Consider the following 57,671-nt stretch of genomic DNA (forward strand, 5'->3'; position numbering starts at 1 on the left):
CGGTATCCAGATTCACCGAGTAGCTTTCCTCGTATCGAATAGCCAGATTGGTCGTTAGCGTTTCCTTGGCCGTCGCATAGGTCTTCGCATCTTCCGCCTGGTTACCTTGAAACGCGATCGTATTGTTCACGTAATCGATAACGGTTCCCTCAAATGGCGACGAGGTGCTGCCGATCCCTGCGCTCGGATCGAAGTGAACCGTGCCGGAGTTCAATGCGTTGAGCAGGAATTGCGGGCGTGCCGGGTCATTGGGCGTGTTGGCAGTCGGCGTTGTCTGGTAGTTCACCAGCAACGCACTGTCGGCAAGAAGGCTTGGATTGACACTTATTCCGCCGGCATACCCCACCCTTTGACCACCGTCTTCCAGAGCATCGGTAAAGATCTCCGTTCCGGCGCGCTGGTCCACAAAGATTGAAAGGCCGAGGCCCTGGTCGGAATCAGCTGTAACGGTAACACTCGCGGTAAGGCTTTCAACGCTCGTAGGTGCGCCTGAATCGCCGAGCACCCGTAGTTCATCTGACCCGTTATTGCTTACCAGGAGACCGGTAGAGCCGAGAGCCGCATTGATGTTGGTTATGTATGTTGCCGGCAAACCGCTTGAGATATCAAAGCCATAAACTGTATCGTTCGGGTCAGATGTCGCCGTGTTATCAAGCGGTAAAAGGCTGGGATCCGAAACGGCCATCAGAGTGACTGTTTGCGCCACTCCAAGGGTATCAGTGTATTCCAGCGTTATCGTGTTGCCGGCCTGCAGGCCTGACACGTCGAGATCGAACCCGCTGTCGGCTCCAGCAGTTACAGCAGTGCTCTCCACTGTCACATTTGAAAAAGCCAGGGAGATCTCGGCAGCGATCGTATCGAGTTGCTTCTGTGCTTCAACCAGGATCTCGTCTCTGAGTTCCGCGGTTGCCACCATCGCTCCCGAGCTGGAGGCAGCAATAAGATCGTAGGTGGTGCCGCCCGGCGTTGTCGCCAGAACGGTCTGACCGGACACCCCGGGCTGAAGCAGATGTGTCGGCGTGAAACTGATGTTTGCCGCCTGACCATCGGAATACAATTGCTGGCCATTAGCGGTCTGAATGAAAATCGTGTTGTTGGTTCCGTCCGAAACCTCAATATCAAGATAGCCGGAAAGCTGTTCCACCAGCCGATCGCGTTCGTCTTCCATATCGGCGGTTGAAATATTCGCCTGTGTCGCATCCCGAATGGCTGAATCGATATCATCGATGCTCGTCAACAGGTTGTTCACGGTCTGGGCCTGGAGCGACAGGGAATCGTCAGCCTCCTGCCTGAGATCGGTAATCCTCTCGTGTGCACTGTTGAGTTCGCGCGCAAAGGCTTCGGAAGCGGCGATGACTTCCTTTTGAGCAGTGTAGTTGCCCGGATCATTCATAAGCGTCGACAGCGCGGAAGAAAGGTTTCCTATCAGGGAGGAAAGGCTGCTGCTGTCGCCGATCGTCCCGAATATCCCGTCCAGCCGCTCCGTGAAATTGGCGATCTGCTTGGCATAGTTCGTGTCGGTAAGCGAGCTGAAATAGTCGGCCTGAAGTTGCTCGTCGACAACGCGCCTTATTTCCGTGGCCGTAAGGCCTGCGACGTTTCCCTGCCCGTCAAAATATGCCGTCGCAGAAATGGATTTCTTCGAGTACCCGACCGTATCCGCATTGGCGATGTTGTTCGCCGTCACGTCCAGCTGCCGCTGGTTGTAGGTAATACCGAAAACCGCGGTATTCAGGGCGCTTGTCAGACCCATGGCAGGTTCTCCTTTAACGAACGCGGGCTCGCCGGTCTTGCCAGCGGATCATGATCCGCTGGCAAAAGTGTCACTACCGGACCATGTTGAGGGCACTGTCGAGCATCTCGTCCGCCGATGTGACAATCCGCGAATTTGCCGAATAAGCCTGTTGCGTGATGATCAGCTTCGAAAACTCATCTGCAATGTCGGCATTGGAAAGTTCCAGGTTCTTGGCGAGAATTTGCCCGCCGCCTGTAAGGTCTGCCTCGCCGGATGACGTCGTTGAGGCAAACGCTGCGCCATCTACCCTCTTCAGGTTCTGTTCGGCTTCAAATGTCGCCAGAGGTATCTCGAAAACGGCCCGCTGCTGGCTGTTTGAGTAGCTCGCGATCACGCGGCCTGACTGGTCCACTGCAACGCCGGTCAATTCACCTGCCGGATATCCATCCTGATCCAACGCAACCGAACTTGCGGTCCCGTCCGGATCGGAATACTGGGTCAGCGAATTGCCCGCGAAAGAAACTTCGACATTTGTCGCGGTGGTTCCGTTGATCGTCAGCGAGGCCAAATCAAATCCGTCGCTTGAAGAATTGACCGTTCCGATAACGCCGGCGGTCATGTTGGTCAGCGCGCCCGTGCTGTCAAATTCCAGATCCCCTACGTCGAAATACGCGTTCGTCGCATCGCCGCCTGAACCGACATACATCGTCCAGGTATCATTGACGGCCGGAGGGCCCGCGGCTGCATTTGCCGTTTTGGCATACCGGACCTCCACGTTCATTGCCGTGCCGTTGGTGTTGTAGATCGTCACGGAACCGCCCGAAATCGAGCTGTTCAGAAATGCGGTCTCGTTCGCAACCGCGACATTGCCTGTTCCAACGGCAGCGGCAAGGAGTGCGGTAGCAGGATCTGAATCATCATAATCGTTCGTATCCGGAACCCGCGGGAGGTTTGCCTGATAGTCGATCTCGGCTGTTGCCGAAGCGGCAAGCGGCTGGTTCTCGATCTGAATTACCGTCGGATTATCACCGACCGGGTTGCCGGTAGCAGGATCCAGAGGAAAGCCCTGCAGGTAATACCCGGCGCTGTTCACGAGATAACCGTTTTCGTCGCGCTCGAAATCGCCCGCACGGGTGTAAAAAGTCTCATCGGCGAAAGTCGTCGACCCGTCAACGACATCGGCTGCCTGGGTCACGACAAAGTAACCCTCGCCATTGATGGCCATGTAGGTATCGACGTCGACCTGACTGATGTCGCCCTGGATGGTATTCGTGGCACGGGAAGTCGCAAATGTTGTCCCGGAGACCTGAGACCCCTGGGTCGCACCGCCACCCGAGACAAGATCGGAGAACGTCGTATCCAGACGTTTGTAGCCGGTTGTCTGCGAGTTGGCCACATTGCCGGAGATGTTCTCCAAGGCAATAGCCTGCGCAGTCAGTCCGGAAACCGCTGAGTTGATAGCCCCATAAATACCCATATTTCGTCCTCTTGATGCTCGGGCAGCGCGTAGTCGGGTTTTCGCCCATAATCGCGGCTACACCGCAAAGGCCGTGCCAGTTTTGCGTTTCACCCATTTAGTTGTTTGTTTTCTGATAGTTATTGAAAATTTGAGATTCTCTTTCTGAACTGATCAGTCGGCAACCTTCAACGGAACGGGCAAAAACTTCCCCTTTGATGGGCAAGACTGTCCCTCCGATCGAACCAATGGTGCATCGCGTAAATTGCGGGCTTGCTTCCTGACGCCGGGCCTGCCAGTTTTTGCGCAACGAATGAACGACGGACGGCCAGATGCGCTTTGAAGGAACTGAAAATTACATCGCAACAGAAGACTTGCGTGTTGCGGTCAATGCCGCTGTGGCCCTTGAACGACCTCTGCTGGTCAAGGGTGAACCGGGCACCGGCAAGACCGTATTGGCGGAACAGGTAGCCGCCGCGTTGGACGCAGAACTGATCGAATGGCATGTGAAATCCACGACCAAAGCGCAGCAGGGCCTTTATGAATATGATGCGGTATCGCGCCTGCGTGACAGCCAGCTTGGCGACGAACGGGTCAAGGACATCAACAACTACATTCGAAAAGGCAAGCTCTGGGAAGCGTTCGAGGCAGCAGAAAAGCCGGTACTTCTGATCGACGAGATCGACAAGGCGGATATCGAGTTTCCGAACGACCTTCTTCTGGAACTCGACCGGATGGAATTCCACGTCTACGAGACCGGGCAGTCCGTCAAGGCGAAGCAGCGACCGGTGGTGATCATCACCTCCAACAACGAAAAGGACCTTCCCGACGCCTTTTTGCGGCGCTGCTTTTTCCACTTCATCAAGTTTCCGGACACGGAAACAATGGAGGAAATCGTTGAAGTCCATTTCCCGGGCATCAAGAAACGGCTGCTGTCAGAGGCTTTGCGCCTCTTCTTCGATGTTCGAGAGGTTCCCGGCTTGAAAAAGAAACCGTCGACTTCTGAACTGATCGACTGGATCAAGCTCCTTCTCAACGAGGACATAGATGCAGAAACGCTTCGTCAACAAGATGGCAGCAAACTGATCCCGCCGCTGCACGGTGCACTTCTGAAGAATGAGCAGGACGTGCATCTATTCGAACGCCTGGCATTTATGGCGCGCCGCGAGCGTACATGACCACTTGGAGAGCGAATTGGCCAACCGACTCGCAAGACTGCTTGCATGGGGGATCCTCAGTGCCCTGCCGCTGATGGGCGCCTCTTCCCTCCCCGTGTCTGCGCAGGTACCACCTGAGAAAGAGGCTGGCTGGCAGAGTGATGTTGAAGGGCTGCGGCACTTCACCGGATTGCGTTGTCCGGACCTGATTGGGCCGTTCTACCGGATCAAGGTTATGGAGGGAGACGCCTCGAGCGTCGCAAGCTGTATCTATACCGGCCGTGATGGAATGACGGCGGTTGTGCGCCAACATCTTCAGGCCTCTGGACGACGCGAGGCACTGAAGTTCTCGCGCGCCTACAAAGCTGCCGGCTTCGAGCCGATCAGCCTGACTGGCGCTGCTGCGTCCGGCATATCATTCCGCACCCGCAACTGGACACCCACCAGCCTGTGCGAAACGCTTTGGTATTTTACCGGTGAAGAGGCGGATTTCACATTGTGGCTCTCCTACACGCTCCCGACCCAGAATGAAGAGATCGGACCGGCTGTGGCGGCCTTCACACAGGCGCTTGCGCAGCAAAACTGAATTTGTCATTTGCTTAATCGGGTTCCCGTCATTTATTGAGACGGTGAACAAAACGGAACCCTGACATGCGGCTACTCCTGCTACGACACGCCAAATCCGACTGGGGCGATCAACAACTCGCCGATATCGACAGGCCTCTGAATTCCCGTGGCAAGACGGCTTCGGTCACGATGGCCCGATACATCCGTGACAACAGGCTTTTGCCGAACCTGGTCCTTTGCTCAACCGCGCAGCGGGCACGCGAAACGCTTGCCCTCCTTCTTCCCTGCATGCCGCAGGAAGCGCATATTCAACTGATCTCGGATCTTTATTGGAAGAGCGAGGACGGCTACAGCACTCTCATTCGCAAACACGGTGGACGTGCCCAGAATCTGATGCTCGTCGGACACAATCCGGCGACCGAGGATACAGCGCTCGACCTGGCCGGGACCGGCGCTCCGGAGGCCATGGAAGACATTCAGGAAAAATACCCGACCGCGGCACTTGCAGTTATAGACTTCGATATCGCGGACTGGTCTGAACTCGGCTCGGGGACAGGCCATCTCGAACGGTTCGTCAAGCCGCGCGATCTCGAGAGCGACGCCTAGGAATTCAAGAATACTTTCCGAACAACATCAACGACCAAAAGGGCAGTCTTTCGACTGCCCTTTTCGAAGCGTTTGCTGCAATTTCGGAACAAAACTGCGTTTCAAGACCCTCAGATGAAGTCCGTTTCCGGAATTATCGTCCCGACTGCTTCTGTGCCATGTCCCAGTGCGACAGTCAGATCCGCGTTGGCGGCATCTGCTTCCGATGAGCCGAACGCACCAAGCGTTTCTGCCGCACCGGCCAGGAGGCCCAGGATGTCGCCGGACGCAAGAGTGTCGATGCCGACCGTCACGCTCTCGACTGCAAACGAGAAATCATCCATGGGATCAGGTTCGTCGTAGATCGCTTTCAGATCGAAGACGAAACTGTCGGCTCCCTGTACCACCTTGAGCCATTCGACCGCGGTGGTTTCGTCATCCATTCCATGAACCGTCGCGACGGTCTTGTCGTCGAGTTCGATATGGAGCGCGTCAGCCGATCTTACGAAGTTGAACGCATCCTGATCCATGGCATCGAGTGACAAGCTTCGCAATTCGATGACATCGTTGCCGTCGGGTGTTTGCGAAATGTCATCAAGAACCGGCAGGTCGACATCGAAACTCTCCAGGAATGACTTGACCCCGTCAGTTGCACGCTCGGCAATGGTTGCCTCACCATTCGCCCAGATCGTGTACGTGTCGTCTCCAGCCTCGCCTGAGAGGAACCCATCACCACCGAGCACATCAGCGCCAAGCCCTCCGAGCGTCACGTTCGCCTTGACCTCATAGGATCCAAGTCCGGGAGCACCGAACTCCGGGCTGAAATCGGTCACGGAGTCGATGAGTTCGGCAATCGGCGCGCTGATGCCTTCCACGGCATTGATTGTTGCGGTCAGCGCGGAACGGAACCCTTGAACCCAGGGCACGTCGGTAAGTGCATCATGAATAACGATCTTGGTGAAATCCGAGATATCCATGATCACATCCGAGCCGGATCCCCCGGCGAAGAAGTTGCCGAGGCTGAAGGACAGCAGTTCAACGTCCCCTTCCTTTTCGATTTCGCTTTTCATCTCGAGGGCGTCTTCCATCTTGTCGAAGCCCGAACTGCTCAGGATCAGGTCATCACCAGCGCCACCCATCACGAGCGAATTCGTGTCGGAGAGAGCCAGCGCAACATCATCGTCGGCACCCCCGTGCACGATCGTGCCGGGTCCACTGGCAACCATCAGGTCTGCGCCTTCCCCACCAAGCTGCGCGGTGACGACGATTTCCTCAGGCAGAGCACCCTTGATCAGGCCGCCCTTGCGGTTGCCGTCGCTATCCTTGTCGTTGTTAAGGGATACGGTGGCTGCAGCTTCATCGCCAAATGAAAGGCCAAGCATCACGTCTGTGCCGGCACCGCCATATTGAAAGGAAGCAGCAGCCTTGTATTGCGGAGCAACGATCTTGGCCGCCGCCACCATGACATCCGAACCGTCGCCGCCGAATTGAGCAACGCCCTGACCGCCGCCGATAAGGATATCGTTTCCGGCGTCTGCATATTGCACGACACCGATACCGCCGCCGACCATGACGTCATCGCCCTGGCCCATGACCTGGGTGGTCATTCCACCGGCGCCGAAGGCATAGTCCTTGCCCGAACCGCCAAACTGCAGGTTGTTCGTGCCACCACCAATCAGGACGTTGGTACCACCACCCTCGGTTTCGAAATGTTCGTCGAAATTCTCGATCACGTCGGCGAATTTGCCGTCGTCGTCAAAACCGAGATCGGACGGGATTGCGCTCCAGAGATGATCACCGAACTGGATGTTGTTGGCACCACCAGCCATCAGGAAGTCATCGTCCGAACCACCTATCTGGATGTTTGCGCCACCGACAGCGAAGAGTTTGTCCTTGCCTGCACCGCCATGTTGCAGGTTGACCCCGGCGACACCGACAAGCACGTCTTCACCGTCACCACCGAACTGGCCGACATTCACACCAAGCCCATAAAGCTGGTCGTTACCGGCATCGCCGAACTGCAGGTTGCCGTTTCCGGCGGCGGCCAGCAAGTCTTCACCGTCGCCACCAAACTGGATGTTGGCAACGCCGAGTGCCTTCATTCTGTCGTCGCCGGAACCGCCGAACATGGTGTTCACGCCGCCCAACGCCAGCATGTCGTCATCACCCGCATCACCGTGAACCACGTTGACACCACCGATCGCTTCGATCGTGTCGTTGCCGTCGTTGCCGTTGAGGACATTGACCCCACCGGCGGCCATGATGGTGTCGTTGCCATCGCCGCCAAATGCCGTCGTTACGCCGGCCTTGGCTTCGATGAAGTCGTCGCCGTGATCGCCATGAATGACATTGTTTGCTCCAAAGCCGTAAATGGCGTCATTGTCGTCGCCACCACGCATGACGTTTGATGCGCCTCGGCCTTCCATTCGGTCAACGCCATCATTGCCATACATGACATTCGACGCGCCGATGCCGGTCATCGTGTCGTTGCCTGTACCGCCGTGCATGACGTTGGAGGCACCGCGACCTTCCATGGTGTCATCGCCGCTGTCGCCGTACATGACATTGGACAGTCCGTGACCTTCCATATGGTCGTTACCGGTTCCACCGCGCATGACGTTGGAGGCACCGTAGCCATACAGTTTGTCGTTGCCGCTGTCGCCGTTCATGACATTCGACGCGCCGTGGCCGTTCATCGTGTCGTTGCCTGTGCCACCATGCATGACGTTGGAGGCACCGCGACCTTCCATGGTGTCATCGCCGCTGTCGCCGTACATGACATTGGACAGCCCGTGACCTTCCATATGGTCGTTACCGGTTCCACCGCGCATGACGTTGGAAGCACCATAGCCATACAATTTGTCGTTGCCGCTGTCGCCATTCATGACATTCGACGCGCCATAGCCCTTCAGGGTGTCCTGGTCGTCTCCGCCATACATGACATTGGACGCGCCCCGGCCTTCCAGAGTGTCGTCGCCGTCATCACCGCGCATGACGTTCGAGGCACCATAACCTTTCAGTGTATCGTTGCCGGTTCCGCCATACATGGAATTGGATGCGCCATAGCCATAGAGGCTGTCATGGCCGGAGCCACCCTTCATCTTATTGGTGACACCGTAGCCGTAGAGCTTGTCGTTGTAGCTGCCGCCATCCATGTCATTGTAGGCACCGTAACCATAGAGCGTGTCGTAGCCACTGTCGCCGCGCATGACGTTTTTCGCACCGTAGCCGTAAAGCGTGTCATTACCGGTGCCGCCATACATTGCGTTGTAAGCGCCATAGCCGTAGAGCTTGTCCGTGCCACTGTCGCCCCACAGGTAATTCTTCGCACCATAGGCTTTGACCGTATCGTTGCCGGAACCGCCTCGCAGATAATTGAGAGGCGCCCAGCCACCGACGAAGTCGTTCCCTGACCCGCCGCGCAGATCGTTCTTGATTGCCGAATAGCCGTACAGCTTGTCGTTGCCCGAACCGGCATCCTTTGTGCCGTAGAGGCCATAAAGCTTGTAGGTCTGATGAATGCTTTTGGATGAAGAACCCATAACGAATGTTCCTTATAATCGAGAAAAATGAATTACGACGCGTAGGCGCGAGCCTTTACGGGACGGCCGAGATGGTCGCGTCCGGGGTGTTGGACAATGCGCAAGACATGGCCCTTTCCATCGCGCCGGACCGACCGCAGGGCGCGGTCAGGGAAAATGGACCGCTTGAGATCACGGGCGGTTTGAAAACCGTCGCCGAAAGGTGCGATGAAATCTATGACAACCGGGTTTTCCCCGCTGTTCCACTGGTCGGGATCCGGTAGATGGTCCTGGTGAAGGACGGCGTTTTCGGTCGCCTCATCGAGCCAGGCCCAGGTCGCCAGCGCGACGGGCAACCCGCCGCGGCGCCAGATGCGAAGCTGACCGAGCATCAGGGGCGGCAGGATCAGTCCTCCGATGTCGGAGATGCTCCGGTCCTTGTGAAGTGGACTTTCCGCCATGAGGGCGGTCGCTTCACCGAGCATGGCGAAGGTAATCTTCTTATCAAGTTGCCTGCTGGTCATCTTTTAGCTCCTGACAGCGTTTCCGTTGTCAGAAAACTAAGTATGCGTCGGGCAGCTCAGTATGGGGTCAATCCCCCAATCACGCGTGGAGACCATGATGAACCAACCGTCGCCCGGTTTGTGGCTGGCTCGTGTGCTCGCAGGAGCACTCGGTGATTGATGAAAATCTCAGAGCTTGAGACCGCAGCCCTCGAACGCGGTTTTGACAGCTGACTTTTCCGCGTCGCTCAATTCCAGCATCGGACGCCTGACGCGTCCGCCAACCTGTCCGAGCAGCTCCAGCCAGTATTTGCCGAATGCCTGGGGCTTGTCCGCAGGACGGGAAATTTTCATGGCATCACGCACGGGATCCAGACTGTCACGAACCTTGCGGGCTTCCGCAAAACGGCCCTCGAAGGCCAGCTTCGTATAATCGTTCATGCGTTTGTCAAAACACGTCTGCAGCTGGTACGGCGGCGAGGAACACAGATATAGCTTCCATCCAAGCTGCTCGACATTGTCCAGCCATTCCTCCTCCGAGGCCGTTGAAACGTGGATCCTGTTACCGACCATTTCGGTCAACCGGACATACATGTCTCTCGGTACGGAGTACTTGATGGCGACAATGTTCGGCAGCTCCGCAATCCTCGCACACTCCTCCGGCTGCATCAGATACCCGGAGTCCGGGTGACTCCACATGGCGATACCGATGTCTACCTTGTCGCAGATTGCCTTGTAGTACTGGTAAAGTACTTCGCCGCGATCATGAACGAAACTCAGAACCGGTGCGTGAACAACGATATAGTCGGCACCACAGTCCTGTGCGTGTTGCGCCAGCTCAAGCACGGTCTCAAGATTCTGATCGGACACGGACATGATCGTGCCGGCCTTGCCACCACATTCATCCACGGCAATTTCGAAGTTCCGCTTGCGCTCTTCCAGCGTCATGGAAAAGAATTCGCCTTGCTTTCCCGCTATGAACAGCCCCTGAATGTCAAGATCGTCGATCCAGTGGCGAATGTTGGAACGTAGTCCGGCGTCATCAAATGAAAGATCTTCCTTGAAAGGATTTAGTGCTGCCGCCCAGATTCCGCGCATGTTCTCTTTTGCGTAGGCCTTGGCGTCGTGTTTTGAATATTTCATGGAACGGGATCCTGGTCGCTCTGCGCCCGGTGACGGGCAGGCTTCGGCGCGATAGGAGCAAAACCGCATACAAAATCCAAATCCAAAGAACGCATGCCGGTATAACCAGAATGGATATCAATGAGAGGATCTCTGCAGGTATTTTTTGATCAAATTCGAGGTCCAAATGAAAATCGCCCTGATCGGCAACGGCGCAATCGCCCATTTTGTCAAACAACAATTGACCACACGCGGCCATCACGTCGCAGCGCTTCTCTTGCGTGCAGACAGGGTAAGTGACGTTGCAGCTGAAGGACAGCTGCTTGAAATTGTTGGCTCAGTCGATGAATTGCCTGAGGAAATTGAACACGTCATTGACTGCGCCGGTCATACCGGACTGCGCGACTACGGCCCGCAGGTTCTCCGCTCCCATCGTGATTTGACGACAGTGTCGATCGGCGCGCTCGCAGACGAGAAACTGTCTGGAACGTTGAAAGAGGCTGCACAGGAAGGTGAGAGCTGCCTGCATCTTGCCAGTGGCGCCATCGGCGCGCTGGATTGTCTGCGGGCAGCTCGTGTCGGGCGCCTCGATTGCGTGCGATATACCGGCTGCAAACCGCCCGAAGGCTGGCTGGGATCTCCTGCCGGGACAAAGCTCGACCTCAACGCCCTTCAGGGTGAAGCCCGGACACACTTCAAGGGATCGGCCCGTGCAGCAGCGATTGAATATCCCAAAAATGCAAATGTGGCAGCCGCGGTCGCTCTTTCGGGTGTCGGTTTCGACAGGACCGAAGTCGAGCTGATTGCTGACCCGAACCTTTCCCAAAACGTTCACGAGATTTTCGCCGAGGGAGAGTTTGGTGAGTTTCGCTTCCAGATATCGGGACATACCCTGGCCGACAACCCCAGAAGTGCCGCCCTTGCCGCCATGAGCGTGATCAGTTCGCTGGAACAACAGACCGGAAGATTGGTTTTCTAGGTCAACCCCCGTATGAATTGACTCATTCGACCTTTGCAAAAGCGCGCTGGGAAACTGACATGGCCGCACGGCACATCCGAATTGTCGAGCGTGTGCTCACACGCCTGAAACTCAAGCAGCTACGCCTGCTGGTCGCGGTCGGCAAACACAAAAACATCCAGAACGCAGCGCGTGAGCTGAACGTTTCGCAGCCTGCCGCCACGAAGATGATCAAGGATCTCGAACTCGATTTCGAGGTTCAGCTCTTCGACCGCACCAACAGGGGTGTTGTCCCCACCCCTTTTGGTGAAGCCCTGATACGGCACGGTAAGCTGATTTTCGCTCAGGTTTCCAATGCGGCTCAGGAACTCGATGACCTGAACGAGGGAAGCAGTGGCCGCGTGGTCATCGGAACCCTTCTTGCAGCCTCTCCCCAACTCCTGCCGCTGGCCATCGAAAAGGTTATGCGCGAACGTCCCAACGTAGCCATCAAGGTCGTCGAAGGAACCAATGAGATTCTCATGCCGGCGCTGCGATCAGGAGAAATCGACCTCGTCGTCGGGCGCCTGCCGACACACCGGCATCGCAGTGAGATCGTCCAGGAGAAGCTTTACGACGAAAGGATCCTGGCAGTGACAGGTCCAAATCACCCGCTTGCCGATCAGCCTGACCTCTCCTTCGAGCAGCTGAAGCCCTACGGCTGGATCATGCCGCTGGTGGAAACGAGCTTGCGCCGGCAACTCGACCAGTTTTTCATCGAACGGGATCTTTATGTTCCGCCAATGGTGTTTGAATCCGTTTCTTACCTGACAAACCGCGCCCTGATGCAGTCCCAAAATCTGATCGGCCTCATGCCTGCCCACGTGCCGGCACAGGATATCGACCTGGAATGTCTGAAGGCCATCGACTGGAATGTGCCTTTCGGAACAGGTCCGGTCGGTGTCTCCTATCGCCAGGAAGGACATCCATCACCCGTTTGCCAGGCTTTCCTGGACGCATTGCATCAGGCCGCCGGAGCGATGCGGTAAAGACGGTACGAAGCTTCTTGTCAACCGATGGCGATCTTGTGGGAAACGTTTTTCACCACCGTATAATGGTGCAGGCCTTCCTCCCCGCCTTCACGGCCGTAGCCGCTCGACTTCACTCCGCCGAAAGGCGTCTCGGGCAGTGACGCCTCAAGCGTGTTGATCGACAGATTGCCTGTCTCCACACCGTCCACCAGCTGTTCGACATTTGCAGCCGAGTGGGTAAAGCCATAGGCAGCAAGGCCAAAAGGCAATCGGTTTGCCTGTGCGATTCCCTCTTCCAGTGAGGACACCGGATTGATAATCGCAATCGGACCGAAAGGCTCTTCGCTCATGATCCGCGCCTTGTCTGGTACATTGGCAAGGACTGTGGGCTCGAAAAAGTAGCCCTTGTTGCCGATCCTGTGCCCACCGGTTCTGAGCTCTGCACCGTTGGAAACTGCATCCTCAACCAGTTCCGACATCGCCGCAAGCCGGCGCTCGTTGGCAACCGGTCCCATTTGGGTCTTCTCGTTCAGTCCATCGCCGACAACAATGGCATCTGCACTTGCAACGAAGCTTTGTGCAAATGTCTCGAATTGCGTCTCACCGACATAAAATCGGGTCGGCGACGTACATACCTGACCCGCATTGCGATACTTGCGACTGGCACAGATCCCGCCGACCTCTTCGGGGTCAACGTCATCGCATACGATAACCGGCGCATGGCCACCCAGTTCCATCAGCACGGGTGTCATGTGATCGGACGCCAGCCCCGTCAATTGACGTCCGACGACGGTGGAACCCGTGAAGGCAACCAGCCGGATCTGGTCTTGCGGGATCAGATAGGACGAGATCTCCGAAGGAGTACCGAAAACCAGATTGAGCACTCCGGCCGGTAACCCTGCATCATGAAAGGCACGAGCGATATGCAAGGCTCCTGCCGGCGTTTCTTCAGCCGCCTTGAGGATAACCGAGCACCCGGCGGCAAGGGCTCCCGCGACTTTCCGGGCCGGCTGGCTCATCGGGAAATTCCAGGGCGCAAACGCGGCTACGGTTCCGATCGGTTGCCGAAGGACCGTGTGCCGCAGCCCCGGTGCCCCCGGGATCGCCCGTCCGTAAAGACGCTGGCATTCTCCTGCATCCCACTCGAAGAACTCGCTGCCCCGAACAACCTCCAACTGACCTTGCCTGTAGGGTTTTCCATGCTCGCAGGTGATCGAAAAGGCAACATCGTTCATCCGTTCGCGCAACAGTCGGGCGGCTTTCAAAATGATGTCGCTGCGATCTCGAGGTGACGTACGGCTCCACACCCTGAAACCGCGCCCCGCGGCTTCCAGTGCATCGTCCAGATCTCTTTGATCCGCAATTGGCAGATCACCAATCACCTGTTCATTCGCCGGATTGACGACCGGAAGCGTTGCCGTGGTTTTCCGGAACTGCCCGTCGATATAAAGGTGGAGATCAGGATAGGTGCTCATGGTCTGTCTTGTCTCATTCGGCCATCTTTCCAAAATGACTAACAAGGCGGGCACCATCACATCAATTCATATGAAATGATCCTGTTATAGCATAATTGAATACCAGAACCTGGTGCACGCTATCGCGTCAATATGTTGTTTTTATTGACTTAAAACGAACGGCAATTCCGCTCTGAGAAATTCCGGCAATCACAATGGAAATGCAAATTGATATCAGAGCAACGCAGTCGTCAGACTTGGAAACCAGCTCAGGAGAACCAGGATCAAGGCGACTGCCGCCAGGAAGGGATAAAGCTGCCTGAAAATGGACATTGGCTTGGAGCCAGTCATTGCGGACGTGATGTAAAGACCCGCTCCGACGGGCGGTGTCAGAAGACCAAGCACCAGGTTGAGACAGATGATCACTCCGAACTGGAATGGGTCGATGTCATAGTTGTTCTGAGCGATCGGTAGCAGGATCGGTGCGATCAGGATAAGCGCCGCAATACCGTCCAGCACCATACCGATGAAGAAAAGCGCGCAATTGACGATCAGCAGGAAAACAAAGGGGTCGGACGTAATGGTCGTGATCTGCGCCGCCAGTTTTTGAGGGATCGCCTCGTAGATAATGACCCAGCCGAACACGTTTGCCGTGGCAATCAGGAAGATGACGAGGCTGGAATTCTTGGCGGTCCTGATGAAGATCTCGCCAAGACGGGCGAGTTTCAGATCCCTGTAGACAAGCGTCCCGATGGCAAAGGCGACAAACGAGGCGACCGCGGCCGATTCAGTCGGCGTGGCAATGCCGAACAGGATACCACCAACGATCGCAAACGGGATCAACGCTGCCGGCAGGCAGTCGCGCAACGCGCTGATTGCTTCTTGTGCGCTCATCCAGCTTCCCTTCGGAAACTCCTGGGACAGGCCAATCAGCGCTACGATCACGAAAAAAGCCGCCGACAGCAGCAGTCCCGGAATGATGCCTGCCAGAAACATGTCGCCAATCGGGATTTGCGCCAGAACACCATAGATAACGAACAACATGGAGGGAGGAATGATCGGTGACAGCAGGCCTCCGGCTGCGGTGGTCGCGGCGGCGAAATCCCGGCTGTATCCTTCTTTCTCCATTGCCGGAACCATGGCTCGGGACATCACGGCGATCTGGGAGGCCGCAGACCCGATGATCGCCGCCATGAACATGTTGGCCAGCAGGTTGATGTAGGCGAGCCCTCCGCGAAAACCTCCGACAAAAACCCGTGCAGCCTGCACCAGTCGACTGGTGAGGCCGCCTTCGTTCATCAATTCGCCTGTCAGCATGAACAGCGGAATCGCCAGCAATCCGTAGTTTTCGATCCCCGAAAACATCTGTTGTGCGAATGAAGAAAACAGGACGGTATTGCCACTCGCCTGGATGTACCACGCTGCTGAAAGTGCCAACACGATACTGATCGGAACCGCACCGAACAGAAGCAGCAGGAAGACGACACCGGTCACGGATGATTTCTCCCGATACTCTTGTTCGTAAGGAGCCCGGTGAGCGTGCCGATCACATTGGAAATGGCGTGAAGGACGAGGCCCGCGGCGAATATTGGCATGATTGTCCAGATCCAGGCCTTGCCGAAGCCGAGTGTGTTTGTCGGTTCCGCATAGATGAAATTGAAGGTTTCCCCCTGAAAGACCTCCGTGTCGAATCCACTTTCCCAGAGCGCGGCGGGATCGAACCAGATCCAGCAGCACCAGACAATCAGCACTGCAAATACCAGAATGATCAGGTCGACGCCGAGTTGAGCGACTGCAAGACCCTTGCGGGGCAGCAGATCGATCAGAATGCTTACACTGACGCTTGATTTGTAGTGAATGGCTGCGGACGCCGCCAGAAAGGTCATCCAGATCATTGTGTAGATGGCGGCTTCGTCGATCCAGAATATCGCGCTGTTTGCCGCCCGCGTTACCACATTGACAAGAATGAGGAGTGTGACGAGCATCGCACAGAACGCAGCAAGTCCGACTTCGCACTGCGCCCATCGCGCGGAAAACCGATGTAACATTCAAAACGTCCTAAAAAACCGGCCCTCGACAAGGGCCAGTTTCAATAGCATGACCGGTTACTTCGTGTCTTCGGCGACTTTCTTGAGATCCGACAGCGCCGGGGCCTTCTCCGACCAGGTGCTTTCCCAGTCGCCGATGGCAGACTCAAAGAAACTCGCATCGACGACCTTGTAGGTCTTGCCGGTGCCTTCAACATCCTTCAGCCAGCCCCCTTCCTTTTCGACATAGGTATCGATCACACCATCCAGATGCTTTGCCATGATGGACGAGATCATTTCCCTGTCTTCCTTGGACAGGTCTTTCCAGACCTTGGCCGAAACCAGGCCGACCATAGGAAACATCATGTGGTTGGATACGAGGATCGTATCCGCGTGTTCATAATATTTCAGTTTCCAGATGAGTTCAGCATCCATGTCGATCGCATCTACCTGACCATTCGCCAGCGCATCGTAGACTGCTGGCAATGGCATTGGTGTCGGCGCGGCACCAACCGAATTGTAGAAATCCTTGATCGGCTCAAAGGGTGTAATCCGCAACTTCTTGCCCGACAGGTCATCTGCGCTTTCGATCGGATCGCGGCTCACGATCTGACGAAGCCCGGCCATTCCATAACCAAGCCCGACGACACCAGCCTTTTGTGGCAGGGTATCCAACAATTCCTTGGCAGTGTCGGATCTCAGGATACGCCCGGCGTGGCCAATGTCTTCTGCCATGTAAGGCGCATAGAGCGCGCCAAAATCGGGAACCCTGTTGGAAACTTCCGCGATGGTCAGGAAGGCCATATCCAGTGCACCGGTCTGCAACTGCTGCATCATCTGCGCTTCGTTGCCCAACTGCCTGGACGGGAAAACGGTCACCGAGTGTTCTCCGCCCGATGCCTCGTTCAGTTCCTTGCCGAACTCACCAGCCGCGACGGTCCAGATATGCGGCGGTGGCGTGATCAGGCCAATCCGGAATTCCTTGGCAAGTACCGGTCCGGTTGTCAGAGCCAGAGCCGCGAATGCAACCGGTGCCAGCCTGGTGATGGTTTTTGTGAAACCCATTGGAATTCCCCTCTTTTCGGATCGCGCCGTTCCGGCTCGCGATCACAATTGGCTTGTTCTGCTTAAATCTTGACCCAGCCTTCAGGCGGCTCTTTTCCGGGATGAACGGAACCGCAATTCGGACAGGTCCGGTCTTCCTCGGAGGCATAAAACGAATTGTAGACCGGCGGCAGGTCATCCACGATCGATTCCAGATCCAGTTCAGCGCGATGAACCAGGTGCTGACACTCGAAGCAATACCATTCGATGGCATCAAGCGCGCCGTCAGGCCTTGCCGGTTCGATGACCAGACCGATGGACCCTTCCTGCGGCCTTTGCGGAGAGTGTCGGACATGTGCCGGCAACAGGAAAATTTCGCCCTCCCGGATCGGCACGTCATAAAAATCGGTACCGTCGTAAAGCTTCAGAACCATGTCACCCTTGAGCTGATAAAAGAATTCCTCAACCGGATCATCGTGATAGTCGGTCCGTTTGTTGGGCCCTCCGACAACGGTGACCATCAGGTCCGCGTCCTTCCAGATCTGTTGGTTTCCAACAGGCGGTTTCAGCAGGTGTTTGTGTTCATCGATCCATTTCTGGAAGTTAAACGCGGCTAATCTGGACACTTTTTCCTCCATCAACGGCAAAAGCTTGCCGCAAACATATGCTTGGGCTCCCGGAGAACCCATGATCGACCGGTTCAGAAGAAAAGATATTGATATTTCATTCAAATACTAAAAATGGAATTCGATATAAATAATCGCAATACCTGATCGATGCATCCGGTGTGTCAATCAGCGCACCCGCTTCCCTTCATGACTCCCCGGATCGCTCTGACAGAACATGGAGTTTTGCCCTGCCTATGGACATATGAAATCGAACTGCCCAACATGAACCCGTGCGATCAACGGCCTGCACGGCCAACGGAACAGGCAGATAGAATTGGCAAGTGTCGAAGGGCAACTCAAGCTGGAGGCATCTCCCGGTTTCTCGTCCTGGCTGGAAAGTCACGACCTGTCGCTGGCCTTATCAACTTACCAGGCAGCAAAAATCTTCCTGATCGGCAACAATTCCGAAACCGGCCGCATCTCGATTTTCGAACGGACATTCGCACGTGCAATGGGCCTGGCCGCGTCCGCCGATGCGCGGCAGCTCTGGCTCGCATCGCAGTTTCAACTGTGGCGCTTCGAGGATTTTCTGTCCAGGGAACGCGCGCAGACTGACTATGACGCGGTCTATGTACCCATTGAAGGCCGCACGGTGGGTGAAGTCGACATCCACGACATTCACCCGAGACCAGACCAACCGCCTCTCTTCGTCGTTTCCCGGTTCAACTGTATCGCCACGCTGGACGCGGACAACAGTTTTGCACCGCTGTGGATGCCCCGGTTCATTGACGCGATGGTAGCGGAGGACCGTTGCCATCTGAACGGAATGGCGGTCGATGGCGACACGCCGAAACTTGTTACCTGTGTTGCCGCCACAAATTCCGGCGGTGAATGGCGAGACCACCGACGCGACGGCGGGATTGTGATCGACGTCGAAACGAACGAGATCATCGCGGGCGGATTTTCAATGCCGCACTCCCCTCGTCTCAAGGACGGCCGATGTTATCTCATCCAGTCCGGGACCGGTGAATTCGGCACACTCGACCTGGCGAACGGCCGCTTTACGCCCATTTGCCGGCTCCAGGGATTTGCCAGGGGATTGAGCCTTGTCGGCAACCATGCGGTCATAGGTGTCTCGAAACCAAGGGATGAAAGGCATTTCGGCGGGTTGGCTCTTTCCGACACCCTTGCGGAAGCGGGTCTCGACCCGCTTTGCCATATAGCGATCGTCAACCTGACCTCAGGCGAAATAGAACACAGGCTCGTCTTCGAGGGTCTTGTGAGCGAACTCTACGACGTCGCCCTTCTGAACGGTATTCGCAGACCGATGGTCCACGGCTTTGTGCAGCCGGACTTGCGGTTCGTGATCCGTCCGGCTCCCTTCGATCTTGAGCGGCATAACGGCGCCGCCTCATGACCGCTCGCAAGCGAATGCTCATCTGTTGGGAAGTTGGCGCAAATTACGGTCACGCGGCAATGATTTCTCAATTGCTGCCCTGGATTCCGGAAGAAATAGACATTCTTGCTGCCGTTCGCGATCCGGTTTCGTTTCGAGCACAGATTTCCGACCCACGCATTCAGGTGTTGGCCGCCCCCTTTGCGCCGGACATCAAGGTCACCAGAAAAGAAGCTGTTGGCCTGAATTACCCGGATGTCCTGCGATTTGTCGGCTGGAACGATATCAACGTCCTTTCGGCCTATCTGGAATGCTGGGAAGTCCTGCTTCGGGAGGTCAATGCCGACATTCTTCTTGCCCAGGCCGCACCGACCGCACTTCTTGCCGCACGTGCCCTCGACATTCCAAGGGTCGTGATCGGTGGTGGGTATGATCTGCCGCCAAGAGCCACACCAATGCCGGCCTTCATGCACTGGGAGCCGAGCGACCGGGAAGAGTTGCTGAGACGCGAGGCCGCTGTCTTGACCGTTGCAAACGCCGCTCTGAAGCAGCGGGGGTATTCCGGCCTTGCGACATTTCGCGACCTGCTGGACACGGACGGTTATGTGTTGGTCACTGTTCCCGAGCTCGATCACTACGGTGATCGCGCCGCAATAGAACCGGACCACACCCCCTATCTGGGGCCTGTTGCCGGCCTTCCATTCGGCGAGGAGGTCGCCTGGCGACCGGATGCGGAGTACCGCATCTTTGCGTATCTCCGTCCGGGCAATCCGAGGTTCGAAACCGCAATCAAGGCACTTGCGTCCCTGCCGGCAAAGACGGATATCGTGCTGGCGGCACCGGGCGCTCCCGCCAACCTGCCGGACCGCCTCAAGAGCACATCGCTGCGCCTCTTTACAGGTCCTGTGAACGTGGAACCGTTACTGGCCAGCTGCAATCTTGGCATCAGCCATGCCTCTGCGAACATGGCGGCCAATTTCGCCATACACGGTGTGCCTCAGATCGGATTGCCGAACCACACGGAACAGACGATGATGGCTCATGCGTTCTCACGAAGCCATCTGGGGTTGGGACTGGTAGGAAAAGCCTCTCCGGACCAGTTGATCGGCGCCATTGATCTGGTGCGCTCGTCTGAGAAAGTTGCCAAGGCAGCTGAAGAGTTTTCTGTCAGGTGGACGGCCAATGATGCCATTCGCACTGGCCGGCACGCCGCTGAGCAGGTCACTTCTTTGCTTTAGAAAACGGTCCATGTCAGTGCAGCCATAATCAGGTATTGGTGAAATTGACGATTAGTGCTAACGTAACGTCATTAACTAAACACTTTTTCTTTCCCACGTTGGTTTTCAGGGGGAATTTCGATGGCTCGGGGATTTCGCAAGTCTTTTGACTTCAACAACTTTGACGGATGCGGTTTCTTTTGGAAATGGTTCTACAGGCGCCTGGAACGTGATCTGACCGAAGCGGATGTCGAGCTCATCGCGCTTGGCGACATCAACGGCGACGGTCAAACCGACTATTCCCTCTCCCTTTCAAAAAACATTGAATACACCTTCAAGGGGTTTTTTGGACATTCTTTCAGTTGGTCGCGGGAAATCGAAAAGAACCTGGTCGTGCTCAGCGGCGATGACGGTCCGAAGGTCAGAGACCTGGAGCGGACGACCGGTGTCAAAGGACCTGTGATTGAAACGCGTGCACTCGGCGATATCAACGGCGACGGCTTCGACGATTTCGCCACGTTTGTAGGCGGTGGCGCATACTACGGTATTGGAGGACCGGATGCCGGTCCGGTCGGCTACTACGGCAAGCTCGTCGATGACGTCTACATAACGTTTGGCGGATCGCGGCAACCGGCAACGAGCGTTGGCGACCTGGACGGAATTGACGGCAAGGTGCTGAACTTGAAGTCGCTCGGCGACATCAACGGTGACGGCATCGATGACATGGCCGCCAGCGTGGGCAGTTACTACGGCCGTGGGGCGGAAGCAGGCTACTATGGCAAGGCGATCGACGACACCTACGTCATTTTAGGTGGCAAATCCGGACTTGCGCCGATCAGTCTCGGCGCCCTCGGGTTCACAAGCAGTGTTCTCGACGTGAACGCGCTTGGTGACATCAACGGCGACGGCTTCGTGGATTTGGTTGCGACCGTCGGAAGCTATTACGGCTACTACGGCAGGGATCCGGACGAGATTTCCTACTACGGTCAGGTCACGGAAGATGTTTTCGTGCTTTTCGGCAGCGAAGACGGCTACCAGGAGAAACAGAGCCTGACCGGCCTCGTCGACATTAAGGCAAAGGTCGTTGGTGTCGACGCGATAGGGGACATCAACGGTGACGGGCTGTCGGATTTCGCTGCAGAACTTGGCGGCTACTATGGATACTACGGCTCTGGCATCAGGGACGTTTTCCTGTTTCTCGGCGGCGACGAAACCCCGGTCAGTCTCGGCAGTTTGGCTGGACGTGAGAAAACCGCAATTGATGTTTTCGACTTGGGAGACATCAATGGAGACGGTTTGACCGATATCGGCATCGGCACCGCAGGCTACTATGGCGGTTATTATGGAGGCTACTACGGCCAGGAAGTGGAAGATGTGCTCGTGCTTTTCGGAAATCCCGATGGCACGCGCGAAGTCGCCAACCTGAATGACTTTGTCGGAAGCAAGGAACCGCTCCACGGTGCGACTGCACTAGGCGACATCAACGGCGACGGGTTCGAGGATTTCACGGTTGCGTGCGGCGGCTATTACGGCCCAGGGATGCCCGGAGAAGCGATACTGGTCTTTGGCGGCCCCGACGTTGCCCTGCAAAGTCTGAACTTGAAGGACTTCGGACTGACGGATGATGCCTTTGGCGACATCAAGGCCCTCGGCGACACAAATGGCGACGGGTTCGCCGACTTCTCGATCGCCGGATACTACGGATACTATGGATCCGACGCATTGAAGGGGTCCAGCTACGTTGTCTATGGCGGCGAGAGTGCTTTGGGCATCGCGGATTTCGCGAAGAATGCCCGTCTCGGCAGCCTTGAGGTCTCCCACAGGGTGGTACTCGACACCTCCCCACTCGGTGAGACCTTCAACTTCACCGACGATCTCTTCTGAGCCCAATGGGCTCAAGGTCGATGCATTGAATGGCATCCGGTTCCGATGTTTCGGTGCCCCCCCGATCGGAAACCCGTTCTACGATCGGGCATGATTCCGATCTTATAAACCCGTCGAATTCGAGTTCGCGGGACAAAAACCAATGGATTGCAGTTCGCTGCGAGCGGCCTCTATCTTTTCCACCATCTGATCAGCAATTGCACTCTGCGTCCTGCTCGCCTACATGAACGCCCTGGAGGCGCTCTTGAATCCATTGAATACACTGACGGAAGAAACCCGGCTGACATTGGCCAACCTTGCAGATGCCGCAACGGGTCTGACGGTTCCAAGTCTGCGGCTGGGCGTGACGGGTCTTGCGAGATCCGGCAAGACCGTCTTCCTGACGGCCCTGGTGCACAATCTGGTTCATGGCGGCCGCCTGCCGCTGTTCAGCGCATCTGCCGGCCGGCGGATGACCTCGGCGCATTTGCAGCCCCAGCCTGACGACGCGGTGCCGCGCTTTGACTATGAAGCTCACGTGAGCGCCCTGGTGAAGGGACGCATCTGGCCCGATTCCACCCGGCAAGTGTCGGAACTCCGGCTGACGATCGACTATGAGAGCGCATCCTATTTTTACCGAAAACTCGGACCTGGCCGGCTTCATGTCGATCTGATCGACTATCCCGGCGAATGGCTGCTGGACCTCCCGTTGCTGGGCAAGGACTTCGCGACCTTTTCCGCCGAGGCTCTCGAGCGGGCCCGTGCTGAAAACCGGGCGCAGATCGCCGAGCCATTCCTGAAAGTTCTCGCTGAAACCGATCCGCAGTCTGACGAAAGCGAACCGGCAGCACAGGAGCTTGCGCTCCGCTTCAAGAACTATCTTGCAACCTGCCGCGCCGACGCTCATGCACTGTCGATGCTGCCACCGGGCAGGTTTCTGATGCCGGGTGATCTGGATGGCTCCCCGGCCCTGACCTTTGCGCCGCTGGACATTCCCGTCGATGCTGCTCCGGCCCGTTCCGGCACGTTGCGCGCAATGATGGAGCGCCGCTACGAGGCTTACAAGACACATGTCGTGCGGCCGTTTTTCCGCAATCACTTTGCAAGGCTCGACCGCCAGATCGTTCTTGTCGATGTTCTGCACGCCCTGAATGCCGGACCTCATGCAATCGCGGATCTGGAAGTTGCCCTGAGTGAGGTTCTTGGCGCATTCCGTCCGGGAAAACGAAGCTGGCTGTCCTCAATTCTCAGCCGGCGGATCGACCGAATCCTGTTTGCGGCAACCAAGGCGGACCACCTGCACAGCGCGGATCATGACCGGTTGGAGGCCATCCTGAAGCGGCTTGTGACCCGGGCCGAGGAGCGGGCGCGGTTCAGGGGTGCGCAGGTCGATGTTCTTGCGATGGCCGCTGTTCGCGCGACCCGTGAGGCAATGGTGAAGCACAGGGGCGAAGAACTTCCTGCAATTCTCGGAACACCGTTGCCGGGCGAGCAGCTGAATGGTGAACGCTATGACGGAAAAACCGAAATCGCCATGTTTCCCGGGGACTTGCCTCTCAATCCTGAATCATTGTTTCGGCAAGCTGAATCGTTTTCTGAAGTAACCGGACCCAAGATCCGCCGGGGAAAATCCAGCCTCCAGTTCTTGCGTTTCCGCCCTCCTGAACTCGATACCACGGCTGAGGGCCTTACGCTGTCCCTGCCGCATATACGCCTCGACCGGGCGCTTGAATTTCTGATTGGAGACCGATTGGCATGAGCGGAAACAAGCCTTCCGAAGGCCGCAAGCCGGCCGCCTTTCGACTGGATGACACAAAGGTCCATCTGTCTGACGACGACGTCCGGATGCCGGTCGCCGACGAGGCCATCGTCACCCAGGCGATTCTCGACGATGACGAGCCCAGGTTGCCGCGCAATGCCAGTACTCCGAAAAGCGGTTTCAGATTCGGCAAATGGCTGATGATCGGGCTGAGCGGACTGGTGTCGCTTGCTGTCGGTCTCGCCGTTGACAGCCTGATCCGGGATCTTTTTGCGCGCACCGACTGGCTCGGCTGGCTGGGCGTCGCGCTTGCAGCAATCGCAGCTCTCGGATTGTTGGGACTGGTGATACGGGAAGTCGGGGGCCTGATGCGCCTTGGCCGGATCGACCATCTGAGAGACCGGCTACAAGATGCAGCGGACGAAGACGACGCGAGAAAAGCGACAACCGGTCTGAAAGAACTTCTGGATCTTTATCGCGATCGTCCGGAAACGGCCCAGGGCCGCAAGGCGCTTGCCGGACATATGAGAGAGGTCATAGACGGGCGCGATCTGGTCAAACTCGCCGAACGCGACCTTTTGGCGCCACTTGACCAGGAAGCGCGCAAGATCGTCATGAACAGCGCCAAGCGCGTGTCTGTCGTCACCGCGGTCAGTCCCCGCGCCCTGGTCGACCTGCTCGTGGTCCTGTTTGAAAACCTGAGAATTATCCGTCGCCTGTCGACCCTCTATGGCGGACGTCCGGGAACTCTTGGGTTTTTGAGGCTCTCCAGGCACGTTCTTGCGCATCTTGCGATCACCGGCGGTATGGCAGCCGGCGACAGTCTTGCATCGGAATTGCTTGGACACGGCCTTGCAGCGCGTCTGTCCGCCCGTCTTGGAGAGGGTGTGATCAACGGTCTCCTCACCGCCCGGATCGGTATCGCGGCAATTTCCGTCTGCCGGCCCTCCCCTTTCATCGAGAGCAGCGGACCCAATGTGAAGGAATTCATGGGAGAGCTGATCGCGTCATCCGAAAAGGCCGAAAAGGCAGAGAAAAATCCGCGCGAAACGTAACGACGCCCGGCAATCCGTCTCGCGGGACCAACGCCATTTCATGTCTCGACAGTCCCCCACCGTGCCGCTAGTTTCGGCCCATGTTCATTAGCTTTTTCACAGAATTGAAATCCGCCGGCATTCCGGTTTCCCTCCGGGAGTATCTGACGCTTATGGAAGCGCTGGAAAAGGATCTGGCAGAAAGAAGCGTCGAAGATTTCTACTATCTCGCACGGCTGTCGCTGGTGAAGGACGAGAGTAATCTCGACAAGTTCGATCGGGTCTTCGGTCATGTGTTCAAGGGCCTGGATCTCATGAGCGACGTCCCGGTGACCGACCTACCGGAAGAATGGCTGCGCAAACTCGCCGAAAAGCATCTGAGCGATGAGGAAAAGGCGCAGATCGAAGCTCTCGGCGGCTTTGAAAAACTCATGGAAACGCTCCGCGAACGGCTGAAGGAACAGGAAAAGCGACATCAGGGCGGCAACAAGTGGATCGGTACGGCGGGAACCTCTCCCTTCGGTGCCTATGGCTACAATCCGGAAGGTGTTCGCATCGGCCAGAAGGAAAGCCGGCATCGTCGTGCGGTAAAGGTCTGGGACAAGCGCGATTTCAAGGACCTCGACGACACACAGTTGCTCGGCACCCGCAACATCCAGGTTGCACTCAAGCGGCTGCGGAATTTTGCGCGCACCGGGGCTGCAGAGGAATTCGACCTCGACAATACGATCCGTGCGACCGCGCACAGGGGCCTTCTCGACATCAAGATGCGCCCGGAGCGGCACAATGCCGTCAAGGTACTGCTTTTCTTCGACATTGGCGGGTCAATGGATGATCATATCCGCGTTTGCGAGGAGCTGTTCTCGGCAGCCAGATCCGAATTCAAGGTGATGGAGCATTTCTACTTCCACAATTGCCTCTACGAATACGTCTGGAAGGAAAATCGCCGGCGTCACACCGAGCGCATCGAGACGATGGACGTGCTGCACAAGTACCCGGCCGACTACAAGATCATATTTGTCGGAGATGCCTCGATGAGCCCCTACGAGATTGCCTATGCCGGTGGCTCGGTAGAGCACTGGAACGAGGAAGCGGGCGCGGACTGGATGCAGCGTGTCACCAATCTCTACAAGAGTGCGGTATGGCTCAATCCGGTCCGCCAGGAGCATTGGAATTACACGCACTCAATCCAGATGCTTAACGAGCTGATGGAAGGCCGCATGTTCCCCATGACAGTGGAGGGCCTGTCCGATGCCATGAAGGAACTGGCGCGCTAGAGCCCATAAATGGAATACGGAACCGCAATGACCGGGAAAGCCACTCAAGATCCTTCCTCCAATGGCTGCATGGCACATGCCGACGAGCACGCGACCACCACAGGCATGACCGGACACGGGTTCTATGACGAAAACTCGCAGACGCAATGGAACGCCATTGCAGCGGTCCTGCCCACGCTGGACAAGGCTGTCGCGGCACTTCCGTTGCCGGACAACGGCGTCATAACGCTTGCGGATTATGGTTGCTCGGAAGGACGCAATTCCATTGCGGCGATGGAACGCGCACTCAAGACCCTGCTGCCGCGCACGCCGCTGCCGGTGCAGACGGTTCACTCGGATCTTCCGACCAACGACTTTTCAACCCTGTTCCTGAACCTGCGCCCGAGCGGCCAGTCCGTTTTCGGGACCGACCGGATTTTTTCCTCCGCAGTCGGCGGCTCCATGTACGATCAGCTTCGCCCAGCCTGCAGTGTTCATCTCGCGACAACATTCAACGCCATCGGCTTCCTTTCCAGGCGCCCCGTCGACGAAATGCCAGGCTACATTTTCCCCAACGGTCCAAGCACCGAGCGGAACAACGGGTATGTTTCACCGGAAGACAGACGTGCATTCGCGGACCAGGCCAAACAGGACGTGGAGGCCTTTCTGAAAGCGCGAGCCAGGGAACTGGTTCCCGGTGGAAAACTGCTGGTGCAGGTTTTCGGAGCGACCGATACAGCATGCACGAGTGACGGCATCTACGATCTTCTCAACGACGCGGTCGTTGCCTTTGTCGAAACCGGAGAAATCTCGAAAGAAACCTACGACCGATATTATCAACCGGTCTACATGCGCCATCTGGATGAGTTGACGGAGCCCGTGAGCGATCCGCGATTTGAGTCGTCCGGTCTTTTCACGATTGATGATGCCCGCGATTACGAAATCAGGGTTCCGTTCGTGGAGCGATACAAGGAAGATGGTGATATCGAACGATTTGCAAGGGATTACGTCAATTTTTTCCGCGCATTTACCGAAGCGGTCCTGCTGCATGCGCTGCCCTCCGGGCCGGGTAACCAGGATCTGGTGGACCGGATTTACAAACGCGCGGTAGAAATCCTCAAGGCGGATCCCGCTCGATATCCATTCCGGTATGTGGCCGTGCAGATGGTTCTCACACGGCGCGGCTGACGGAAACCAGCCGGAAATCAGGCTGCATCGTCGACTTGTTCGCTACCATCTTCCTTGGCGTCGTCCAGCATTTCGACAAGATCCGTCAAGTCCTCGCCCGCTTCACTGGCTGCAACTGTCACCCTGTTGCGACCGCCGTCTTTCGACTGATAGAGCGCGTCATCTGCGGATTTCATCAGATCCTGCGGCAGGCGTCCGTGTGTCGGATAACCGGCCACACCACAGGAAATGGTAATCGTGGGCAGGTTCTTTTCACCGTAACGAACCGTGACATTCTCGATTGCCTTGCGCAGCGTTTCAGCGACCTCTGCAGCCATCCCAACGGAGCTGGACGGAAGCAGCACCATGAACTCCTCGCCGCCCAGGCGGCAGGGAACCTGATCGCCCTGACACGTCTGCTCCAGCACATCCCCGACTTCCCGCAAGACCATGTCGCCAGCGTCATGACCGTGATTGTCATTGAATTTCTTGAAGTGGTCGACGTCGATGGAAACCAGCGAAACGGGCTGACCATTGTGACGCGACCTTTCAAGATTGCTCCTCAATAGGTCTACGAAATGACGGCGGTTATAAAGGCCTGTAAGCGGATCCCTGACGGACTGGTTGTGCAGTTCATCCCGCATCCGGGTGTTTGCAATCGCAAGGCTCACCTGTTCGGCCGCCATTTGTGCAAGTTTCCGGTTTTTGAGGAAAACCTCATTTGTCGTGTCCGATGCCGGTGTCAGATGCATGAGACCCACGGTTTCGCCGTGTGCCAGGATCGGCAAACAAAGATACACGCTTCCCTCTTCTTCGCGCGTGACGTGATCACAGGCAAAACTGACTTCGCCTTCGCCATAGACATACGTGCGGCCACGGCGCAATCCCCAACAGGAGTTCGGCCGTATGTGGCTTTCAATATGACCACCGTTCCATGCGCAGGCCCCGTCAAGAACATCTCTCGAGTTTGAATAGACATAAACCGCACCACTGCATTCTGGCAGCAATTGTGTCATGAACTGGCTGACCATTCCAAACAACTCGTCGAGGGAACTGCTGGACTGGAGCCATTCGTTCAGCTCAGAAAGAAGCCGGATTTCCCGCGTGAGCGCAGCTTGCCGATCCTGTTCCAGCCGTTCCTGCTCCTGTACATGCATCAGATGTTTCTTGAAATTCCCGAAAGCCCTTCCGATATCGCCGATCTCATCATTTCGATCCGTCGGAAGGTCCGCATCGAAATCGTTTCTCGAAAGCCGGTACAGACTGTTGCAGACATCGATCAACGGAAGCGCAATCGCCCGCCGGCCAAGCCAGACAGCCAGGAAAACTGAGAACACCGCGGCACCCAGGGAAATCAGGACCGTGAAGCGGATTGCGTCCTGTTCATGTCGCGAAGCCATCTTGGCAGCTGTTTCGGCCAGCGTCTGCACTTTGAAGAGAAGTTCTTCCAGCTCCCTGTTCAGCGCGGAGTGGTTTTCGTTGACTTCCGAAAGTTGCTGAGCGGCCTTGTAGGGATTTCCGATTTTTATCTGCGTCAGGGCCTGGGTGATGATTTTGGCGTAGTCGTGATTTTCGAGACTAATTTTCTGCAGTGTCTGCAAAATATTCCTGAACTCAACGGTTTCAGCCTGTGTGTTGGCAAGCTGAATTCCCTGACGAGCCACTTCCTCGGCTTCAACAAATTCTTCCGTGATCATGCCGGTCAGCAAAAGCAGTCGCGTTTCGCTTTCGGTGTCGAAATCAGGCGATTCCGATGCTTTGAAGAAGCCCTGCCGCAGCAGGCGCTCTATTAAAAGGGATTGTTCCAGCCTGTGTGCGGTGACGTGTCCGATCGCCTCCGTCAACGGCACTTCGGCCTCGGCAATGAATTCAATTTCTTGCCCGATTTTCCGGATCTGGTAGATGCCGACACCGGACGCGGCAACGACAAACGAGATACACACGGCAACAATCGTCAGAAGTTTGCCAGTGATCGTGTAACGAACGGCGGAACTCTTGGACATGGGTTACTCCACACAACTTGTCGGAGAGAATCCCGGAAATACGTTAAGATAATATTATGTCAAAACAAACTGACTAGATTCTTTCTATTCAGAATACATCAGAATTGAAAAGCCAAGATTATTTTTCGTCTTCGAAATCAAAAGTTCAGCACAGGTGCAGTCGTTCTGTAATAAACAGAAGACCAAACCTGTAACTCAACTACAAACATGCTTCCGAAACAAAACCATATCATTGCGCCAGGTTTTGCAAGCAGGTTTCACATTCGGAAACGGAGCAACAATCACTCAGGTCGCAGAACCACCACCGAACACGGTGCATGTCGCACGATGTGCGCCGCATTGGAACCGATGAAATAGGTCGAAAGTCCGGGCTTGTGGGACGTCATCAGAACCGCATCGCATCCGGATTGTTCAGCTTCTTCGATCACTTCGTGGTAAACACTACCCATCCTGACCCTACAATCCACTGCGCCGGCCGGCACATCGAGATCAGCTCCGATCTTGTCGAGAATGACCGTGGTTTCATCGATTTCACGCTTTTGCCAGCCTTCCGGCAGCTGACTGGCCACGAAGCTCTGCACTTCCGGGCAAACACCCAGAAGGTGGATTTTCGCGCCATAGTCTCTGGCCAATTGCGCGGCCTTGGACAGTGCATCTTCTGCAAAACCCGGTTCGGCAGGATCGACGGGAACGAGAATTTTCTTGAACATCGCAGTTTCTCCAAGCTTGTTTGATGACAAGTCTTGGACTTTCGGACCAGCCGCGCCATGAGGCAGATCAATCGTGTTCGCCGGTCCCGAAATACCGCCCCGGCGTCACACCGAATGCCTTCTTGAAGGTCGCCACGAAAGCGCTTGGTCCCTCATAACCCAGCTTGTGCGAAACATCGGAGACCGTGCGCCCCGACGCGAGAAGCTCAAGCGCCCGGAACAGTTTCACCTGCCGGCACCAGGTCCTGTAGCTCAGACCGGTTTCCGCCTTTATCCGCCGTTCAAAAGAGCGCACGGAAGTCGCACACCTTGCCGCCGCTTCGTTCAGTGTAGGAATATGTGCCGGACACCGGACCACCCCTTCGCACAAGCCTCTCAACTTCGCCTCCTGCGGCATCGGCAACTGCAGGGGCGCGGCCGGTAGCATCTTGAGTTGATCGAGAATGACCGCGGCGATCCGGGCGGCGGGCCCGGATTCGGTATCGGCCCGCGGAAAGGACATAAATTCCAGAATGAGCGCGCGCAGCAGGGTCGTAACCTGAATCACCTGCGGAGTTTGCGGAAGATCGAGAGTGTGCTCGATCTGGACGTAAACATATCTGAGATCCGTGTCGGTCAGGTAGCGCGTTTGATGGGCAACGCGTGGAGGTAGCCAGACAGCGCGTTCCGGTGGCGCGAAGAAGGTCCCGTGTTCGGTGTCAATTGCAATGGACCCTTTCACCACGTGAAAGAGTTGCGCCGCATCGTGGGCGTGCCAGTCATTCAAGGCACCCCGGGGCTGCGATTTGGCATAACCGATAATCGGCGCAGCAACGTCCTGCGTCGGAAACTCTGCAAGTTCTGGATGAATGGACATGTATAAGAATGTAGCCTCCACGCATGCCGATTGATACAAGACCTGGCTTCATATTGTGCCCGAAAGTACCGCGGTACTAGTCATCCGGTTCAAAAATCTGTTCGATCGGCAAAAGGAAAACCTTGGCTATTCGAAATGCCAATGGCAGGCTCGGGTCATATTTTCCGCGTTCGAGCGCGATGACGGTTTGTCGTGACACATCCAGCCTGTCGGCAAGTTCCGCCTGCGACCAGCCATGCTCATTTCGCAGTTTCTTCAGATGGTTACGCATCAGATCTTCTGGCGTGCCCATACCGTTGCAGCCGACCAGAAAACAACGAGAAACGAGCCGTAAATATCCAGGTCAACAGTGATCACATGTTCAAGCTTCGCTAGAAAAATGGCTAAAAGCACCGCGACAGGCAATGTCACTATTCCTGCCAACGCAAATATGCGCCGTTCTCTTTCGTCGACCCTTCGGAAGTACCTGACCTGGGCCCAGAGCGCGAGAATTAACGGTGAAGTCGCCAGAAATGACACCAGGAGATGAAACGCAAGGCTCCTCTGTTCTTCAAGAAAGTCCCGGGCCCAATAACTGGTGGCAACAAACAGGGCCGTCGCAAGTATCGTTTCTGCGACATAACGATACGACAATTTGTCAAACTGGTTCATGTCGGCAGCGGGCCTCCGAATACTGTAAAGCGTACTTTACATATATCTCTGCCCGCCGGAACTGTAAAGGAAGCTTTACATCAATGTTTGAAAAGCCGGGCACTCCGACACATTCTCAGGTTCAGCGAATAGATATTTTTTGGCGCATCAGAGATATTTGATGACAAAACAGCGCTAACACGCAAGCCAAATTCGGGATTAGAAGCAAATCAGCAATTTCAGTCGCATATCTCATCCTTGGCAACCGAATGACATATTTCACTCAAAACGCACATCCCGATGAAGCGCCCGGCTGGCGCTCCCCCGCGGTTCTGCTCATGATCATGGCAGGAGCCATGCAGCTGTCGTTTGCCGCCTGGTGGAATCTCATGAACAATTTTGCTGTTCAGGAACTCGATTTCACCGGCCGGGAAATCGGCATCCAGCAATCGATCCGGGAAATTCCGGGATTCCTGAGTTTTCTTGCCGTTTATCTGCTTCTGGTCATGCGTGAGCAAACGCTCGCCTACGCCTCCTTGCTGCTACTCGGCATAGGCGTTGCGGTGACCGGCTATTTCCCCACCGCGCTCGGCTTCTATGTCACGACGCTGATCATGTCGATCGGCTTCCATTACTACGAGACCATGGCTCAGTCGCTGTCGTTGCAGTGGCTGCCAAAGGCAACCGCTGCAGCCAGCATGGGCAAGATAATATCCGTCGGAGCTTTCGCACAGCTGATCGCCTACGGGCTCATCTTCTTCGCATGGAAGACGTTTGACCTTTCCTTCACGCTGGTTTTTGCGATTGCCGGTGGGCTCACCCTGGTCGTACTTGCGTTCCTGATCATGGCTTACCCGCATTTCAGGGAGGGGATACCTCAGCACAAGAAGATCATCCTGCGAAAACGCTACTGGCTCTACTACGCGTTGACATTCATGGGGGGTGCCCGCCGCCAGATCTTCATGGTTTTCGCCGGTTTTCTCATGGTGGAGCGCTTTGGGTACGACGTTCACGAGATCGCGGGCCTTTTCCTGATAAATGGTGTCTTCAGCATGGTTCTCGCCCCGCAAATCGGTCAGTTGATCGTCCGCTTCGGAGAACGCAAGGCGCTGGTATTTGAATATATCGGCCTTATTGGCGTGTTCGTGGCCTATGCCTTCGTTTCAAGCCCCTGGGTTGCTGCAAGCCTTTACGTGATTGATCACGCATTTTTCGCGGTCGCGATCGCCATGAAGACCTATTTTCAGAAGATTGCAGATCCGAGAGATATCGCGCCGACAGCCGGCGTCGCCTTCACGATCAATCATATAGCAGCGGTGTTCATCCCTGTCCTGTTCGGCCTGATCTGGCTGATATCCCCGGCTGCCGTCTTTCTCGCCGGGGCCGCAATGGCAGCCATAAGCCTCATCCTGGCCTCGCTCATCCCGGGCAGTCCCGAGGAAGGCCGCGAAGTCGACTTCTGGTTCCGCAAACCGTCCACCCAGGCGGCAGAGTAACGGCACCCTCACTTGCCGCAATAAAATGCACAAAGGGAACGCGGACTGTCCTTCGTATCGTCCAAAACAAAAAAACCGCCGAAATTCGGCGGTTTTGTTCGTCATGAAGTACAGTCTGTCAGGCTTGACGCTCCGGAATGTGAACCACCAGACCGTCCATCTCGGACGTAACCTTGATCTGGCACGACAGACGGGATGTCGGTTTCACGTCGTAGGCGAAATCGAGCATATCCTCTTCCATTGGCTCGGCAGTTCCTGTCTTTTCCGCCCACGCGTCATCAACATAGACATGACAGGTAGCGCAGGCACAGGCACCGCCGCATTCGGCCTCGATGCCCTGAACCATATTCTTGATGGCGTTTTCCATTACCGTCGTGCCTTCGGAGGCATCAACTTCGGTCTGGTTTCCATCGAAAGTAACATATGTGATTTTCGGCATCAGTCGCGTCCAAGCCTAGAATTACGGGTTTCAGCTGAACCGACATAAAGCTTCCATCGCAAAGGTCAAGGACCATGACGTTTTCAACGGGCAATCTATCCGGAATGTGACAAACGGTCAGCCGGTGAGCAGGTCCCTGATGTAGCTGTTGGCTTCATCCACGGCCGCCGTCAGACCTTCAGTCGCAGCATCGGACGTTTGCCTCAATCGTCCCTCCAGGTTTTCGCAGACATCGGCAACCCGCCCGGCGCCAATAGCCCTGGCTGACCCTTTCAACGTGTGAACGAGATCGAGCCTGACCGTCGTGTCTGTCTCCTGCTCCAGCCGTTCAAGCGTCGAACAGGACTGCGACTTGAAAAGATGAAGGACCTGAACTTCGAGATCCCTGTTGCCAAGGGTATTTGTTGCCAGTTGCACCAAGTCGATCGGTGCTTGCGGACCGGCACGGCCGCTGACACGGGCCATCGATGAAGGGGCCATATGAGGGCTCCACGCTTACTCAACTTTCGCCCGTCGGCACCCTGCCGCAGGCTTGTACTGCCCTTAAGAGTGCGCCCAACACCCAAACGCCCGGTTAAACCAGGCCCGCGCACACGCCGATCCGGCCGATGTCCCCAAAAAATTGAATTTTTGGTTAACGCGCCTCATTGAGGCGTTGAAAACATATTTTAAAAAAACCTTGCCTTTCCGCCATTTTGAGGAACCGCATCGAATTCCAAACCATGATTCGCCGTTAACTTTTTTTGCGATTTTGACTTGCGGCCAAAACATCAATCGCCGCAGGTGTCAGCTTGCAGACCAGCCAATCGGGCTTGATTGGGTTGGAAAACCAAGGCTCTGCCCAGCCTGCATCGACACAGGCGCGGATTGTCCTGACTGGAATACCGCGTCCGTTTTCATCAAAAAGAGGCAGCTTGCCACCGGGCTGACCAAGCCCTCTTTTCAGCCATCGTTTTTGCGGCGCGGTCAGATTGCCGATCTTGAGAGAAGCCGGATCACCGCCTTCAGAACTGTTTTTCGCCGCGTTAAAAGTCTTCGATTTCGGCATTGAAACCGCCCCCTAAGTGATTCACGCCATTGCCGTTTCTTGTTCGTTAGGAGAGATTGTGCCATTACAGTTGCTGATGCGGCAAGATGGGGAGTGTACCGTCTAGAAATAATAAGACGGTCGGTCAGCGGCGGCCCTCCTTTGGAAACAAGTTTTGTGGTGCTGTGAGTCCAGCGGCAACCGCAAGGTGACGCATTCGGCAACCCCGGCAAACAGCTGCATGTGGTGGCTGTCGGGTTAAACCGGCGTGTAATGAGTACGGACGTGAGGCGATCTTAAATGGCAAATCCGACAAAGGCTAAAGATCCGGCGGAAGCAGCACTGTCAGCAGTTGAAGAAGCCCTGAAACTCGATTTCGGTGGCCCGGATGCAACCTTTAACTTCGAGGAAACGGCACCAGAAGCAAGCGCAGCTGCGGAAGCAGATCCGGAGCGCAAGCCTCAACCGCCGACGCAAAGCGAACCTCCCCGCGAGGAACAGCGTGCCTCCCGCAGGCGCGGTCGGGGCGGACGTCCCCCGGCAGCCAACGATGACCGTCGCAGCATCGGCAACCTGATTTATGCGCTGCAACGCCGGCCGTCTTCGGCTCCGTTCTGGGGCGCACTTGCCTTGAGCGCCCTTTGGGCGGCGCTCGGCATAAGCCTGTTCATGTCTGCCTTCTCCGACAAGGTCACTTCCCTTGGCGATCCTCAGGCCCTGCTCTCCTCGCCGGAGATGATCCTGGCAGCTGTCGGTATTCTCGTTCCGATCATCTTCTTTTTCGTCATGGCAATGATGATCTGGCGTGCGCAGGAAATGCGCATCGTCGCCCGAGGCATGACCGAAGTGGCGCTGCGTCTCGCCGAACCCGAGGACATGGCCAAGGAATCCATTCTCAGCGTCGGCCAGGCCATCCGGCGGGAAGTCGCCGCGATGGGAGACGGCATCGAGCGCGCTATTGCTCGCGCCAGTGAACTGGAAGTGCTCGTTCACAACGAGGTATCGTCACTCGAGCGTTCCTATAATGATAATGAACTCAAGATCCGCGGTCTGATCGAGGAACTCGTCAGCCAGCGTGAATCCATTGTGATGAATGCCGAAAGGGTTCGTGAGACAATTGCCGGGGCACACGAGAAGTTCTCCTCGCAGCTTTCAAGCACGTCTGGTGAACTCGGTGAGACGGTGGATCAGGCCTCCCATCGCATGATCGAAGCAGTCAACAGTCGTGTCGAGGAACTGACATCGACCGTCGACAGCCGGATTGAATCCCTCGGCGCGACACTCAATGCCTCCGGAAACGAACTCGTCGACAGCCTGACCGTACGTGCGGAAGACTATGTTTCCCGCCTGTCCCTCACCGGCCACGAGCTCGTGGACAATCTTGCCGAGACCGGCGCGACCATGTGGGAAACACTTTCCGACCGCGGCAATCAGGTCAACGAACGGTTTGCCGAAACCGCCACCACATTTGTCGACACACTGGAGCTTCGCGGAAGCGAAATCAACGAGACACTGTCTTCCTCCAGCACATCGGTCATTTCCACACTCAGCAGCAAGGCAGATGAATTCCGCACGACGCTTGAGAACACCGGGATCACCGTCGGCGACGTCATCACGGCGCGCGGCGAAGAAATCAACGCCAACCTTTCCCTGACATCAGGTCGCCTGATCGACACGATCACGTCGCGGACAGAGGAACTCGTTTCAACAGTCGACACCCGCGTGACCAGCCTGGACGAGTCTCTGGCGGTAACGGGCAAGCAGGTCACCGAGAGCATTTCCGAACGCGGACAAGCAGTCACCGACACGATCTCCATTCGAGGCGCGGAAATTGTCGAGACGCTCTCCAGCCGTTCGACTGAAGTTGCCGAAATCCTGCGTGGAACCGGCGAAAGCATTGTGGTCGACCTCTCCCTGCGTGGCGGTGAAATTGCAGCCAAGCTTGATGAGACGGCCGGGTCCCTCACTCAGACCATTTCGGTGCGCGGCGGCGAACTTGCCGAGAAACTGGACAACATTTCCGAGCGCATCTACACCGCCATTTCCATCAACGGAACGGAGCTGGACGAGCGCCTCACTGCCCGCAGCAACGAAATGGCGACCATGCTCGAGCAGCAGACCGTCGGTTTCCGCAACACTCTGGAAAGCGTCTCCAATCAGTTTGCCGTCGGCCTTGGCGAACAGACCGGCTCGCTCACCCAGACCCTGGCAGATACTGGTACGCAGCTCGCCGAACTCATCGGCAGCCGTGGAGACCGCGTCGCCCACGATATCAATCAGGTCAGTGCCCAGATTTCCGATACGCTGGAAGTGCGCGGTGGTGCCCTTCAGGAGGGCCTTTCCTCCAGACTTACTGAACTGGAAACGATCGTTACAGATCGTGGCGGGCAGCTTATCGATGCCTTCGACACGAAATCGCTTCTCTTGTCCGAAGCGATGGATTCCCGTCTTTCCACCCTCGATACCACCTTCGCATCGCGCATCGACACGATGGATGCGTCGCTCGGCAACCGCATCGCGGCAATGGACGCGACGATCGGTGGACACGCCACATCACTGGATGCGGCGATCGGCGGACACGCGGCAAATCTCGATGCATCTCTCGGCAGCCACGCGGCAGCCATAGATGCATCGCTGAGCGAACGTCTTGCGTCGGTGGATGCCGCCATTGGCGGGCATGCAGCAACCCTGGATGCAACGCTCAACAATCATGTGGGCGCAATTGAAACCTCACTGAGCGACAAGCTCTCTGCAGTCGACGCCACGCTTGGAAACCGCACCGCGGAACTGGATGCTTCGCTTGGTGGCCATGCGGCAGCGATGGAATCCACGCTTGGTGACCGCCTTGCGGCAATCGACACAACCCTGACTGAACGGGCTGCTGCGATAGATGCCTCAATCGGCGAGCGTGGAGTGGCAATGGATGCTGCTCTCGGCAATCGCATTGCGTCCCTTGATGCATCCCTCGGTGATCGCGTTGCAGCCATGGATGCGTCGCTCGACCAGCGTTACAGCGCGATTGATGCAACCCTGAGCGACCGTATCAGCACGATGGACACATCGCTTGAGCATCGCTTCACGTCCATGGATGCGACGCTTACGGATCGCATCAGCACTCTGGACGCTTCTCTGGAACAGCGGTTCACTTCGATGGACATGTCGCTGGGCGAAAAGATTTCCTTCATGGACACGACTCTGGAGAGCCGTTTCAACTCCATGGATGCCTCGCTCGGTGCTCGCGTCACCACGATGGATGCCGCCCTGGAAAATCGCCTGTCCTCCATGGACCGCTCCCTGAGCGAACGTATTTCCACCATGGATGGCGCGCTCGGCGGCCACATCAACACGCTGGATCTGACACTCGACCAGCGCACCGCCACTTTCGAAGCTACGCTTGAAGCGCGCACGCAGATCCTCGCGAGTGCCATCGAAAACCGGACCACCGGCATCAGCGATGCGCTTGAGGAAAAGACCCGCAACATCACGGATGTGCTGGCGGATCGCTCGGACGCAATCACCCTGCAGCTTGGTCAGCGGATCGAGACAGCGGGCAACACGCTTGCGGACCGCGCAGCCGAAATCGGTGAGACACTGTCCGAACGCGTTGATGGTGCCGCTGCTTCCATGGCGGAAAAGGCGGAACTCCTTTCCACATCCATGACAAGCGGAACGGACCGGATCGACGAGACACTCGATGCCCGTGCGCGACAGATTTCCGAGACCCTGATTTCCCGGACGAAGGAAATCGCCAAGGCCTTTGTCGATGGCCAGGAGGAAATGACGACCGCTCTCGACAACCGCCTGTCTGAAGCAGGCGACGTTCTCGGCAAGCAAAGCGAACAACTGACGGAATCCCTGTCGGAGCGCATTGCGGAGATCAACGTTTCCCTCGGTGCAAAGGTCTTTGAAGTTGCCGAAACGCTCGACAGCCGTGCAACACAGCTCGAAACCCTCCTCAATGAGCGTTTGGAGAGCATCTCCGGCACATTGACGGGCGAGAGCGAGCGCGCACGCGATATCCTGACGACGGTGATTGCCGAGGCCGGCGCTACGCTTTCAACTGAGAGCACACGCCTTCGCGACGTGGTCCAGGAAGCAACCACTGCAGCCGTACAATCCCTGTCCGACGAACGCACCAAGACCGTCGACATCGTCGACAGCGCGCTTAATCAGGCCACGGAAAAACTGTCCGGCGAAGGCGATCGCATGCGCCAGATCGTTCTTGGTTCCGTCGGTGAAGCCCGTGGTGTGCTCGTTGGCGAGAGCCAGAAAGCTGCCGACACGGTTAGCACGGCAATGCATCAGGCAACCGGGGCCATGTCCGGCGAAAGCGCGAAGATCCGCGAACTGGTTCTTTCCGCCGTCAACGATGCAGCGCGCGCCATGGCCGCTGAAAGCGAGAAAGCCCGTACACTTTATGCAGGCACGCTTGCCGATTTCACAGGCTCGCTCACCGGCGAAAGCGAAAAGGTTCGCACAAATCTCTCCGGCCTCATTGCCGAGATTTCCGGCAACCTGTCCGCAGAAAGCGAGCAGGCACGCATCACACTGACCAACACACTGGAAGAAATCCGCGGCCAGATGTCGAGCGAGGCCGGCATCGTGCGTGCCAGGGTCAACAGCGCGGTCTCCGAAGCGGCCGACCTTCTGGTGGGACGTGGCAACGATGTCGCCAACGAACTGCTTGAAAAGGCAACGGCTCTGAACCAGGCATTCGGCGAAAGCTCAGGAGAGCTTGCACGCATTGTCGGAACAGACGGCAACGAATTGATCAATGCCATCGAAACCCGCGCCAACGATCTCACAGGTCGCCTCTCCGAAGTTCATGGGGCAATCCTCGATGCAATCACGGTCAAGGGCCGGGATGTCACCGACACGTTTGCACATACCGGACTGGATGCGACACGCACACTTGTTGAGGCTGGCGACCGTATCATTGCCAGCATCAGCGAGCGCAGCGATCAGGCAGCGTCGCTCCTCAGTGACACGAAGAACCGCCTTGAAGCCGACGTTACGGAAATCCTCAACAAGGTAGAGACGTCGAACGCCAATCTTCAGAGCATCGTCACGGCTGCAGGGGAAAATCTCAACGAGGTGGAGGGGAACCTCGCCCGCCGCGCCGGAGAATTCCGCTCCGCTGTCGACCGGGCGGTTCAGGAGACCACCCAGACCACAACACTCATCGACGAGCAGGTATCCAACCTGCGTGACGTTACCCAGACAACACTGGCGGATATCCAGAACCTGACGAAACGCTTCGGCGATCAGTCCGAAGAACTGACACGCGCGGCGCGTCATCTGGAAGACACCAACCAGTCGGTCGAAGGCCGCGTTGCAGAACGCCGAACCGCGATCGAGGAAGTTGCCGATACGCTGCTGTCGAAAACCGAAGCGGTCGACACGCTGATGCGCTCGTTTACCCAGACACTGTCCGACACGCTGGAATCGGCCGATGACCGGGCACGTGAAGCAGCGAATATGCTGGGAGCAGCGGCGGAAGCGGCCTCCAACCAGGTTGCCGAGCAATTCGAATCCATGCGCCTGACAGCAGGCATGGAGGGTCAGAAGGCTCGTGATGCCATTCGCTCCGCACAGGACGACATCATTTCGGAAATGACCCGTACGGTCAGTGACGCCTCCGATCGGTTCAATGACGCGGCCGGCCGCATGCGCGATGTTGCCCGTGACGTGCACCGCGAGTTGGAAGCAACGCGCAACGAGCTGAAACTCGGTGTTCTCAATCTGCCTGAAGAAGCGGAAGAATCTTCCGCGGCGTTGCGCAAGGTGGTGAACGAGCAGATCCGAGCCCTGACCGAACTGTCCGAGATTGTTGCCAAGCAATCCAACACCCTGGACATTTCGCGACCTCAGACGCAGTCCGTCGCCAGCGCAACCCCTGCTCCGCAATCTGCCGCGTCGGCAAGTTATGCGCCTGCCGCACCTGTTCAGCAACCTGCGTCATCTGCCGGTGACCAGCGGCCCGCACAGCAGAACCGGCCAACAGAAACCCGGCGACAGGAGACCGCACAGCCGCAAGGCGGAAATCCCGGTGGCAAGGGCTGGGTTGCGGATCTGCTTCGCCGCGCGTCGCGCGACGATGACGAAGCAAGCGCCGACACCAGCGTCGGACGGACCCCGCTGCAGACAGTTGAAAGTCTCAATTCCCTGTCGGTCGACATTGCACGTGCGATCGATCACGAGACATTCATCGATCTGTGGAACCGGTACCGGAACGGCGAACGGCATGTCTTCACCCGCCGCCTGTACACGCTTCAGGGACAGCAGACCTTTGACGAAATCCGTCAGAAGTATTCCAGGGATCCGGAATTCCGGACAGCTGTAGAACGGTATGTTGCCGACTTCGAACAGTTGCTGGCCCAGGTGTCACGCAACGACCGGGACAACATGCTCGGCCAGACCTACCTCACATCAGACACGGGTAAGGTCTATACGATGCTGGCCCATGCTAGTGGTCGCCTCGACTAGGATATCCCTCACATGAATCGAAGAAGGCGGCCGATGGCCGCCTTTTTTTGTCCGGCTTGAAACCCCACCCTGGTAACGAAGAGCATACGGCGCCATTCGCAGTCATCACTTTTGCATGTCCGGTAAATTTGGGTTCGTGCGAGCTGACGATTGATCTTCCAGCGCAATTATTGGCCCTGTCGCAACGCATCAAAATTCAGGGTCCAGGTACACCATCTGTCCGAAGACAATGAAACCCTGCTCTTGCAGGAATGACGGGAATTCACGGGTGGGGAACGACCGTCAGCAGTTACTTCCTTGGCCGCCCGCCACAGTCAGAAGCTGAATGTCCTTACCCGATAGATTGTCTTTGAATCCAAAGATCCGGGATCAGTTTTCAGCCCCTGCCTCTACCGCCAGATTGTCCCGGATACGCTGAGCGACGGTCAGAAAGTCGGCAATCTCGGCATCCGAAAGGCCCTGCAGCATCCTGCGTTCAACATCCAGCAGTTTCGGGGCAAGATCTTGGTAGACTGCCCTGCCCTCGCTCGACAGTTGCAGCAAAAAGCTTCTTCCGTCCTCCGAATGTGTCTCGCGGATAAGGTAGCCGCGTTCTTTCATGCGCTTCACGGCCCGGCTCACGACAACCTTGTCCATCGAGGACCGCGAAACAATTTCAGTAGCCTGAAGGCCACCGGATGCTGAGCCCAGGATTGCCATCGTCCGCCATTCTGCCGGCATCATTCCATAGTCGCGCTGATAAACCGCTGACAGGGCACTTGTGACATCGTTGTAAAAAACGCGCACCAGGTAGGGGAAGAATTTTTCCAGTTCGAAAACGGTGCCCGCCTCCTCCGGACTCCCGGCGGTTTTTCGCGTGCGCAAGATGGTTTCGGTTTCCGTTTCTTCTGCGTCAGTCATTGGTTCTCGGTCGATTTAAACAGTGGTGGAATGATTTTACGATTGACTTAGTTTCATTTGCAACTATTTTCGTGTTGCGCGGTCTGAAATCGCTTCAGATCAGCAAGCGATCGGCGTTCAGTCGGCAAACGGGAGGAGAAAACTGTGAAATCCATCAAGTGTCTTTCGATTCTGGCCGGCCTGACGGCAACGGCCCTGTCCGGTGCATTTTCAGGTGCAGTTGCAGATGAACTGGTGCTGTCTTCCTGGCTGCCGCCGAAGCATCCGATCGTCACCGGCGTCATGCAGCCCTGGGCGGAACAGGTTGCAGAAGCGACCGACGGTCGCGTAACTGTCCGCATCCTGCCAAAGCCGCTCGGACCGCCTCCGGCGCATTACGATCTTGCCGCCGATGGCGTTGCCGATATCACTTACGGCCTGCACTCCTTCACGCGCGATGACCGTTTCCTGCGATCCCGCATCGGCCAGTTCTCCTTCATCGCCGACACGGCAACCGAGGGCTCGAAGGCCTACTGGGATGTCTATGCGGGAAAACTCGACGCGCAGGACGAACATCAGGGCACCAAATTGCTGGGTCTCTGGATCCACGGCCCGGGCATGTTCCACAACAACCAGCGCAAGATCGAAACCCCCGGGGATTTCTCCGGCCTGAAGATCAGGACCCCGGGCGGCTACATCGCCGACCTGTCGCAGGACCTCGGCATAACCACCCAGTTCATGGGACCGGGTGAAGTCTACGAAAAGCTCTCCAGAGGTGTGATCGACGGAGTGACCTTCCCGGTCGAAGCCCTTCAGGCCTTCAAGCTCACGGACTACATCAAGTCTTCGATGAAGGTTCCCGGTGGTATCTACAACACGTCCTGGTTCATGGTGATGAACGAGGATATCTGGGACGGCCTGTCGGACGCAGACAAGGCGGCAATTGAAAAGGTATCCGGTGCAGCGCTCGCCGAGCTTGCCGGAAGTGTCTGGGATGGTTCCGATGCGCGGGGCGCAGACTACATCTCCGACAAGGAAATTGAGGTCTATGACGCTCCTGCACCGGTTCTGGACAAGATCAGGGAATTGGCAGCCAAACACGAAGCCGCCTGGGCCGATGCCGTGGAGGAAACAGGATTTGACGGTGTTGCCGCGCTAGCCGATATGCGCGACCAGACAGGTATCAGCAACTGATGACACCGTCAGGACCTGACAATACAGCTCCGCGCCGTTTCGAAAGTCTCCGGCGCGGAGCGACCTTCCTGCTCGGTTTTGCCTGTCTGCTTGTGCTTGCGGCCATGATCGGTCTCACCTGTTTGGATGTGGTCGCCCGCTACCTGTTCAACAGTCCCGTGAACGGTGCATACGAATTGACGCAGCTGTTGCTGGCTTCACTGATTTTTCTCGCCCTTCCGCTGACAACGGCAGCCGGTGAACACATCGAGGTGGAGTTGCTGGACGGCCTCAAAAGCAAGGCCTTGAAGTATCTGGGTGCGGTCTGTGCCGGTGTGGCGACCGTGGCCGTTTTTGCAATCGTTGCCCTGGAACTCTCCGAACATGCCGAGAAGCTGCAGCGCCGGGAGCAGGTGACGGACTCGCTCGAAATCCCGCTTTACCTGATCGGCTGGCTCGGAACTGCGTCCTTTGCCATATCCGCAGTCGTAGCCATCTTCTGGACGCTCCGGCGTTTGCGTGAAAAGGCCTGATACGTGCTTGAAGCTCTGATTGGATTTATTGCCCTTTTCGGCCTCGTTTTGCTGCGCGTCCCGATCGCCGTAGCGATGATCATTGTCGGGACCGCCGGGTTCGCCGCCCTGCGCAACTGGAACGCGGCCCTCAATCTTCTCGGCAACGCCGCATTCGACACGGGATTGTCCTACACGTTGTCGGTGATCCCGCTTTTCATCCTCATGGGCAATCTCCTGACCATTTCGGGTGTCAGCCAGTCCCTGTTCAGCACAGCGCACAGCCTGCTGCACCGCATGCGCGGCGGTCTTGCGATGGCTTCCATCGTCGCATGTGGCGGCTTTTCCGCTGTGTGTGGTTCTTCGCTTGCAACAGCCGCGACCATGTCCAAGGTCGCCATGCCCTCGATGCGCAAGGCAGGCTATGCCGACAGTCTCGCAACCGGCTCTATTGCCGCCGGAGGAACGCTCGGTATTCTGATCCCGCCGAGCGTGATCCTGATCATCTACGGTCTGCTGACAGAAGCCGACATCGGCAAACTCTTTATTGCCGGGATCATTCCGGGTCTTCTTGGCGTTCTCTTCTACCTCGCCGCTGTTTATGTGACTGTTCTCCTGAGGCCAGGACTCGCACCGTCCGAGCATGAGGACATCGCGCTGGACCGCAAGGACATCTGGGGGGTGCTTGCCGTACTCGGACTCTTCGCCGTGATCATGGTCGGCATCTATGGCGGGTTTTTCACGCCCACCGAAGCAGCGGCCATCGGCGCTGCGACGGCGCTGATCATCGCTTTCCTGTCAGGTGGTCTCACCTTCGAGAAACTCTTCACCGCGGCGCTCAACTGCGCGCGGACCACGGCGATGATCTTTGCCATCATCATCGGGGCGGAAGTCTTCTCCAATTTCATCAGCTATGCGGGTGTCCCTGACGCCCTGCTGAATTTTGTCCAATCGCTGGACGTCAACGCCTATGTGGTGATGCTCATACTGGTGCTGATCTACATCGTGCTCGGCGCGGTGCTGGAGAGCCTGTCGATGATCCTGTTGACCGTCCCGGTCTTCTTTCCGCTGGTGACCTCGCTGGATTTCGGTACCGGCATCCTGAGCGATCCGGAAATGGTGCTGATCTGGTTCGGTATTGTCGTCGTCGTCGTGACCGAGATCAGCCTGATCTCACCGCCTATCGGCCTCAACGTCTTTGTTCTCCGCTCCGTCCTCACCGACGTGCCGCTCCGGACCATCTTTGCCGGTGTCCTGCCCTTCTGGGCAGCCGACATCCTGCGTCTGGCACTTCTGATTGCTGTCCCGGCGCTGTCCCTGATGTTGATCTGAATTTGCTTGTATCTTTCTGCTGGCAATCCCACGGGTAGATTGGAAGTCTCAATGAAACGCGGTTTTGACGACGAGGATGCAATGACCGAAGAAGAGTTGGCATCAATCCGGCAGCGGTGCGAGAAGGCAACGTCCGGTACCTGGATTTCCTACATCGAAGGGCGCGATCACAGCGGAGGCAGCAATTTCATCATGACAGGCAACGGCAACAAACGCGGCGTGAAAGGCAGGAAGACTTCGAGCACGAAAACGGCAACTACGCGTGTCGCTGTCAAAGCCGCGGAAACGTCTGTTACGGACACAAGCGGCGGGTGACTTGCAAGAAGTGTTCGAAATCTACCAGTGACTCATAAGGAGCGAATTCCAGAGTTGACGCCGCTACTCACAACAAGTGGAAAACTCGCAATGCATCAACTTGCTTCTGCTAACACTTCTTGCTCACGCATGAAGTTATCGTATGGCTTAGGTCTGTAGTTATAAAGCAAATAATCGACACGGTAGTGTTGAATTAGAGCTAGATATAGATCTTCAGAGACAGGAACTTGAAACCGAGACTTCGTCACATTCTCCTTTGGGAAGGGTTCTTGAATTTTCAGACGATTGGCTAATTCACTAGTGTCAAGATTTTCAAATTTGAGCAAAAAATCAGGAGCCTTGTTCGAATGTAAATGCATTGCATATTTGAACTGCGGACCAACAACAAAAATTTGCTCGTTAAACATTCGCGAAAAGAAGGTTAGAGGATCCCAGGATGGCAAGTCTGGATACAACCTTCGGAAGGCGCCTGTATAGTCTTCTCCTGTTAAGTGCCTATACCCCGAAAGTGCGCGTTCAATAGGATCTCTAACCACTACGATCGTTGTGTAAGCGTTCCAGATTTCGACAGGAGTGTTGCTTGTTGGGAATCCGTGATTCACGCCGTTGTCCAATCCAAGCCACTTTCGAAAACTCATGCCTGCAGCTTTGGGATTGTGCACAAAGTGCAGTTTGCGTCTGTGACAGGTATTGATTTCCATCATTGAACGTCCATCAAGTTTGAAACAATTGACGCGAGCCAATAAACGCGATGATTGCAACTGCAGCGAAAAAACTGCACATTGCACCCACAAACATCTAGCTGTAATTACAATTGATTTTTATTCTTTTCGCTCGAATCGATCATTATCTCGCTCATACAATTATCAATCTTTGACAAGAGCACAAGTTAAAGGTGTGTATCTTCTGATTGTAGATTTCATTGACGCAACGGCTTCAGCATCTTATGGCAGGCACTGTTTGTTCATAGCCTGATTGCCAGCTAAATTTGTGTTGCCGTTGGTGATTTCATCTTCAAAAATTGAAGCACAATATGCGCTCAACACTTTTATTCACGACCTTGAATGTGGCGAGTTGAGGCATCTGACTGGATGGAAGTTCAAGTGCATCAGGTCGCATGTCAGATTTCAAAACTTCAATCATGGAAACTTAATCGGGCGTAATTGTAGTATCAATAGTTGTGAAAACCCATGATATCCCCAAAAGGAGCAAAGGTGAAGGTAACAGATCCTAATCCGTTTCATGATGACGCGCTTCGTAATCTCCAAAACTATGTTGAGGCGGGTGTGTCTCCAATCGATACGTTGGCAAAAATTGCCATTTCATATGTAAAGATTGCTGGATTTAAAGTGCAGACGGCGCCAGAACTGCAACAGGGGTTTGTTGGCATATTTTCAGCCGAGGACGAAACTCGTGGCGAGTACAGCTTCATTCTGAAGTCTACAAAGACTGCTTGAAGAAATTCGATTCAAGTTGGTGATCAATGGTTACTGTGGGTGGAAGACGCCAACATAATCAACAGACTATCAACGAACGAATTTCAACGCCACTACACTTCTAGGATGCAGTTGCTAGTCAACGCACCTTTCAGAGGCTAATCGAACTGTATGAAAAAGAGTCTTCGAGTTAACGAGCGTTTCAACTCAAACGTTCTTCAGCGTCCAGGCGGCCATTTCGGCAAAGACGCGGTCGGCGGAGGTGTTCATGGCCTCGACGGCCTTGTCGACGGATGAACTGCCGGCAGGCGTTTCAGCGCGGAAGACCTTGGTCGACACAGTCCGGCCATTGCGGTCGTTGACGACGCGCGCGGAAATTTCCACCACACCCCGGTTCCCGGCAACCTGAAGCTCGAACGCCCGGATCTCGGTCTGCAGCTGGTAATCGATCAAAAGGCCGTCTCCGGGAAGGCCGACGCCGCGCAAACGCCCGGTATTCTGCAGCGTTTCCATGAGCTTGAGCTGCACGACATTCGGAAGCGTGTCCGCCCAGGCAGACTTCGGGTAGTAGCTGTAGATGGGGCCCTTGTCGACGACGGCAATATAGCTCGTATCCAGTGCCTTGAGGGCGCGCGGCGGGGCCACCAGAACCTGGACACGGCTGGACCTGCCCTGAAGTCCGTCGACGTCTGCAGAGGTCAGGCTGTAAAAGGCAGACGGCGCTGTGCTTGTGCAGCCGGCCGTCAGCGCACCAAGGCCGAGAACACCCAGAACACCCCGGCGGGTCATGTTGGTCTTTGGCTTCGTCATGAGCCCCTGCCCTTGTTGTTCTTCTTGTTCATCGCCGCCGCCCACCTGTATAGGTCGGAACGTCCTCGCCCCCGAAGATGACCCTGTTCGGACTGCGCTCAAAGCTTTCTGCTGCCCGCTGGATGGCAACCAGCGTCCGGTTGACCTGTCCCAAAGCTGCAGTGAAATCGCTCGACCCCTGTGTCGCGAACTTGGAAAGGCCACCTGCAATGGAGTCTGCACGGCTCTCGAAGGCAACCGCGATCTTCCGGATGGCCTGTGCCGCAAGCGTTGCTTCCTTGATCAAGCCCTCGCCATCGCCGTCGACCATCGTGGAAACTTTTTCCACCAGGCTCTCGACCCTGACAGAGGTCGCGTTCAACGTTGCGGTCATCTGCTTGGCATCGGTAATGATCTGGTCGACATCCGGCGTGCGCTTGGAAAGATCGGCTGTCATCTGCTGAACATTGTCAGCCGCCTTCTGGGCACTTTGTAGAATGGAAGGAATGCCGTTCTGCTGACTTGCTAGTTCGGAGGCAGTGGTTTCGACCGACCCGACGATATTTGCAACTTTCTCGGGATCCACCGCCTTCAGGAGCGTGTCCGCGCTTTGCAGCGTTTCGGCAAAACGTTCAGCTGCAGCCTGCACATCGGTGATCAAGGCCGCAATCCGGTCATCCTGATCGCGAACCGTGGCAGACACGGCCTCGAAATTCTGGACGGTCGATTTGGTAGACGCGATGATCTCGTTGATCTGGCTCTGCTGATTGTTGAAATTATCGATCACGCTGGCAACACCATCGACCGCATTGCCGACCTTCTGGGGATCAACACTCGCCAGCACCTCGTCGACCCGAAGCAAGGAGACATTCATGCCTGTGGTGAAGGTATTGACCGATGCGACAACCTGCTCGATCTGCAGCGGATCGATGGCCGCGGCGATTTCAACGCCGCGCGAAACGATCGCGTCGACTTTCAGCACAACGTCCCGTCCACCTTCCAGAATCTCGGAAATGGCACCTTCACGCTGCTGAACAACCGCAACAACCTTGTTGACGTTCTGCATGGTCTCGCTGGTCGATGTGATCAGCTTGCTGATGTCGTTGCTCCGCGTCTCCAGCACATCGCCAAGTGCCGCGGCACCCGTCATCACCTTCTCGACGTCTTCCGGCTTGACCGCCTGAACGATCTTCTGAACGTTGTCGAGGCCGTCATTCATCTTTTTGGTAAATGTTTCCAGCTCCTTCGCAGCGCTTTGTGCGTCAGACATGAGGAGATCGATGTCGCCACTCGCCTTGCCCAGGCTGTCGGAGAACTTGGTCAGATCATCGACTATGGCGGTCACCTTGTCCGAAGGCACCGCTGCCAGCAGGCGCTCGCCCTGGTCGACGAGTTTCTCAAGACGCCCGGAAAGGCTTGAAAATGCATCGGATGCCTGGCCGATGCTTGCCATGAAATCCTTCACGCCGTCGGAATTCGCGGCAAGCGCAGCCGAAAACGTTTCTACGTTCTTGACCGTGTCATTGATGAGCGGCTTGTTCTCGACAAGAATGTCCTCGATGGTCTTCATGGTCGTGTCGGCGCGCTTCAACACGTCGCGCGCGCCATCGACAATATCGTCGAAAAAGGACCTTTCGGCATAAAGAACGGGTACTTTGCCGTCATCCTTGCCCAGAAGCAGCGGTGACGAGGACGTTCCTCCTGACAGATCGACATAGGCGATACCTGTCAGGCCTGTGAAATTCAGTGTTGCCTTGGTGTCTTCACGTATCGGCGTGGTCGGCTTGATGCCGACTGTTGCCACAACCTTGGTCGGATCGTCCGGGGCAAAATCGAGCGACTTGACGTCCCCCACCTTGATACCGTTGAAGAGAACCTGCCCTCCAACCGGAAGGCCTGTGACCGGTCCCGGATAGATGACCATGAGTTCCACGTTCTGACGCGATTCAGCTGTTGCGGCCTTCCAGTAGACGAACCCGAACGCGGCAACCAGAATGGCAACCATGAAGGAACCGATCAGAATGTAATTCGCGCGGGTTTCCATTCAGTCCAACCTATACTCGGCGCAACGCCCGTTCACCCCTGAAATACTCCTTAATCCAGGGATCATCATTTTTCATCATATCGTCCAGTGTTCCGATAGCCAGAACGCGTTTATTCCCAAGAACTGCAATGCGATCGCAAATAGAATGCAGGCTATCGAGATCATGCGTGACCATGTAGACGGTCAGTCCGAGAGTTGAACTCAAGTTTTCGATCAGCGAATCGAAGGCTGCCGCTCCAATCGGATCCAGTCCGGAAGTCGGCTCGTCCAGAAACACCAAATCCGGATCAAGTGCAAGCGCACGTGCAAGGCTCGCTCTTTTGATCATGCCGCCGGACAACTCGGAGGGTAACTTGTCGGCCGAATCCTGAGGCAGACCGACCAGCTCAAGTTTCAGCGTCGCAAGTTCATCCATCAGTTGCGGCGACAGATTGAGGTGCTCGCGCATCGGAACCTGGATGTTTTGCTTGACGGAAAGCGAAGAAAAAAGCGCACCCTGCTGAAAAAGCACTCCCCAACGCCGCTCGATGGTCAGCCGTTCCTTCTCACTCGCCGTGGAAAGGTCATGTCCAAAAACAGATATGGTTCCCGCCCGTTTCGGAGTGAGGCCGAGGATGGTCCTCATCAGAACCGATTTTCCCATGCCGGAGCCACCGACAAAACCAAGCACTTCACCCCGGCGAACATCGAGATCGAGGTTTTGCAGAACAATCTTGCTGCCGAAGCCGACGGTTACACCACGAGCGGACAGGACATTCTCTGCACCTTCTGCGGTGGACACCAGGTCTGTCTCTCGTTCTGCGGAATCTGTCACTGTCATGAATTCAATCAAATTCCGATGGCGGCGAAGAACACGGCAAAAAAGCCGTCGACGACGATAACAAGAAAAATGGCTTTCACCACGGACATTGTCGTGTGACGACCGAGCGATTCGGAAGACCCACCGACTTTCAACCCTTCAACGCAGGCTATGAGACCGATAATCAAGGCCATGAAGGGGGCCTTCACGATGCCCACGGCAAGCGTTCCATTCGTGATTGCCACCTGCAGCTGGGTGAGGAAAGCGGCCGGTGGAATATCCAGATAGACCCAGGTGACAAGGCCTGAACCGAACAAGGCTGCCATATCTGCAATGAATGTCAGGATGGGCAAGGCGATCATGAGCGCCAGAATGCGTGGCAGAACCAGGACTTCCGTGACACTCAGCCCGATAACGTGCAGTGCATCCACCTCTTCCTGCATGCGCATGGCGCCAAGTTCGGCCGTGAACGCCGATCCGGATCGGCCGGCCACCATGATCGCGGTCAGGATGACGCCGATCTCGCGAAGGATAAGGATACCGGCCAGATCGACGACGTAAATATCCACGCCGAACTGTTTGAGATAGAACCCGCCCTGCTGGGAAATGATCGCACCGATCAGAAAACTCATCAGGGCGACGATAGGCACCGCACCGATGCAGCTTCGATCGAACTGGACCGCAATGGAGATACTGCGCAGTCGTCCGGGATTGAACAACACGGTCGAAGTAACCAGCCCGAGAGACCCCAGGATGTGCAGCATCGCGAGGCCGTCTTTGTAGGCGTCGACCATCTGTCGCCCGGTCGCTTCCAGGAAACCGACAATCGTGAAGCCGCCGCGATCCGGTTTGTATCTGGGTGGATGGTGCCGATCGATTTCATCGAAGAGCATCTGCCTTATGGGCGTAACCCCTGTCAGTCCGACCTTGCGTCCCGCAAATTCCAGTCGCCCACGCGTCCTGTGGATCAGCCAGGCTCCACTGGTATCAAGATGCTCGATCTTCGAGACGTCGATGCAGGTCAGCCGGTCCTTGGCAACTTCGAGCCGGTCAAGGCCGGATTCGGCGTTGCCGATTGTGCTCACCGTCCAGTCGCCCGAGAGCGCCAGGTACTGATGATCCGGCCCGTCCGCCTCCAGACTCATCTCCGGCTCGATGTTTTTTTCCAAGAATGCCATTCCGGATGGCTGCCCTCTTGCCGCTGGTTCGATATCCCCCGTATACCTGATGGAGAACTTTAACGTCCAGCAGCCACTTGAAAGCTTTGTCCATGGAAATAGCCCGTCCCTATCTTTTGTTCCTCGGTGACGTTCCAGATGCCCTGGCGGCCAAAACAGCGGTTGGCATCGTAGATTGGCGCAAAGACTGGTGTATTGGCCAGATTCGTCTGCCAGGTTGTGCCGCCGATACAGGCCTTTCAGACATGTCGATAAGTGAAGGCGCAAGCGCCGGCGCAAAGACACTTGTGATCGGAGCTGTGAACGCAGGCGGGCGACTTCCCGATCACTGGATCGCGTCGATTGTCGAAGCACTTGATTCGGGGCTGGACATTGCGTCCGGCCTGCATGTCCGCCTCGGAGACATTTCCGAGATCCGCGAAGCGGCAGACCGCAACAATGCCCAGCTCCACGACGTTCGTCACAACTCCATGACGTTTGCAACCGGCAAAGGCACCAAACGTTCGGGGAAAAGGATCCTCGCCGTGGGGACCGACTGTTCTGTCGGCAAGAAATACACTGCACTGGCAATGGACCGGGCCATGTCCGAGCGCGGTTACAAGAGTTCCTTCTGCGCAACCGGACAGACCGGCATTTTCATATCGGGCCGGGGCATCTCTCTTGATGCAGTCGTGGCCGACTTCATCTCCGGTGCGGCCGAATGGCTTTCTCCCGAAACGGAAGAAGATCACTGGCAGATCGTTGAAGGTCAGGGCTCCCTGTTCCATCCTTCCTTTGCTGGTGTGACGCTGGGTCTTCTCCATGGATCCCAACCGGACGGGTTCATTGTTTGTCACGAGCCGACCCGCACAAAGATGCGCGGTGTCGAGACACCGCTTCCGACCATCGAGCAGGTCATCGAGACGACCATCCAGCTGGGCCGGCTGACCAATCCGGCGATCCAGTGTATCGGCATCGCGGTCAACACGGCAGCTCTTGAAGATGACGAGGCTCTGGCTTTTCTTGCCAAGGTGGGTGAAAAGCACGGTCTTCCGGCCACCGACCCTGTCCGGTATGGCATGGAAGCGATTGTCGACAAGGTCTCCGCAGAATTCGGTGCACCATGAATCGGATTATCAGCGTAGCAGCGCAGAGCTATGAAATTGCCGGTGGTTTCACGATCTCCCGAGGCACGAGAACGCACGCGCAAGTCGTCGTCGTGACCATTGAGGAAGACGGAGCATCAGGACGCGGTGAATGTGTCCCTTATCCACGTTACGGCGAGTCGCTTGAGACGGTTCAAACCCAGATCGAGGAAATTTCTCCGCTTTTGAAGACAGGTCTTTCCAGGACCGCTCTTCAGAACGCCATGCCAGCGGGAGCCGCCCGCAATGCGGTCGATTGCGCTCTCTGGGATCTCGACGCCAAACGCTCGGGTCAATCAGCCGCCGAATTGGCAGGCCTCGGCGCACTGCATCCCGTCACGACCGCCTTCACCATCAGTGTCGACACGCCTGAGGCAATGGCTGAAAAAACCTCGGCTGCAGCACACCGCCCTCTGTTGAAGGTCAAGTTGGCCGGTCCGGGGGACGACGCACGTATTCTGGCGGTTCGGGAAGCCGCTCCGGGTAGCACCCTCATCGTTGATGCCAACGAGGCCTGGGATGAGAGCTGTTTTGAAGCGAACATGGCGGCTTGTGCGGCGGCCGGTGTTCAGCTCATCGAGCAACCTCTTCCGGCCGGCAATGACGACCTGCTGGCCTCGCTGACGCCACCTGTGGCGATTTGTGCAGATGAAAGCCTATCCCCCGGCAAAGGACTGGACGGTCTCCGGGAAAAATACGACGCAGTCAACATCAAGCTCGACAAGGCAGGTGGCCTGACGGAAGCCTTGAAGCTGCTCACCGAAGCGCGCGCAGCGGACTTCAAGGTCATGACAGGTTGCATGCTTGGCACATCGCTTGCGATGGCGCCTGCCGTGCTGATCGCTCAAAACGCCGATTACGTCGACCTGGACGGCCCTCTTTTGTTGTCGCAAGACCGCATTCCGGGCTTGAGATTTGACGACAGTACGCTTTATCCACCCGAGCCTGCGCTCTGGGGTTGACCAGTCTATCCCGCTTCCGCGAGCCTTGTTTTCTCGCGGATCAGGGGCGTCAGCAAAAGAACCAGAACAGTTCCAACGGCGGCGACCACAGCCATCAGGTAAAACGGTGCATGCGGATTGTCTTCAAAAAGTGCGCCTGAGACTGCAATCCCGGCGGCCATCTGAATACCGATTGACGCTGTGAACAGGCCCTGCCCCGTTCCGGACCAACGGGCAGGCACGACTTTTGCCAGAATCGCGACGGCCCCAAGGTGAGCGGCTCCAAAGGTCAGTCCGTGCAACAACTGAAGCATTCCCATGAACAGCAGCGTATCGGCGAACGGAACCAGTCCCCAGCGGATGACCGAAGCAATACCTGCAACAACGAGAAAAACCGGCGGATCGAAACGCAGCGACAATTTCCCGGCTATGGTGAAAAGTGCGATCTCCGCCACAACACCAATGGCCCAGAGCGCGCCGATGGCAAACTTCGGTACATCGATCGATTGCCAGTAGATCGTGCCAAACCCGTAGAAGGCAGCATGTGTCGCCTGGAAGAGCCCCAGAACTGCAAGCACGGGCCAGAACCAGAAACTCCGGAAGGGTGTCACCCTTAGCTGATGGTCATTGACTGTATCGGCGTGTTCCCGTTGCTGTTTCGGCAATGACATGACGACGAGGCCGGTTGCGAAGGACGCTGCGATTGTCAGGCAGACGATAAGCCATGAAGTCGATTGGGCTGCAAGACTTCCTCCCGCTAGATTGGCAAGAACAAAGCCAACCGATCCCCAGAGCCGCATGCGGGCATAATCTGCTCCGGTGTTGCGCGCTGTATCGAGAGCATATGCATCGCTGAGTGGCAGGATCGGGGCCTTGATCACCATATAGCCAACCATCGCGATACTTGCGATGAGGATACCGCCTGGCAGGAAAAACAGCGAGATGAACCCGGCACCCATTATCGAATAGATCAGGATCGACCATCGTCGCTGACCGGTCCTGTCGGCAATATTTGACAAAATTGGACTGGCCGCGATGCGCGCGATGGTGCCGACACCCAGTATAAATCCGATTTCAGCTGTACTAAGGCCCCGAAATTCCAAAACTAACGGGAAAAACGGTAGAAAAAGTCCAAACGCGAAAAAGTGGCATGCAAACAATGCAGCAACCCGTGCGCTAATACTGTTGAATATTTTTGTCATAAGTTCATTGTCAAGGCTCCAGGCCACGCCGGCATAAAGGGATGTTAACGATTTTCACCCTACGATCGAAGGGAAGTTGTCCGTGTTACGGCAACACACGATCCTTAGGCAAGTTGAGAATCGCGCCCATATGAAAACGGAAACAATTCAGGAAGAGCCAGAGTTGATCGGCGACGCCGAATATCACACTCTCGAACAGACCCTGCTGGAATCCGATCGCGGGCGTCGGTTTCTGAAGGAATATCTGAACCGACACAAGACTCCGGAAACAACGGAGATCCTTGGTGCGATTCACCGGCTTGAGAAAGTTGTGACCCGGGAACGCACGGTACCCGATCTCGACAAGATCCGTCTGGATATCGCCGAGATGCACGAGGCCATCGAACGGACAAAGGCCGAGATTGCCAACATCAAGGACGATGGTGACGAAAGCAACCGTTTCGTCGATGCATCTCACGAACTCGACGCGATCGTCACGCAGACCGAAGGCGCGACCCAGTCGATCCTGGAAGCTGCGGAGCAGATCCAGGAACAGGCCTGGGTGCTGCGGGAAAACGGGGCCGACGGTGCCGCATGTGATGAAATCGATGCGAAAGCCACCGAAATTTTCATGGCCTGTTCCTTCCAGGACCTGACCGGCCAGCGCACGAACAAGGTTGTCCAGGTGCTGCGCTACCTGGAAAGCCGCATCAATCTGATGATCGGCATCTGGGGTATCGAGGAGATGGAGGCCGAAGACACTGCAGGTCCGGTCGATACGCGCCCGGATGCCCATCTTCTGAACGGTCCTCAAAGTTCCGGTCGTGGTGTGTGCCAGAACAGTGTCGATGAACTGATGTCCGTCAGCGACGACGTGTTCGACGCTGCCTTGGAAGAAACCGGTATGGACGTCACGTCCGAAACATCCGCTACGTCCGAGAACGATGATGCGGCCACTGAAACCGATGTCGACGCGATCATGGCCGGAGGCCATGAGCCGATGGACGCTGCAGCCATCGACGACATGTTTGCGTCAGCCCCTGCGGATGCGGTCGACGAAGAGCCTGTTGAAGAAGACCCGATAGACGAAGACCCCGCAGACGAAGATCCGGTTGACGAAGTTGACGAATTTGCAAATGCGGACCCGGATGCCATGCTGGACGAAGCCGCTATCGAAAAACTCTTCGACAGTGAAGTCGACGTGACCGAAGACGAAGCTGTGGTGGACGACGAAGCTGAGGCGGAGGCCGACGTAACCTGGGAGCTGACCGAGGAAGCGGCGGAAGACGAAGCCGCGGTGGAAGGCGATGCTGCCACCGATCCTCTTCAGCAACTCTCGGAAGCCGAACGTCAGGCCCTCTTCAACTGATTTCATTTCCGGATCACTGAACAAGGGCGCAGCTGGCAGCTGCGCTCTTTTTCGTTCGGGTGACGCTTAAGAAAACGGCAAGAAAGCTTCGTTTTTTTCAATCTCTTGAGGCAAAGCCCGTACGGATCCAGGCTGCAATCCAATTGTCAGCGCGACAATGCCCTCGACAACATGTCCGGATCGATATTCCCGCCGGTTATCACGAGACCAATTGTCTTGCCTTCCACTGGAAGTTTCCCGGATAGAACGGCTGCGAGCGCTGCCGCACCGCCGGGTTCGACAACGAGCTTCAGTTCCCTGAAAGCAAAGGCAACCGCTTCCAGCACTTCCTCATCGCTCACTGTCAGGCCCTCAGAGGCAAGTTGGCTCAGAATGGAAAAACCGATTTCTCCGGGAGTTTCCGAAAGCAGCGCGTCGCAGATCGATCCGGACCTGGCTGCATTCGACAAGAGGACACCAGCTTCGAGCGACCGCTTGTAGTCATCGAACAGCTCCGGCTCGACAGTGTGAAACCGGGTTGAAGGAGATTTGAACGCGAGCGCAAGCGCTATTCCGCTGGAAAGTCCGCCACCGCCCGTACAAGCCAGCACATCATCGAGCTTCTGACCCAGTTCATCAGCCTGTTGTGCAAATTCAAGACCGACGGTTCCCTGTCCTGCAATCACCGCCGGGTCGTTGAAAGGATGCACGAATGTCGCATCATTTTCCGCGCAAATCTCCGCGGCAATCCTGTCCCTGTCCTCGTGTGCCCTGTCATAGGTAACGACCTTCGCCCCAAAATCCCGGGTACGATCAAGTTTGACCCTTGGGGCATCAGCCGGCATCACGATCGTCGCGGAGATGCCCAGAATGCGAGCACTGGCCGCCACTCCTTGAGCGTGATTGCCCGACGAACACGCGACCACACCCTTCGTGCGTTCCTCTTCCGGTATGAGGTTAAGGCAATTGAAGGCGCCACGAAACTTGAATGACCCGCTTCGTTGCAGGCTTTCCGGTTTCACAAGGACATTTGCCCCTGCCCGCTCGTCCAGTGCCGGGTGCTGCAACAAGGGTGTGCGCACGGCGTATCCCCTGATGCGGCCGGCCGCTTGTTCGACGTCCTCGAAAGTGACCGCCTTGCCTGAAAGGTTCTGCATCTCGGCTGAGCTAGATTGAACAACGGCATCGGTCATTGGCATCCACCTTGAAATAACTCGTTCCACCCCGATGACTAAATGGGATTTAAAGTCAACTCAATACAACCCCAACATAATTCCGGTGACACATCCGGTCACCACCATGCGAAGGTATCGGTGGAAGACGTTATTCGGCAGCCCTGGCATCTCTTTCCAAGCTGTTATGCCGGTCGCGGGCCTCGATGCAATTGTCCAGAAATTGCCGAGCGCTCGCTGCCCAGGTGTAGTTCAGGGCAATTTTCCGGCAATGATCCCGCGGGATCTCCAATGCGGCTTCGGCAGCTTCCTGAAGGTTTTCAGACAGAACTCCGGCCCCTGTATCACCAATGACATCAATC

At 56.4% G+C, this 57,671-nt stretch carries 49 protein-coding genes (2 of these 49 only partly in view); 22 read left to right on the plus strand and 27 right to left on the minus strand.

Going from position 1 to position 57,671, the window contains the following annotated elements:
• Nucleotides 1-1,753 carry the 5' portion of a flagellar hook-associated protein FlgK gene (gene flgK / locus LA5095_RS16195; RefSeq protein ID WP_055116605.1) on the minus strand. 101 nt of this gene lie to the left of the window's left edge, so only the first 1,753 of its 1,854 coding nucleotides appear in the window; it begins with the start codon at nucleotides 1,751-1,753; its stop codon lies off the left edge, out of view.
• Nucleotides 1,754-1,826: 73 nt separating this feature from the next.
• A complete protein-coding gene (locus tag LA5095_RS16200; protein ID WP_055116606.1) occupies nucleotides 1,827-3,212 on the minus strand; it encodes a flagellar hook protein FlgE in 1,386 nt (461 codons plus the stop codon).
• 311 nt (nucleotides 3,213-3,523) lie between these two features.
• On the opposite strand from LA5095_RS16200, the gene LA5095_RS16210 reads away from it, so the two are divergent.
• The 3 genes from LA5095_RS16210 to LA5095_RS16220 all read left to right on the plus strand — a co-directional run bounded on the left by LA5095_RS16210 (nucleotide 3,524) and on the right by LA5095_RS16220 (nucleotide 5,521).
• A complete protein-coding gene (locus tag LA5095_RS16210; RefSeq protein ID WP_055116610.1) occupies nucleotides 3,524-4,369 on the plus strand; it encodes an AAA family ATPase in 846 nt (281 codons plus the stop codon).
• Nucleotides 4,370-4,385: 16 nt separating this feature from the next.
• Nucleotides 4,386-4,934 (plus strand): hypothetical protein, encoded by a 549-nt coding sequence (locus LA5095_RS16215; RefSeq protein ID WP_208992718.1) that lies wholly within the window; start codon nucleotides 4,386-4,388, stop codon nucleotides 4,932-4,934.
• A gap of 65 nt (nucleotides 4,935-4,999) precedes the next feature.
• Nucleotides 5,000-5,521 (plus strand): SixA phosphatase family protein, encoded by a 522-nt coding sequence (locus tag LA5095_RS16220; protein ID WP_055116612.1) that lies wholly within the window; start codon nucleotides 5,000-5,002, stop codon nucleotides 5,519-5,521.
• Nucleotides 5,522-5,631: 110 nt separating this feature from the next.
• Here the strand turns inward: LA5095_RS16220 and LA5095_RS16225 are convergent, their stop codons facing one another.
• The 3 genes from LA5095_RS16225 to LA5095_RS16235 all read right to left on the minus strand — a co-directional run bounded on the left by LA5095_RS16225 (nucleotide 5,632) and on the right by LA5095_RS16235 (nucleotide 10,667).
• Nucleotides 5,632-9,042 carry a calcium-binding protein gene (locus LA5095_RS16225; protein ID WP_055116617.1) on the minus strand — a complete coding sequence of 1,137 codons (3,411 nt, stop codon included), beginning with the start codon at nucleotides 9,040-9,042 and terminating at the stop codon, nucleotides 5,632-5,634.
• 32 nt (nucleotides 9,043-9,074) lie between these two features.
• Nucleotides 9,075-9,545: a toxin-activating lysine-acyltransferase gene (locus LA5095_RS16230; protein ID WP_055116619.1), complete on the minus strand. Its 471-nt coding sequence runs from the start codon at nucleotides 9,543-9,545 to the stop codon at nucleotides 9,075-9,077.
• 168 nt (nucleotides 9,546-9,713) lie between these two features.
• A complete protein-coding gene (locus LA5095_RS16235; protein ID WP_055116993.1) occupies nucleotides 9,714-10,667 on the minus strand; it encodes a dihydrodipicolinate synthase family protein in 954 nt (317 codons plus the stop codon).
• Between the two features lie 166 nt (nucleotides 10,668-10,833).
• Here LA5095_RS16235 and LA5095_RS16240 point away from each other — a divergent pair, with 166 nt between their 5' ends.
• The gene (locus LA5095_RS16240) at nucleotides 10,834-11,625 is read left to right on the plus strand and encodes an aspartate dehydrogenase (RefSeq protein ID WP_055116621.1); all 792 of its coding nucleotides are present in this window, start codon (nucleotides 10,834-10,836) and stop codon (nucleotides 11,623-11,625) included.
• Nucleotides 11,626-11,684: 59 nt separating this feature from the next.
• Nucleotides 11,685-12,632 carry a LysR substrate-binding domain-containing protein gene (locus tag LA5095_RS16245; RefSeq protein WP_055116994.1) on the plus strand — a complete coding sequence of 316 codons (948 nt, stop codon included), beginning with the start codon at nucleotides 11,685-11,687 and terminating at the stop codon, nucleotides 12,630-12,632.
• Between the two features lie 20 nt (nucleotides 12,633-12,652).
• Here the strand turns inward: LA5095_RS16245 and LA5095_RS16250 are convergent, their stop codons facing one another.
• The 5 genes from LA5095_RS16250 to LA5095_RS16270 form a co-directional block, all read right to left on the minus strand.
• Nucleotides 12,653-14,089, minus strand: a complete 1,437-nt coding sequence (locus LA5095_RS16250) for an NAD-dependent succinate-semialdehyde dehydrogenase (protein ID WP_055116623.1) — start codon at nucleotides 14,087-14,089, stop codon at nucleotides 12,653-12,655.
• Between the two features lie 213 nt (nucleotides 14,090-14,302).
• Entirely contained in the window at nucleotides 14,303-15,562 is a 1,260-nt protein-coding gene (locus LA5095_RS16255; RefSeq protein ID WP_055116625.1) for a TRAP transporter large permease, read from the minus strand.
• Complete coding sequence (locus tag LA5095_RS16260) at nucleotides 15,559-16,116, minus strand: TRAP transporter small permease (protein ID WP_055116627.1); 558 nt, start codon at nucleotides 16,114-16,116, stop codon at nucleotides 15,559-15,561. The genes LA5095_RS16255 and LA5095_RS16260 overlap by 4 nt, the downstream gene beginning before the upstream one ends.
• A 57-nt stretch (nucleotides 16,117-16,173) precedes the next feature.
• Nucleotides 16,174-17,160, minus strand: a complete 987-nt coding sequence (locus LA5095_RS16265; protein ID WP_055116629.1) for a TRAP transporter substrate-binding protein — start codon at nucleotides 17,158-17,160, stop codon at nucleotides 16,174-16,176.
• 62 nt (nucleotides 17,161-17,222) lie between these two features.
• Nucleotides 17,223-17,765: a 3-hydroxyanthranilate 3,4-dioxygenase gene (locus LA5095_RS16270; protein ID WP_055116996.1), complete on the minus strand. Its 543-nt coding sequence runs from the start codon at nucleotides 17,763-17,765 to the stop codon at nucleotides 17,223-17,225.
• Nucleotides 17,766-18,081: 316 nt separating this feature from the next.
• Between LA5095_RS16270 and LA5095_RS16275 the strand changes: the two genes are divergently transcribed.
• From LA5095_RS16275 to LA5095_RS16305, 7 genes are all read left to right on the plus strand, one after another.
• A complete protein-coding gene (locus LA5095_RS16275; RefSeq protein ID WP_055116632.1) occupies nucleotides 18,082-19,164 on the plus strand; it encodes a TIGR03032 family protein in 1,083 nt (360 codons plus the stop codon).
• Nucleotides 19,161-20,381 carry a glycosyltransferase gene (locus LA5095_RS16280; RefSeq protein ID WP_055116634.1) on the plus strand — a complete coding sequence of 407 codons (1,221 nt, stop codon included), beginning with the start codon at nucleotides 19,161-19,163 and terminating at the stop codon, nucleotides 20,379-20,381. Before LA5095_RS16275 ends, LA5095_RS16280 begins: the two co-directional genes overlap by 4 nt.
• A 120-nt stretch (nucleotides 20,382-20,501) precedes the next feature.
• On the plus strand, nucleotides 20,502-22,244 hold the full coding sequence (locus LA5095_RS16285) for a hypothetical protein (RefSeq protein WP_055116636.1): 1,743 nt from the start codon (nucleotides 20,502-20,504) through the stop codon (nucleotides 22,242-22,244).
• 223 nt (nucleotides 22,245-22,467) lie between these two features.
• Complete coding sequence (locus LA5095_RS16290) at nucleotides 22,468-23,982, plus strand: YcjX family GTP-binding protein (protein WP_055116637.1); 1,515 nt, start codon at nucleotides 22,468-22,470, stop codon at nucleotides 23,980-23,982.
• Complete coding sequence (locus tag LA5095_RS16295) at nucleotides 23,979-25,037, plus strand: YcjF family protein (protein WP_055116639.1); 1,059 nt, start codon at nucleotides 23,979-23,981, stop codon at nucleotides 25,035-25,037. The genes LA5095_RS16290 and LA5095_RS16295 overlap by 4 nt, the downstream gene beginning before the upstream one ends.
• Nucleotides 25,038-25,117: 80 nt before the next feature.
• Nucleotides 25,118-26,293 carry a vWA domain-containing protein gene (locus tag LA5095_RS16300; RefSeq protein WP_055116641.1) on the plus strand — a complete coding sequence of 392 codons (1,176 nt, stop codon included), beginning with the start codon at nucleotides 25,118-25,120 and terminating at the stop codon, nucleotides 26,291-26,293.
• A 9-nt stretch (nucleotides 26,294-26,302) separates the two neighbouring features.
• Nucleotides 26,303-27,460 carry a class I SAM-dependent methyltransferase gene (locus LA5095_RS16305; protein ID WP_055116643.1) on the plus strand — a complete coding sequence of 386 codons (1,158 nt, stop codon included), beginning with the start codon at nucleotides 26,303-26,305 and terminating at the stop codon, nucleotides 27,458-27,460.
• 17 nt (nucleotides 27,461-27,477) lie between these two features.
• On the opposite strand, the gene LA5095_RS16310 is transcribed toward LA5095_RS16305, so the two are convergent.
• From LA5095_RS16310 to LA5095_RS16330, 5 genes are all read right to left on the minus strand, one after another.
• Entirely contained in the window at nucleotides 27,478-29,442 is a 1,965-nt protein-coding gene (locus LA5095_RS16310) for a diguanylate cyclase (protein ID WP_055116644.1), read from the minus strand.
• A gap of 281 nt (nucleotides 29,443-29,723) precedes the next feature.
• A complete protein-coding gene (locus tag LA5095_RS16315) occupies nucleotides 29,724-30,152 on the minus strand; it encodes a universal stress protein (RefSeq protein ID WP_029063111.1) in 429 nt (142 codons plus the stop codon).
• A gap of 67 nt (nucleotides 30,153-30,219) precedes the next feature.
• Nucleotides 30,220-31,008, minus strand: coding sequence for an AraC family transcriptional regulator (locus LA5095_RS16320; protein ID WP_055116646.1), 789 nt, complete (start codon nucleotides 31,006-31,008; stop codon nucleotides 30,220-30,222).
• Between the two features lie 76 nt (nucleotides 31,009-31,084).
• Nucleotides 31,085-31,279 (minus strand): helix-turn-helix transcriptional regulator, encoded by a 195-nt coding sequence (locus tag LA5095_RS16325; RefSeq protein ID WP_055116998.1) that lies wholly within the window; start codon nucleotides 31,277-31,279, stop codon nucleotides 31,085-31,087.
• A complete protein-coding gene (locus tag LA5095_RS16330) occupies nucleotides 31,279-31,659 on the minus strand; it encodes a hypothetical protein (protein WP_055116648.1) in 381 nt (126 codons plus the stop codon). Before LA5095_RS16330 ends, LA5095_RS16325 begins: the two co-directional genes overlap by 1 nt.
• 248 nt (nucleotides 31,660-31,907) lie before the next feature.
• Between LA5095_RS16330 and LA5095_RS16335 the strand changes: the two genes are divergently transcribed.
• The gene (locus LA5095_RS16335; protein ID WP_055116651.1) at nucleotides 31,908-33,134 is read left to right on the plus strand and encodes an MFS transporter; all 1,227 of its coding nucleotides are present in this window, start codon (nucleotides 31,908-31,910) and stop codon (nucleotides 33,132-33,134) included.
• Between the two features lie 118 nt (nucleotides 33,135-33,252).
• Here the strand turns inward: LA5095_RS16335 and LA5095_RS16340 are convergent, their stop codons facing one another.
• The 3 genes from LA5095_RS16340 to LA5095_RS16350 form a co-directional block, all read right to left on the minus strand.
• On the minus strand, nucleotides 33,253-33,573 hold the full coding sequence (locus tag LA5095_RS16340; RefSeq protein ID WP_029063116.1) for a 2Fe-2S iron-sulfur cluster-binding protein: 321 nt from the start codon (nucleotides 33,571-33,573) through the stop codon (nucleotides 33,253-33,255).
• A 117-nt stretch (nucleotides 33,574-33,690) separates the two neighbouring features.
• Entirely contained in the window at nucleotides 33,691-34,053 is a 363-nt protein-coding gene (locus LA5095_RS16345; protein WP_208992719.1) for an Hpt domain-containing protein, read from the minus strand.
• Nucleotides 34,054-34,306: 253 nt separating this feature from the next.
• Nucleotides 34,307-34,621, minus strand: coding sequence for a hypothetical protein (locus LA5095_RS16350; RefSeq protein WP_199485836.1), 315 nt, complete (start codon nucleotides 34,619-34,621; stop codon nucleotides 34,307-34,309).
• A 279-nt stretch (nucleotides 34,622-34,900) separates the two neighbouring features.
• On the opposite strand from LA5095_RS16350, the gene LA5095_RS16355 reads away from it, so the two are divergent.
• On the plus strand, nucleotides 34,901-41,086 hold the full coding sequence (locus LA5095_RS16355; RefSeq protein ID WP_055116655.1) for an apolipoprotein A-IV repeat region-like domain-containing protein: 6,186 nt from the start codon (nucleotides 34,901-34,903) through the stop codon (nucleotides 41,084-41,086).
• 369 nt (nucleotides 41,087-41,455) lie between these two features.
• Here LA5095_RS16355 and LA5095_RS16360 read toward each other — a convergent pair whose 3' ends face one another.
• Nucleotides 41,456-41,986: a MarR family winged helix-turn-helix transcriptional regulator gene (locus LA5095_RS16360; RefSeq protein ID WP_082442441.1), complete on the minus strand. Its 531-nt coding sequence runs from the start codon at nucleotides 41,984-41,986 to the stop codon at nucleotides 41,456-41,458.
• 144 nt (nucleotides 41,987-42,130) lie between these two features.
• On the opposite strand from LA5095_RS16360, the gene LA5095_RS16365 reads away from it, so the two are divergent.
• Genes LA5095_RS16365 through LA5095_RS16380 form a run of 4 tightly spaced genes read left to right on the plus strand, consistent with a single transcriptional unit; the run spans nucleotide 42,131 to nucleotide 45,297 of the window.
• Complete coding sequence (locus LA5095_RS16365; RefSeq protein WP_055116657.1) at nucleotides 42,131-43,159, plus strand: TRAP transporter substrate-binding protein; 1,029 nt, start codon at nucleotides 42,131-42,133, stop codon at nucleotides 43,157-43,159.
• Nucleotides 43,159-43,671 (plus strand): TRAP transporter small permease, encoded by a 513-nt coding sequence (locus LA5095_RS16370; RefSeq protein ID WP_055116660.1) that lies wholly within the window; start codon nucleotides 43,159-43,161, stop codon nucleotides 43,669-43,671. The genes LA5095_RS16365 and LA5095_RS16370 overlap by 1 nt, the downstream gene beginning before the upstream one ends.
• A gap of 3 nt (nucleotides 43,672-43,674) precedes the next feature.
• Nucleotides 43,675-44,982, plus strand: a complete 1,308-nt coding sequence (locus tag LA5095_RS16375) for a TRAP transporter large permease (protein ID WP_055116662.1) — start codon at nucleotides 43,675-43,677, stop codon at nucleotides 44,980-44,982.
• A gap of 51 nt (nucleotides 44,983-45,033) precedes the next feature.
• On the plus strand, nucleotides 45,034-45,297 hold the full coding sequence (locus LA5095_RS16380) for a hypothetical protein (protein ID WP_144436013.1): 264 nt from the start codon (nucleotides 45,034-45,036) through the stop codon (nucleotides 45,295-45,297).
• Nucleotides 45,298-45,392: 95 nt separating this feature from the next.
• Here the strand turns inward: LA5095_RS16380 and LA5095_RS16385 are convergent, their stop codons facing one another.
• On the minus strand, nucleotides 45,393-46,001 hold the full coding sequence (locus tag LA5095_RS16385) for a sulfotransferase family 2 domain-containing protein (protein ID WP_055116666.1): 609 nt from the start codon (nucleotides 45,999-46,001) through the stop codon (nucleotides 45,393-45,395).
• A gap of 510 nt (nucleotides 46,002-46,511) precedes the next feature.
• On the opposite strand from LA5095_RS16385, the gene LA5095_RS16390 reads away from it, so the two are divergent.
• Nucleotides 46,512-46,754: a hypothetical protein gene (locus LA5095_RS16390; protein ID WP_144436014.1), complete on the plus strand. Its 243-nt coding sequence runs from the start codon at nucleotides 46,512-46,514 to the stop codon at nucleotides 46,752-46,754.
• Nucleotides 46,755-46,940: 186 nt separating this feature from the next.
• Here LA5095_RS16390 and LA5095_RS16395 read toward each other — a convergent pair whose 3' ends face one another.
• Genes LA5095_RS16395 through LA5095_RS16410 form a run of 4 tightly spaced genes read right to left on the minus strand, consistent with a single transcriptional unit; the run spans nucleotide 46,941 to nucleotide 51,543 of the window.
• The gene (locus LA5095_RS16395) at nucleotides 46,941-47,543 is read right to left on the minus strand and encodes an ABC-type transport auxiliary lipoprotein family protein (RefSeq protein WP_055117005.1); all 603 of its coding nucleotides are present in this window, start codon (nucleotides 47,541-47,543) and stop codon (nucleotides 46,941-46,943) included.
• Between the two features lie 28 nt (nucleotides 47,544-47,571).
• Nucleotides 47,572-49,566, minus strand: coding sequence for an MlaD family protein (locus LA5095_RS16400; RefSeq protein WP_055116669.1), 1,995 nt, complete (start codon nucleotides 49,564-49,566; stop codon nucleotides 47,572-47,574).
• A 10-nt stretch (nucleotides 49,567-49,576) separates the two neighbouring features.
• A complete protein-coding gene (locus LA5095_RS16405) occupies nucleotides 49,577-50,386 on the minus strand; it encodes an ABC transporter ATP-binding protein (protein ID WP_055117007.1) in 810 nt (269 codons plus the stop codon).
• An 8-nt stretch (nucleotides 50,387-50,394) separates the two neighbouring features.
• On the minus strand, nucleotides 50,395-51,543 hold the full coding sequence (locus tag LA5095_RS16410) for an ABC transporter permease (RefSeq protein WP_055116671.1): 1,149 nt from the start codon (nucleotides 51,541-51,543) through the stop codon (nucleotides 50,395-50,397).
• A gap of 92 nt (nucleotides 51,544-51,635) precedes the next feature.
• Between LA5095_RS16410 and dgcN the strand changes: the two genes are divergently transcribed.
• Both dgcN and dgcA read left to right on the plus strand, forming a co-directional pair.
• Entirely contained in the window at nucleotides 51,636-52,649 is a 1,014-nt protein-coding gene (gene dgcN, locus LA5095_RS16415; RefSeq protein WP_055116673.1) for an N-acetyltransferase DgcN, read from the plus strand.
• Complete coding sequence (gene dgcA, locus LA5095_RS16420) at nucleotides 52,646-53,629, plus strand: N-acetyl-D-Glu racemase DgcA (protein ID WP_055116675.1); 984 nt, start codon at nucleotides 52,646-52,648, stop codon at nucleotides 53,627-53,629. Before dgcN ends, dgcA begins: the two co-directional genes overlap by 4 nt.
• A 5-nt stretch (nucleotides 53,630-53,634) precedes the next feature.
• Here dgcA and LA5095_RS16425 read toward each other — a convergent pair whose 3' ends face one another.
• Complete coding sequence (locus tag LA5095_RS16425; protein WP_055117010.1) at nucleotides 53,635-54,810, minus strand: MFS transporter; 1,176 nt, start codon at nucleotides 54,808-54,810, stop codon at nucleotides 53,635-53,637.
• Between the two features lie 130 nt (nucleotides 54,811-54,940).
• Between LA5095_RS16425 and LA5095_RS16430 the strand changes: the two genes are divergently transcribed.
• Complete coding sequence (locus LA5095_RS16430) at nucleotides 54,941-56,158, plus strand: protein phosphatase CheZ (protein ID WP_055116677.1); 1,218 nt, start codon at nucleotides 54,941-54,943, stop codon at nucleotides 56,156-56,158.
• A gap of 146 nt (nucleotides 56,159-56,304) precedes the next feature.
• On the opposite strand, the gene LA5095_RS16435 is transcribed toward LA5095_RS16430, so the two are convergent.
• Together LA5095_RS16435 and LA5095_RS16440 are read right to left on the minus strand one after the other, a co-directional pair.
• Entirely contained in the window at nucleotides 56,305-57,330 is a 1,026-nt protein-coding gene (locus LA5095_RS16435) for a threonine ammonia-lyase (RefSeq protein ID WP_082442442.1), read from the minus strand.
• Nucleotides 57,331-57,460: 130 nt separating this feature from the next.
• Nucleotides 57,461-57,671, minus strand: partial view of a glycosyltransferase family 4 protein gene (locus LA5095_RS16440; protein ID WP_055116679.1) — the 3' end only. The gene runs 839 nt beyond the window's last position; 211 of the gene's 1,050 nt are visible here — the last part of the coding sequence; its start codon lies off the right edge, out of view; it ends in the stop codon at nucleotides 57,461-57,463.

This window comes from Roseibium album, from assembly GCF_001404515.1.
GTDB classification, from domain to species: Bacteria; Pseudomonadota; Alphaproteobacteria; order Rhizobiales; family Stappiaceae; genus Roseibium; species Roseibium album.

Excerpts from the sequence above, each read along its gene's own strand:
- LA5095_RS16300 (WP_055116641.1), top strand. The coding sequence starts at position 25,118 with ATGTTCATTAGCTTTTTCACAGAATTGAAATCCGCCGGCATTCCGGTT.
- LA5095_RS16345 (WP_208992719.1), bottom strand. The coding sequence starts at position 34,053 with ATGGCCCCTTCATCGATGGCCCGTGTCAGCGGCCGTGCCGGTCCGCAA.
- LA5095_RS16285 (WP_055116636.1), top strand. The coding sequence starts at position 20,502 with ATGGCTCGGGGATTTCGCAAGTCTTTTGACTTCAACAACTTTGACGGA.
- dgcN (WP_055116673.1), top strand. The coding sequence starts at position 51,636 with ATGGAAATAGCCCGTCCCTATCTTTTGTTCCTCGGTGACGTTCCAGAT.
- LA5095_RS16410 (WP_055116671.1), bottom strand. The coding sequence starts at position 51,543 with ATGGCATTCTTGGAAAAAAACATCGAGCCGGAGATGAGTCTGGAGGCG.
- LA5095_RS16325 (WP_055116998.1), bottom strand. The coding sequence starts at position 31,279 with ATGCGTAACCATCTGAAGAAACTGCGAAATGAGCATGGCTGGTCGCAG.
- LA5095_RS16295 (WP_055116639.1), top strand. The coding sequence starts at position 23,979 with ATGAGCGGAAACAAGCCTTCCGAAGGCCGCAAGCCGGCCGCCTTTCGA.
- LA5095_RS16335 (WP_055116651.1), top strand. The coding sequence starts at position 31,908 with ATGACATATTTCACTCAAAACGCACATCCCGATGAAGCGCCCGGCTGG.
- LA5095_RS16310 (WP_055116644.1), bottom strand. The coding sequence starts at position 29,442 with ATGTCCAAGAGTTCCGCCGTTCGTTACACGATCACTGGCAAACTTCTG.
- LA5095_RS16210 (WP_055116610.1), top strand. The coding sequence starts at position 3,524 with ATGCGCTTTGAAGGAACTGAAAATTACATCGCAACAGAAGACTTGCGT.
- LA5095_RS16260 (WP_055116627.1), bottom strand. The coding sequence starts at position 16,116 with ATGTTACATCGGTTTTCCGCGCGATGGGCGCAGTGCGAAGTCGGACTT.
- LA5095_RS16230 (WP_055116619.1), bottom strand. The coding sequence starts at position 9,545 with ATGACCAGCAGGCAACTTGATAAGAAGATTACCTTCGCCATGCTCGGT.
- LA5095_RS16315 (WP_029063111.1), bottom strand. The coding sequence starts at position 30,152 with ATGTTCAAGAAAATTCTCGTTCCCGTCGATCCTGCCGAACCGGGTTTT.
- LA5095_RS16225 (WP_055116617.1), bottom strand. The coding sequence starts at position 9,042 with ATGGGTTCTTCATCCAAAAGCATTCATCAGACCTACAAGCTTTATGGC.
- LA5095_RS16280 (WP_055116634.1), top strand. The coding sequence starts at position 19,161 with ATGACCGCTCGCAAGCGAATGCTCATCTGTTGGGAAGTTGGCGCAAAT.
- LA5095_RS16340 (WP_029063116.1), bottom strand. The coding sequence starts at position 33,573 with ATGCCGAAAATCACATATGTTACTTTCGATGGAAACCAGACCGAAGTT.
- LA5095_RS16220 (WP_055116612.1), top strand. The coding sequence starts at position 5,000 with ATGCGGCTACTCCTGCTACGACACGCCAAATCCGACTGGGGCGATCAA.
- LA5095_RS16355 (WP_055116655.1), top strand. The coding sequence starts at position 34,901 with ATGGCAAATCCGACAAAGGCTAAAGATCCGGCGGAAGCAGCACTGTCA.
- LA5095_RS16350 (WP_199485836.1), bottom strand. The coding sequence starts at position 34,621 with ATGCCGAAATCGAAGACTTTTAACGCGGCGAAAAACAGTTCTGAAGGC.
- LA5095_RS16395 (WP_055117005.1), bottom strand. The coding sequence starts at position 47,543 with ATGACGAAGCCAAAGACCAACATGACCCGCCGGGGTGTTCTGGGTGTT.
- LA5095_RS16430 (WP_055116677.1), top strand. The coding sequence starts at position 54,941 with ATGAAAACGGAAACAATTCAGGAAGAGCCAGAGTTGATCGGCGACGCC.
- LA5095_RS16400 (WP_055116669.1), bottom strand. The coding sequence starts at position 49,566 with ATGGAAACCCGCGCGAATTACATTCTGATCGGTTCCTTCATGGTTGCC.
- LA5095_RS16425 (WP_055117010.1), bottom strand. The coding sequence starts at position 54,810 with ATGACAAAAATATTCAACAGTATTAGCGCACGGGTTGCTGCATTGTTT.
- LA5095_RS16360 (WP_082442441.1), bottom strand. The coding sequence starts at position 41,986 with ATGACTGACGCAGAAGAAACGGAAACCGAAACCATCTTGCGCACGCGA.
- LA5095_RS16380 (WP_144436013.1), top strand. The coding sequence starts at position 45,034 with ATGAAACGCGGTTTTGACGACGAGGATGCAATGACCGAAGAAGAGTTG.
- LA5095_RS16290 (WP_055116637.1), top strand. The coding sequence starts at position 22,468 with ATGAACGCCCTGGAGGCGCTCTTGAATCCATTGAATACACTGACGGAA.
- LA5095_RS16370 (WP_055116660.1), top strand. The coding sequence starts at position 43,159 with ATGACACCGTCAGGACCTGACAATACAGCTCCGCGCCGTTTCGAAAGT.
- LA5095_RS16235 (WP_055116993.1), bottom strand. The coding sequence starts at position 10,667 with ATGAAATATTCAAAACACGACGCCAAGGCCTACGCAAAAGAGAACATG.
- LA5095_RS16330 (WP_055116648.1), bottom strand. The coding sequence starts at position 31,659 with ATGAACCAGTTTGACAAATTGTCGTATCGTTATGTCGCAGAAACGATA.
- LA5095_RS16405 (WP_055117007.1), bottom strand. The coding sequence starts at position 50,386 with ATGACAGTGACAGATTCCGCAGAACGAGAGACAGACCTGGTGTCCACC.
- LA5095_RS16200 (WP_055116606.1), bottom strand. The coding sequence starts at position 3,212 with ATGGGTATTTATGGGGCTATCAACTCAGCGGTTTCCGGACTGACTGCG.
- LA5095_RS16265 (WP_055116629.1), bottom strand. The coding sequence starts at position 17,160 with ATGGGTTTCACAAAAACCATCACCAGGCTGGCACCGGTTGCATTCGCG.
- LA5095_RS16245 (WP_055116994.1), top strand. The coding sequence starts at position 11,685 with ATGGCCGCACGGCACATCCGAATTGTCGAGCGTGTGCTCACACGCCTG.
- LA5095_RS16435 (WP_082442442.1), bottom strand. The coding sequence starts at position 57,330 with ATGACCGATGCCGTTGTTCAATCTAGCTCAGCCGAGATGCAGAACCTT.
- LA5095_RS16305 (WP_055116643.1), top strand. The coding sequence starts at position 26,303 with ATGGAATACGGAACCGCAATGACCGGGAAAGCCACTCAAGATCCTTCC.
- LA5095_RS16250 (WP_055116623.1), bottom strand. The coding sequence starts at position 14,089 with ATGAGCACCTATCCTGATCTCCACCTTTATATCGACGGGCAGTTCCGG.
- dgcA (WP_055116675.1), top strand. The coding sequence starts at position 52,646 with ATGAATCGGATTATCAGCGTAGCAGCGCAGAGCTATGAAATTGCCGGT.
- LA5095_RS16320 (WP_055116646.1), bottom strand. The coding sequence starts at position 31,008 with ATGTCCATTCATCCAGAACTTGCAGAGTTTCCGACGCAGGACGTTGCT.
- LA5095_RS16240 (WP_055116621.1), top strand. The coding sequence starts at position 10,834 with ATGAAAATCGCCCTGATCGGCAACGGCGCAATCGCCCATTTTGTCAAA.
- LA5095_RS16385 (WP_055116666.1), bottom strand. The coding sequence starts at position 46,001 with ATGATGGAAATCAATACCTGTCACAGACGCAAACTGCACTTTGTGCAC.